The organism is Chitiniphilus eburneus (assembly GCF_005048205.1).
In the GTDB taxonomy this organism is placed as follows: domain Bacteria; phylum Pseudomonadota; class Gammaproteobacteria; order Burkholderiales; family Chitinibacteraceae; genus Chitiniphilus; species Chitiniphilus eburneus.
The window spans coordinates 54759-111101 of record NZ_SUMF01000009.1; the positions used below are offsets into that span (position 1 = coordinate 54759).

General features: G+C 64.3%; 51 protein-coding genes (2 of these 51 running past the window's edge). 23 read left to right on the top strand and 28 right to left on the bottom strand.

Annotation, left to right across the window (positions count from 1 at the left end; translation table 11 throughout):
- A protein-coding gene (locus FAZ21_RS10030) for a protein adenylyltransferase SelO (RefSeq protein WP_136773311.1) crosses the window boundary here: on the bottom strand, positions 1-1066 show its 5' portion. The gene continues 398 nt to the left of window position 1, outside the view; 1066 of the gene's 1464 nt are visible here — the first part of the coding sequence; it begins with the start codon at positions 1064-1066; its stop codon lies off the left edge, out of view.
- A gap of 75 nt (positions 1067-1141) precedes the next feature.
- Here FAZ21_RS10030 and ybaK point away from each other — a divergent pair, with 75 nt between their 5' ends.
- The 5 genes from ybaK (at position 1142) to FAZ21_RS10055 (ending at position 4414) form a co-directional block, all read left to right on the top strand.
- Positions 1142-1633, top strand: coding sequence for a Cys-tRNA(Pro) deacylase (gene ybaK / locus FAZ21_RS10035; protein ID WP_136773312.1), 492 nt, complete (start codon positions 1142-1144; stop codon positions 1631-1633).
- Between the two features lie 46 nt (positions 1634-1679).
- Complete coding sequence (locus tag FAZ21_RS10040; protein WP_136773313.1) at positions 1680-2105, top strand: tetratricopeptide repeat protein; 426 nt, start codon at positions 1680-1682, stop codon at positions 2103-2105.
- A 51-nt stretch (positions 2106-2156) separates the two neighbouring features.
- Positions 2157-2555 carry a hypothetical protein gene (locus tag FAZ21_RS10045; protein WP_136773314.1) on the top strand — a complete coding sequence of 133 codons (399 nt, stop codon included), beginning with the start codon at positions 2157-2159 and terminating at the stop codon, positions 2553-2555.
- A 28-nt stretch (positions 2556-2583) separates the two neighbouring features.
- Complete coding sequence (locus FAZ21_RS10050; RefSeq protein WP_136773315.1) at positions 2584-3135, top strand: cob(I)yrinic acid a,c-diamide adenosyltransferase; 552 nt, start codon at positions 2584-2586, stop codon at positions 3133-3135.
- Positions 3136-3262: 127 nt separating this feature from the next.
- The gene (locus FAZ21_RS10055; RefSeq protein ID WP_136773316.1) at positions 3263-4414 is read left to right on the top strand and encodes an MFS transporter; all 1152 of its coding nucleotides are present in this window, start codon (positions 3263-3265) and stop codon (positions 4412-4414) included.
- 46 nt (positions 4415-4460) lie between these two features.
- Here FAZ21_RS10055 and FAZ21_RS10060 read toward each other — a convergent pair whose 3' ends face one another.
- The 5 genes from FAZ21_RS10060 to FAZ21_RS10080 form a co-directional block, all read right to left on the bottom strand.
- The gene (locus tag FAZ21_RS10060) at positions 4461-5366 is read right to left on the bottom strand and encodes a phytanoyl-CoA dioxygenase family protein (RefSeq protein ID WP_211243427.1); all 906 of its coding nucleotides are present in this window, start codon (positions 5364-5366) and stop codon (positions 4461-4463) included.
- A 119-nt stretch (positions 5367-5485) separates the two neighbouring features.
- On the bottom strand, positions 5486-5737 hold the full coding sequence (locus FAZ21_RS10065) for a YdeI/OmpD-associated family protein (RefSeq protein WP_169307339.1): 252 nt from the start codon (positions 5735-5737) through the stop codon (positions 5486-5488).
- Between the two features lie 18 nt (positions 5738-5755).
- A complete protein-coding gene (locus tag FAZ21_RS10070) occupies positions 5756-6106 on the bottom strand; it encodes a GFA family protein (protein ID WP_136773317.1) in 351 nt (116 codons plus the stop codon).
- 43 nt (positions 6107-6149) lie between these two features.
- A complete protein-coding gene (gene queF, locus FAZ21_RS10075) occupies positions 6150-6977 on the bottom strand; it encodes an NADPH-dependent 7-cyano-7-deazaguanine reductase QueF (protein WP_136773318.1) in 828 nt (275 codons plus the stop codon).
- Positions 6978-7169: 192 nt separating this feature from the next.
- Entirely contained in the window at positions 7170-7754 is a 585-nt protein-coding gene (locus FAZ21_RS10080; protein WP_136773319.1) for a LexA family protein, read from the bottom strand.
- Between the two features lie 169 nt (positions 7755-7923).
- Between FAZ21_RS10080 and FAZ21_RS10085 the strand changes: the two genes are divergently transcribed.
- Together FAZ21_RS10085 and FAZ21_RS10090 are read left to right on the top strand one after the other, a co-directional pair.
- Positions 7924-8877, top strand: coding sequence for a tRNA-dihydrouridine synthase (locus FAZ21_RS10085; RefSeq protein ID WP_136773379.1), 954 nt, complete (start codon positions 7924-7926; stop codon positions 8875-8877).
- A gap of 79 nt (positions 8878-8956) precedes the next feature.
- The gene (locus tag FAZ21_RS10090) at positions 8957-9676 is read left to right on the top strand and encodes an alpha/beta hydrolase (RefSeq protein WP_136773320.1); all 720 of its coding nucleotides are present in this window, start codon (positions 8957-8959) and stop codon (positions 9674-9676) included.
- 154 nt (positions 9677-9830) lie between these two features.
- Here FAZ21_RS10090 and FAZ21_RS10095 read toward each other — a convergent pair whose 3' ends face one another.
- The 9 genes from FAZ21_RS10095 to FAZ21_RS10135 all read right to left on the bottom strand — a co-directional run bounded on the left by FAZ21_RS10095 (position 9831) and on the right by FAZ21_RS10135 (position 19945).
- Positions 9831-11153, bottom strand: coding sequence for a ferredoxin reductase family protein (locus FAZ21_RS10095; RefSeq protein WP_136773321.1), 1323 nt, complete (start codon positions 11151-11153; stop codon positions 9831-9833).
- A 509-nt stretch (positions 11154-11662) separates the two neighbouring features.
- Positions 11663-12160, bottom strand: a complete 498-nt coding sequence (locus FAZ21_RS10100) for a FixH family protein (RefSeq protein ID WP_136773322.1) — start codon at positions 12158-12160, stop codon at positions 11663-11665.
- 95 nt (positions 12161-12255) lie between these two features.
- Positions 12256-13698, bottom strand: coding sequence for a cytochrome c oxidase accessory protein CcoG (gene ccoG, locus FAZ21_RS10105; RefSeq protein WP_136773323.1), 1443 nt, complete (start codon positions 13696-13698; stop codon positions 12256-12258).
- 168 nt (positions 13699-13866) lie between these two features.
- Positions 13867-14775 carry a cytochrome-c oxidase, cbb3-type subunit III gene (ccoP, locus tag FAZ21_RS10110; RefSeq protein ID WP_136773324.1) on the bottom strand — a complete coding sequence of 303 codons (909 nt, stop codon included), beginning with the start codon at positions 14773-14775 and terminating at the stop codon, positions 13867-13869.
- 20 nt (positions 14776-14795) lie between these two features.
- Positions 14796-14966, bottom strand: coding sequence for a cbb3-type cytochrome oxidase subunit 3 (locus tag FAZ21_RS10115; protein WP_136773325.1), 171 nt, complete (start codon positions 14964-14966; stop codon positions 14796-14798).
- A 6-nt stretch (positions 14967-14972) separates the two neighbouring features.
- A complete protein-coding gene (gene ccoO / locus FAZ21_RS10120) occupies positions 14973-15587 on the bottom strand; it encodes a cytochrome-c oxidase, cbb3-type subunit II (protein ID WP_136773326.1) in 615 nt (204 codons plus the stop codon).
- 27 nt (positions 15588-15614) lie between these two features.
- Positions 15615-17036, bottom strand: a complete 1422-nt coding sequence (gene ccoN / locus FAZ21_RS10125; protein ID WP_136773327.1) for a cytochrome-c oxidase, cbb3-type subunit I — start codon at positions 17034-17036, stop codon at positions 15615-15617.
- A gap of 250 nt (positions 17037-17286) precedes the next feature.
- Positions 17287-17475, bottom strand: coding sequence for a cbb3-type cytochrome oxidase assembly protein CcoS (gene ccoS, locus FAZ21_RS10130; RefSeq protein ID WP_136773328.1), 189 nt, complete (start codon positions 17473-17475; stop codon positions 17287-17289).
- Positions 17476-17479: 4 nt separating this feature from the next.
- Positions 17480-19945 (bottom strand): heavy metal translocating P-type ATPase, encoded by a 2466-nt coding sequence (locus FAZ21_RS10135; protein ID WP_136773329.1) that lies wholly within the window; start codon positions 19943-19945, stop codon positions 17480-17482.
- 219 nt (positions 19946-20164) lie between these two features.
- Here FAZ21_RS10135 and FAZ21_RS10140 point away from each other — a divergent pair, with 219 nt between their 5' ends.
- Positions 20165-21436 (top strand): HD-GYP domain-containing protein, encoded by a 1272-nt coding sequence (locus FAZ21_RS10140; protein WP_136773330.1) that lies wholly within the window; start codon positions 20165-20167, stop codon positions 21434-21436.
- A gap of 62 nt (positions 21437-21498) precedes the next feature.
- On the opposite strand, the gene ispH is transcribed toward FAZ21_RS10140, so the two are convergent.
- The 4 genes from ispH to FAZ21_RS20570 form a co-directional block, all read right to left on the bottom strand.
- Complete coding sequence (ispH, locus tag FAZ21_RS10145) at positions 21499-22431, bottom strand: 4-hydroxy-3-methylbut-2-enyl diphosphate reductase (RefSeq protein WP_211243428.1); 933 nt, start codon at positions 22429-22431, stop codon at positions 21499-21501.
- A complete protein-coding gene (gene lspA / locus FAZ21_RS10150; protein WP_136773331.1) occupies positions 22428-22949 on the bottom strand; it encodes a signal peptidase II in 522 nt (173 codons plus the stop codon). The genes ispH and lspA overlap by 4 nt, the downstream gene beginning before the upstream one ends.
- Before the next feature lie 95 nt (positions 22950-23044).
- On the bottom strand, positions 23045-25906 hold the full coding sequence (gene ileS / locus FAZ21_RS10155) for an isoleucine--tRNA ligase (protein WP_136773332.1): 2862 nt from the start codon (positions 25904-25906) through the stop codon (positions 23045-23047).
- A gap of 99 nt (positions 25907-26005) precedes the next feature.
- Positions 26006-26929, bottom strand: coding sequence for a bifunctional riboflavin kinase/FAD synthetase (locus FAZ21_RS20570; RefSeq protein ID WP_136773333.1), 924 nt, complete (start codon positions 26927-26929; stop codon positions 26006-26008).
- A gap of 149 nt (positions 26930-27078) precedes the next feature.
- Here FAZ21_RS20570 and FAZ21_RS10165 point away from each other — a divergent pair, with 149 nt between their 5' ends.
- The gene (locus tag FAZ21_RS10165) at positions 27079-29280 is read left to right on the top strand and encodes a diguanylate cyclase (protein ID WP_136773334.1); all 2202 of its coding nucleotides are present in this window, start codon (positions 27079-27081) and stop codon (positions 29278-29280) included.
- Between the two features lie 6 nt (positions 29281-29286).
- Here the strand turns inward: FAZ21_RS10165 and flgA are convergent, their stop codons facing one another.
- A complete protein-coding gene (flgA, locus tag FAZ21_RS10170; protein WP_169307340.1) occupies positions 29287-29979 on the bottom strand; it encodes a flagellar basal body P-ring formation chaperone FlgA in 693 nt (230 codons plus the stop codon).
- A 293-nt stretch (positions 29980-30272) separates the two neighbouring features.
- On the opposite strand from flgA, the gene FAZ21_RS10175 reads away from it, so the two are divergent.
- On the top strand, positions 30273-31784 hold the full coding sequence (locus tag FAZ21_RS10175) for a DNA recombination protein RmuC (RefSeq protein WP_136773336.1): 1512 nt from the start codon (positions 30273-30275) through the stop codon (positions 31782-31784).
- A 348-nt stretch (positions 31785-32132) separates the two neighbouring features.
- On the opposite strand, the gene FAZ21_RS10180 is transcribed toward FAZ21_RS10175, so the two are convergent.
- On the bottom strand, positions 32133-32549 hold the full coding sequence (locus tag FAZ21_RS10180) for an ArsR/SmtB family transcription factor (RefSeq protein ID WP_136773337.1): 417 nt from the start codon (positions 32547-32549) through the stop codon (positions 32133-32135).
- A gap of 392 nt (positions 32550-32941) precedes the next feature.
- The gene (locus FAZ21_RS10185; RefSeq protein ID WP_136773338.1) at positions 32942-34114 is read right to left on the bottom strand and encodes an AGE family epimerase/isomerase; all 1173 of its coding nucleotides are present in this window, start codon (positions 34112-34114) and stop codon (positions 32942-32944) included.
- 246 nt (positions 34115-34360) lie between these two features.
- Between FAZ21_RS10185 and FAZ21_RS10190 the strand changes: the two genes are divergently transcribed.
- Positions 34361-34810, top strand: coding sequence for a DUF4124 domain-containing protein (locus FAZ21_RS10190; RefSeq protein WP_169307341.1), 450 nt, complete (start codon positions 34361-34363; stop codon positions 34808-34810).
- Between the two features lie 746 nt (positions 34811-35556).
- On the opposite strand, the gene FAZ21_RS10195 is transcribed toward FAZ21_RS10190, so the two are convergent.
- The 4 genes from FAZ21_RS10195 to FAZ21_RS10210 all read right to left on the bottom strand — a co-directional run bounded on the left by FAZ21_RS10195 (position 35557) and on the right by FAZ21_RS10210 (position 41692).
- The gene (locus tag FAZ21_RS10195; protein ID WP_136773340.1) at positions 35557-36012 is read right to left on the bottom strand and encodes a VOC family protein; all 456 of its coding nucleotides are present in this window, start codon (positions 36010-36012) and stop codon (positions 35557-35559) included.
- Between the two features lie 311 nt (positions 36013-36323).
- Positions 36324-37448: a PQQ-dependent sugar dehydrogenase gene (locus tag FAZ21_RS10200; protein WP_136773341.1), complete on the bottom strand. Its 1125-nt coding sequence runs from the start codon at positions 37446-37448 to the stop codon at positions 36324-36326.
- On the bottom strand, positions 37445-40267 hold the full coding sequence (locus FAZ21_RS10205) for an aconitate hydratase (RefSeq protein ID WP_136773342.1): 2823 nt from the start codon (positions 40265-40267) through the stop codon (positions 37445-37447). Before FAZ21_RS10205 ends, FAZ21_RS10200 begins: the two co-directional genes overlap by 4 nt.
- Positions 40268-40783: 516 nt before the next feature.
- Positions 40784-41692 carry a transcriptional regulator GcvA gene (locus tag FAZ21_RS10210; protein ID WP_136773343.1) on the bottom strand — a complete coding sequence of 303 codons (909 nt, stop codon included), beginning with the start codon at positions 41690-41692 and terminating at the stop codon, positions 40784-40786.
- 365 nt (positions 41693-42057) lie between these two features.
- Here FAZ21_RS10210 and acnB point away from each other — a divergent pair, with 365 nt between their 5' ends.
- The gene (gene acnB / locus FAZ21_RS10215; protein WP_136773344.1) at positions 42058-44643 is read left to right on the top strand and encodes a bifunctional aconitate hydratase 2/2-methylisocitrate dehydratase; all 2586 of its coding nucleotides are present in this window, start codon (positions 42058-42060) and stop codon (positions 44641-44643) included.
- Positions 44644-44825: 182 nt separating this feature from the next.
- On the opposite strand, the gene FAZ21_RS10220 is transcribed toward acnB, so the two are convergent.
- Positions 44826-45287, bottom strand: coding sequence for a YehS family protein (locus tag FAZ21_RS10220; protein ID WP_136773345.1), 462 nt, complete (start codon positions 45285-45287; stop codon positions 44826-44828).
- 387 nt (positions 45288-45674) lie between these two features.
- Here FAZ21_RS10220 and FAZ21_RS10225 point away from each other — a divergent pair, with 387 nt between their 5' ends.
- The 11 genes from FAZ21_RS10225 (at position 45675) to rpoS (ending at position 55532) form a co-directional block, all read left to right on the top strand.
- Complete coding sequence (locus FAZ21_RS10225) at positions 45675-46883, top strand: RtcB family protein (RefSeq protein WP_136773346.1); 1209 nt, start codon at positions 45675-45677, stop codon at positions 46881-46883.
- Between the two features lie 112 nt (positions 46884-46995).
- Positions 46996-47193, top strand: a complete 198-nt coding sequence (locus tag FAZ21_RS10230) for an SEC-C metal-binding domain-containing protein (protein ID WP_211243429.1) — start codon at positions 46996-46998, stop codon at positions 47191-47193.
- A gap of 9 nt (positions 47194-47202) precedes the next feature.
- Positions 47203-48168: a hypothetical protein gene (locus tag FAZ21_RS10235; protein ID WP_136773348.1), complete on the top strand. Its 966-nt coding sequence runs from the start codon at positions 47203-47205 to the stop codon at positions 48166-48168.
- Positions 48165-48323, top strand: a complete 159-nt coding sequence (locus tag FAZ21_RS20275; protein WP_169307342.1) for a hypothetical protein — start codon at positions 48165-48167, stop codon at positions 48321-48323. Before FAZ21_RS10235 ends, FAZ21_RS20275 begins: the two co-directional genes overlap by 4 nt.
- Before the next feature lie 330 nt (positions 48324-48653).
- Positions 48654-49547 carry a 4-hydroxy-tetrahydrodipicolinate synthase gene (dapA, locus tag FAZ21_RS10240; RefSeq protein WP_136773349.1) on the top strand — a complete coding sequence of 298 codons (894 nt, stop codon included), beginning with the start codon at positions 48654-48656 and terminating at the stop codon, positions 49545-49547.
- Between the two features lie 296 nt (positions 49548-49843).
- Entirely contained in the window at positions 49844-50920 is a 1077-nt protein-coding gene (locus tag FAZ21_RS10245; RefSeq protein ID WP_246038585.1) for an aromatic ring-hydroxylating oxygenase subunit alpha, read from the top strand.
- A gap of 116 nt (positions 50921-51036) precedes the next feature.
- Positions 51037-51921, top strand: a complete 885-nt coding sequence (locus tag FAZ21_RS10250; protein ID WP_246038588.1) for a DMT family transporter — start codon at positions 51037-51039, stop codon at positions 51919-51921.
- A gap of 176 nt (positions 51922-52097) precedes the next feature.
- Positions 52098-52841, top strand: a complete 744-nt coding sequence (gene surE / locus FAZ21_RS10255) for a 5'/3'-nucleotidase SurE (RefSeq protein WP_136773351.1) — start codon at positions 52098-52100, stop codon at positions 52839-52841.
- Complete coding sequence (locus tag FAZ21_RS10260) at positions 52838-53497, top strand: protein-L-isoaspartate(D-aspartate) O-methyltransferase (RefSeq protein ID WP_246038590.1); 660 nt, start codon at positions 52838-52840, stop codon at positions 53495-53497. The genes surE and FAZ21_RS10260 overlap by 4 nt, the downstream gene beginning before the upstream one ends.
- A 56-nt stretch (positions 53498-53553) precedes the next feature.
- Positions 53554-54564, top strand: coding sequence for a peptidoglycan DD-metalloendopeptidase family protein (locus FAZ21_RS10265; protein ID WP_211243430.1), 1011 nt, complete (start codon positions 53554-53556; stop codon positions 54562-54564).
- Positions 54561-55532 (top strand): RNA polymerase sigma factor RpoS, encoded by a 972-nt coding sequence (gene rpoS / locus FAZ21_RS10270; RefSeq protein ID WP_136773352.1) that lies wholly within the window; start codon positions 54561-54563, stop codon positions 55530-55532. The genes FAZ21_RS10265 and rpoS overlap by 4 nt, the downstream gene beginning before the upstream one ends.
- A gap of 194 nt (positions 55533-55726) precedes the next feature.
- Here the strand turns inward: rpoS and FAZ21_RS10275 are convergent, their stop codons facing one another.
- Positions 55727-56343: the 3' portion of a porin gene (locus tag FAZ21_RS10275; protein ID WP_169307343.1), read on the bottom strand. It continues 481 nt past the right edge of the window; 617 of the gene's 1098 nt are visible here — the last part of the coding sequence; the start codon falls outside the window, past its right edge; the stop codon is at positions 55727-55729.

The following is a 56343-nucleotide window of genomic DNA, read 5'->3' on the forward strand; positions in this document are numbered from 1 at the left end:
CCATCAGGTCGCCGGCAAGGCCCCAGTCTTCTTCGCGCCATTGGCGCAAACCCAGCTTTTGCCGCAACAGGTCGCCGAAATGATCCTCGAAGATCGTCTGGTAGCGCTGCAATGCCTCTACCGCCGCGTCGCGGCCGATCTCGGGCAGCAATGTCTGCGCCAGACAGTGCAGGTTCCACAGGCCGATCTGCGGCTGTTGTTCATAGGAATAGCGGCCACGGTCATCCGAGTGGTTGCAGACGTACCCCGCATCGAAGCCGTCCATGAAGCCGAACGGGCCGTAGTCGAGTGTCAGGCCCAGCAGCGACATGTTGTCGGTATTCATCACTCCGTGGCAGAACCCCACCGCCTGCCAGGCGGCGATCAGGCGTGCGGTGCGTTCGACGACGGCATGCAGCAGCGCGAGATATGGTTGCGCTGTGGCCGCGCATTCGGGGTAAAACTGCGCGATGGTCCAGTCGGCCAGCTCGCGCACGGCATCCTGCTGGTCGCGATGATGAAAATGCTCGAAATGGCCGAAACGCAGGAACGATGGCGCGACGCGCGTCACCACGGCGGCGGTCTCCACCGTCTCGCGCCAGACCGGTTGCGGGCTGCCCACCAGCGCCAGGGCCCGCGTGGTGGGAATCCCCAGCGCGTGCATGGCTTCGGAGCACAAGTACTCGCGGATCGACGAGCGCAGGACGGCGCGGCCGTCGGCGCGCCGCGAATAAGGTGTCTGGCCGGCGCCCTTGAGTTGCAGTTCGCGAATGCCGGCCGGGGTGTCGATTTCCGCCACCAGCATGGCGCGGCCGTCGCCCAGTTGCCCCGCCCAGACCCCGAACTGGTGGCCGCTGTAGACACTGGCAATCTGCGGATACCCGGTGAGCGAACTGTTGCCGGCGAGAAAATCCACCCAGCCGAGCTTGCCCGCCGCGCTATCGAGCCGCAATTCCGTCGCGAGTGCTTCGTTCCAGGCGATCAGCGACGGCTGGGGCAGCGGGGTGGATTGCACCCGGGAGTGGAAACGATCGGGCAGGGCGGCGAAACGAGGTGCCAGCGGCAGGTCGGGAAAGGTATGCTTCATGCTTTGCGCGGTTTGACGCCAAATAGTTGAGTGAATTGATCGGGTATGTTACCCGAAAGCCGGTCCGAGTTCCCGATGAGCGAGAAAACCCCAGTCACTGCCGCCATCCGCGTGCTGCGCCAGCACAAGGTGGCCTATACCGAACACTTGTACGACTACGAAGAGAAAGGCGGCACCGCGGTGTCCGCGCGCGAACTCGGCGTGGCCGAGCACGACGTCATCAAGACCCTGGTGATGGAGGACGACGCCCGGCAGCCCCTGCTGGTGCTGATGCATGGGGATTGCGAAACGTCCACCAAGAACCTGGCGCGCCTGCTGGGCCGCAAGACGATCCAGCCTTGCGCGCCAGAGGTGGCCAATCGCCATTCCGGCTACATGGTTGGCGGCACGTCGCCCTTCGGCACGCGCAAGGCCATGCCGGTGTACATGGAGCGCAGCATCGCCGCGCTGCCGCGCATCTATCTCAACGGCGGCAAGCGGGGTTTCCTGGTGGGGCTGGCGCCGGCCGACGCCATCGCGGTGCTGCGGCCCACGCTGGTGGACGTGGCGATACCCCACGGCGCCTGACCCGCCTTTGCATCTTCAACAGATACCAACCGATCCTGGATTTCCCATGACCATACTGCCCAGCATCCTTCACGATCAGATTACCGCCTTGCTCGACGCCGGGGATCGCCTGTTCGAGAAGGGCAACGACACCGCCGCGCTGGCCAAGTACCGCGAAGCGGAGGCATTGCTGCCCACCGAGCGCGAGCGCTTCGAAGCCAGCACCATGGTCGTGGCTGCCATCGGCGATACGCTGTTCCAGTTGGCCCAGTACCCGCTGGTGATCGACACGCTGTTGCCGGCGCTGGGTTACCCGGATGGCGAGGACAACCCGTTCATCCATCTGCGGCTGGGACAGAGCCTGCTGGAAACCGGCGAAGAGGCCCGCGCACTGGCGCACCTGGCGCAGGCCTTCGAATATGGTGGCCTGGATGTATACGAAGACGAGGACGACAAATACCTCGACTTCCTCAAGGCCCGTATCGACTTCTGATCGCGTGGGCGCCGCCCGCGCGATCCCGAACCCACCGGAAGGAGCGCCTCCATGGCTGTCCGTTTGCTGGTTTTCAAGCTTGCCGTGAGCAGCAGCTACGCCGAGAACATCGAGTACGAGGCCGAAGGCGATGACTTCGATACAGTGCAATGGTGGCTGGGCGCGGACGAAGCGTGGCGCGTGCGGACCTACGCGGTCGATCACGACATCCATGTGCATCACGTAGCGCAGCCGCTGGCGGAAACCCTGGCGCGGCAGAACACGGAGAAGCACTACGGCGACGTGCTGGGCGAGACGTTGGCCTTCGATCTGGCCGGCGTGGACGACGCGGCCGGCATTGCGCGGATCGCGACGCAACTGGGCGGGCGCTTCGACGTGGCCGGCAATGGTCATTACGGCTTCTGGAACCCGACGGCGGCCGATTACAGTACCAAGACCCAACCCGAATAGAATCCGATCGCAACAAAAAAGGAAACGCATGGGACACCGGCTCAGCAAGATTACCACCCGCACCGGCGACGACGGCAGCACCGGCCTGGGCGACGGCAGCCGGGTCGGCAAGGATCACCCGCGCATCGCGGCGCTGGGCGACGTGGATGAATTGAACTCGCAACTCGGCGCGGTGCTGGCCGAGGACGTACCGGCTGCCTTGCGCGACAGCCTGGGCCGCGTGCAGAACGATCTATTCGACCTGGGCGGCGAGTTGGCGATTCCGGGCCGGGAGGCCCTGACCGAGGCACAACTGGCACGGCTGGAGGACGAAGTGGCGCGCTTCAATGCCGAACTGGCGCCATTGAAGGAATTCATCCTGCCCGGTGGCGGCCGCGCTGCGGCGCAATTGCATCTGGCGCGTTGCGTCTGCCGCCGCGCCGAGCGCAGCCTGGTGGCGCTGGGGCGGGAACAGGCGCTGCCGCCCACCGGGGCACGCTATCTGAACCGCCTGTCCGACCTGTTGTTCATCCTGGCGCGCGCGGCCAACGGGCATGCCGGGGTACCGGATGTGCTGTGGCGCCCCGGCTTGAACGCCTGATCGGCAAGCACCGGCGCGGCCGTATCGTGGCCGCGCCGCCGTTTGCCCACCTTGCGGCATCGGGAGCCGGCCACTGGCGCCCCTCCCGGCAAGCCGTCATCCTGCGTTTTTGCTTCGATTTCCCTTCATGACCGTCAATCCCCTCCTGCGCGCCCGCATCGCCACCATGGCGTTGTTCTTTGCCAGCGGCGCGAGCTACGCCACCTGGGGCGTGCACATTCCCACTATCAAGGCGCGTTTCGCACTTTCCGATGCCGAACTGTCGGTGGCGATGTTCGCCGTGGCGGGCGGCGCCATCCTGGCGATGAAATCGCTGGGGGCCTGGGTGGCGCGGGTCGGCAGCGACCGGGCTTCGGTGCAGGGCGCGCTGGCGTTCGCGCTGAGCACCGCATTGCTGATGGCGATGCCGGGTTTCTGGACCTTGCTGCCGCTGCTGGCATTGTTCGGTGCGGCCAACGCGGCCTATGACGTGGCGATGAACGCGCAGGCGGCCACCGTTGAGGCGCATTGCGGCAAGCCGATCATGAGCGGCCTGCACGGCATGTTCAGCCTGGGCGGCATGATCGGCGCGGCGGTGGGCGGCTCGCTGATCGCGGCGGGCGTTGCGCCGCTGGCGCATTGCATCGGCATGGCGATCATCACCGCCGCCGTCGCATTGCTGTCCTCACGCGTGCTGTTGGCCGACCATCCGCCCGTTCCGCTCGGGGCCGGACAGCATCGGCAGGCCAATCGCCTGTTGTGGATCCTGGGCATCCTGGCGTTCTTCGGGTTGGTGGGCGAGGGCGCGATGTATGACTGGAGCGCCGTCTACATGAAGGAGACGGTCGGTGCCACGCCGTATTGGGTCGGCTGGGGCTACGCGGCATTCTCGGCGGGCATGGCCGGTGGGCGCTTCGGCGGGGACTGGCTACGCGCGCGGCTGGGGGCGGTGCAGTTGCTGCGCTGGTCCGGCTGGACCGGGTTCGTCGGCATCGTGCTGGCCTTGTTGTGGCCCGATACGGCGCCGACGCTGATCGGCTTTGCGCTGATGGGGCTGGGCGCGGCCAATCTGGTGCCGATCTTCTTCGTCGGAGCCTCGCGCATCGAGGGCGTCACGCCCGCCGAGGGCATCGCCAGCGTGGCGCGGCTGGCGTACGTCGGCATGCTGCTGGGCCCGGTGCTGATCGGCGCCCTGACGCACGCCACCAGCCTGCGCGTCGGGCTGGCGCTGGTGGCGGCCAGCGTGGCGCTGATCGCGATTGCCGGCCCACGGCAGTTGCGCCGGGTGGCGGTGGGCTAGCGCTGCCGCGATACATTGGATGACACGCCCTGGGTCGATTCGCCCGCTACAACCACTGTGCGTGCTGGGCGATGCGCGCCGGATACATGTTCACGTAATGCACCACGCGTGGCTGGTTGGCGAGGTTGGGGCGGCTACCGTGCGGTAGTGCCTGTTGCCAGATCACCAGATCGCCCGCCTCGCCGCCGATCGGGATGGCGCCGAGCGTATCCAGATCCTGCCCGCGTGGATCGGCACCCGGTGGCAGCGTGGCCAGCCAGTCGGCAATGCGGTGCTGGAAGCCCGGCACCAGCGTCAGCGCACCTTGTTCCGGCCGGGTATTGGTGAGATAGACCAATCCCTGCGTGGCGAAGGGGATAGGCTGTGCCAGGCTGACGTCCCAGTGCAGGTGCGGCCCCTGGAATACATGGTCGGGCCGCTGCGGCGGGTTGAAGCTGACCCGGTCGGTGGTGGGCCACAGGTCCGCATGGCCCCAAAGCTGGGCAAACGCCTTGTGGATGCGCGGCGATGCGCGGATCGCGGCCAGCGCCGGGTGCTGGAAAAGCTGCACCATGATGCCCTGGCGCGTGCCGCCATACCAGGTATCGGGTTGCGCCGGATCGGCGCCCAGGTGGGTGAATACCGCCGACGCGGCAGCGGCGGCCTGCGCCGGCGATATCGCTTTGCGCAGCACGACGTAGCCCGCTTGTTCCCACTGCGCCAGGTCGGCGTCGCTCAGCACGGGCTCGGCGCTTTCCACCCGGTGCAGCAGATCGGGCGCGGGCGACGGCTGGCCGAGCAGCGCGGCATTCAGGCGTGCGACGCGGGCCCGGTCGGGGGGGCCGGCGATGTCGATGATCCAGCGCTCGAAGGCTGCGAAATCCGGCGCCTGCTGGTTCACGTAGCCGATGGCCTGTTCCAGGCCCACGCCCACGCCGTGCAGCGCCAACCGGTCCAGATGACCTTCATCCATGGGCACGGGTTCGATATGCCCGAGCCGGGCGGCGCACAGCCGCGACTACAGTCGTTTCAACTGGCAGACGCCGAGCATGCCGGTTTCGGCGCGCTCGACGAGGGTTCGGGCTGCGGTGCTCATGATTTGCCGCCCGGGCGCCATGCCATTTTCATGTAGCGGCCGCCGCCTGCCAGTTCGTCCAGCATCTGGCGGATTCGCTGGTCGCGGGTGGCATCCCGCCGGGCTCGGGCGATCCAGGCCAGGTAGTCGTTGCGCTGGTAGGGCGGCCGCGCCTCATAGGCGGCAAGCAGACCCGGTTCGACCAGTGCCTGGCGGATGGCCCCGGGCATGGGCTGGAGCGGGCGCTTCAGGGTGGAGCCGTGGTTCATGCCTGTTCCGGGAGGGTGCTACGCGCTGCGTCCGTCGTAGGGCTGGCGCTTCAGCGCGGCGAGGTCGATGTCTTCCAGGCAGCGGGCGTTGATGGCGGCGATCTCGTTGCCGTGCGGATCGGTGCCGGTACCGAACGGCCCGCAGCCACATACCGGGCAGAAATGGTGACGGATACGGTGGGTGTTGAAGGTGTAGGTGGTGATGTCGCCCTCGGGCGTGGCAAGGCGCAGGTTCTGGCGTGGCACGAAGAACAGCAGGTGACCGCGCCGCTGGCAGATCGAGCAGTTGCAGTCGAGCACCTGCTCCACCGGCTCGCTTTCCACTTCATAGGCAATGCGACCGCAATGACAGCTTCCGTGGTAGATCATGGGAACACCTCGCAGGGGACGGGCGATTGAGGACGCGCGGGGTCTATTGCCGCGCGGTGCGGCGGTTGCCGGGCGGCGGGCCGCTGAAGTTACTGCGATAAGGGTTGATGTCCAGCCCGCCGCGCCGCGTATAGCGAGCATAGACTGCCAGCTTCATCGGTTTGCAGGCGCGCAGGATGTCCATGAAGATGCGCTCGACGCATTGTTCGTGGAATTCGTTGTGTTCGCGGAACGAGATCAGGTAGCGCAGCAGTGATTCGCGGTTGATCGGGGCACCAACATAGCGGATCTGTACGCTGGCCCAATCGGGCTGGCCGGTGACGAGGCAATTGGACTTGAGCAGGTTGGACACCAGCGCCTCGTCCACTGGTGACGGCGCTTCGTCACAGTGGAGCAGGCCGGGCTGCGGGCTATAGGTATCGATCTCGATATCGAGGTTGTCGATGCAGTAGCCATCGAGTTCGGCGAAGCGCAGGCCGGCGAACTGCTCGGGCAATGCCAGCTCCACCTGTACTGGCGCGCCGGCCGCACGCGACAGGTCGTCGCGCAGCATGGCGAGCAGCGCATCGGCGCTGTCCAGCCGGGTCTGGTTGAAGCTGTTGAGATAGAGCTTGAACGACTTGGATTCGACGATGTTGGGGCTGTCCGCCGGGATGTGGAACACCGCCGTGGCCACCTGGGGCTTGCCGCGCGCATTCAGCCAGGACAACTCATAGCCGTTCCAGATATCCACGCCCATGAATGGCAAGGCGCCCTTCACGCCGATTTCGTCCCGCTTGCCCTGGCGCGGGATGGGAAACAACAGGCTGGGGTCGTATTGCATCTGGTAGCTGACCGCCTTGCCGAGTGGCGAGTGCTGGGCGTCGCTCATGGAAATCCTTTGCTGGCTGATCCGGGGAGGTGTGAGTGTAGCGCGTGCCGTGGATAAAACCGCGCTGACCGCACCACGGCGCCGCCGCTCACGCCGGTGATGTTACACGGCTGGCCGAGGCGGCTTCGCCGAAGCGCATGACGAAGAAAGCCCGCTTTGCGGCGGGCTGCACCGAATCAACCGGTACGGGCTTCAATACTTGCGGATCAGCCCCACCATCACGCCGAAGATTTCCAGCCCTTCCTGCGGGCGGATCGGCTCGTAGCCGGCATTGTGCGGCAGCAGCAGATAGCCCTGCTTGTCGCGCGCCAGTTCTTTCAGCGTGTATTCGCCATCGACGATGGCGACGACGATCTCGCCCAGGTTGGCGGAATGCCGTTTTTCCACCACCGCGATATCGCCGTCGTGGATGCCGGCCTCGACCATCGAGTCGCCGCGTACCTTGATCAGTACGCTGCTGCTAGGGCGGGGAATCAGGTATTCGTCGACAGTGAGCGCTTCGCTCATGGCGTCGTTGGCGGCGGCGGGCAGGCCGGCGGGCACGTTGAAATCGGCCAGGTCGCGCTCGAAGAAGCGTTTGGTCGGCGCCAGCCGTCGATCCGGCGTGGTTTCGAGGTAGCCGGCGAGGGTCAGGCGCTTGACCAGCGCCGATACCGCCGATTTGGATGCCATGCCCAGCATTTCGCCGATCACGGCGTAGGAGGGCAGGCTGCGATAGTCGGTGTAGTAGTCCTGGAGCTTGCCCAGGTACTCGTGGTCTCGGTTCGGGTTGCCCATGCGTCACTCCTCGATGCCGGCAGCGTGGCCGCCAAAGCGAACAATCGTTCTGTAGTTGGGGCGAGGTTAATCGAACGAATGTTCGGCTGTCAACGCGGCAGGGAGGCGGATCGCGTAGAATCCGGTTTTTGCTTTTGGATTGAACAGATTGCGGATCTATCTCGCCCCGATGGAAGGGCTGCTGGACCATATCCTGCGCGACATGCTCACCCGCCTGGGCGGGGTGGATATCTGTGTGACGGAGTTCGTGCGGGTATCGGGCACCTTGTTGCCGAACCGCTTTTTCCAGCGCATCGCGCCGGAACTGCTCACCGGCAGCCGGACGCCCGCCGGCGTGCCGGTGCGGGTGCAACTGCTGGGCTCCGATCCGGGCTGCATGGCGGAAAACGCGGCCAAGCTGGCCGCGCTCGGCCCTGCCGGCATCGATCTGAATTTCGGCTGTCCGGCCAAGACGGTAAACCGGCATCGCGGTGGCGCGGTGCTGCTGACCGATCCGGAACTGCTGCATCAACTGGTGTCGGCGGTGCGCCGCGCTGTACCGGCGCACATGCTGGTGACCGCCAAGATGCGCCTGGGCTACGAGGATAAATCCCGCAAGCTGGAATGCGCGCAGGCCATTGCGGCCGGTGGTGCACAGGAGCTGGTGGTGCACGCGCGTACCAAGGTGGAGGGCTATCGTCCGCCCGCGTTCTGGGAGGAACTGCCCGCGATCCTCGAGGCGCTGGACATCCCCGTCATTGCCAACGGCGAAGTGTGGACCCCCGACGACTTTGCCCGCTGCCGTGCGATCTCCGGCTGCGAGGATGTGATGCTGGGTCGTGGCATGGTGGCCGATCCTGGCCTGGCGCGCACGGTGAAATGCGGCGAGCGCGCGGGCTGGGCCGAAGTCGAGCCGCTGCTGCGGCCGTTCTGGGACAAAGTGCAGTTGGCGACGCTACCGAAGTACCAGCCAGGCCGGCTCAAGCAGTGGCTGGCCTATCTGCGGCGCCTTCACCCGGAGGCCGATGCGTTGTTCCAGCGGATCCGCACGGTGACCGATCCGCGCGAGGTGGAGCGGCTGGTGTTTGACACGGCATCGACGCCGGGCGCGCGAACAACCGGCGAGATGGCGCGGGTGGAGTGAAAGAAAGGCCGGTGGAGGAACCGGCCTTTTTGATGCGGCCCATGCAGGCAGAAACGAAATGATTCAAGTGGAATCACTAATGTTCAAAAAAATAATTGAAATAGAAAATATCCCCGCTGTTGTTTGGGGGAGTGCAGCAAAGAAAGTAGTTGTCGCCGTTCATGGAAATATGTCGCACAAGACGGATGTTCCAATTGAGGTGCTGGCTCAAAATGTTTCGGTGAATGGTTATCAGGTGTTGAGTTTTGACCTTCCGGAGCATGGAGATAGGAAAAACGAAGATACGCCATGCAAAGTACAGCATTGTGTGAAAGATTTGATCAAGGTGATGCAGCATGCAAAGGCGAATTGGGAAGAAATCAGCCTTTTTGCCAATAGCATGGGTGCCTATTTCAGTCTTTTGGCTTACCGTAACGAGTCCATCAAGAAGGCTTGGTTCTTATCCCCGGTGGTCGATATGAAGCGCATCATTGACAATATGATGATGTGGTTTTATGTCTCGGAAGATCGGTTGAGACGTGAGCAGACAATTGCTACGCCCATAGGGCATAAACTGTATTGGGATTATTATTGCTATGTAAATGAAAATCCTATTGATGGTTGGTCTGTTCCTACAGCTATCCTGTATGGAAGTGAGGACGATATCTGTGATAGGGGTGTTTTGGTTGATTTTGTAGAGAAATTCTCTTGTGAGCTGCAGGTGGTGCAAGGCGCCGGGCATTACTTTCATACGGCCGAACAGCTGGGTGTTTTAAGTGATTGGCTGGAAAATGATGTGCGAAATGGAGGCAATGGCTGAAAGGGATTGGGTCAGCCGAGGATGACGCCACCAATAAAAATCTTGACCATTCCGTAGGGAATGATTGCATTCAATTTGGCGTAGCCTGGGGCTTGTGGGGTTGCCACATGCAACGCCGCTCGGCCAGGCGCCGTGCGGCGAACAGATGTGGCGATCAACGCATTGCGAAACGTTCGGCGTGGAATGCCGCCTTTGGCAGGCCGTGTTGGGTGAGGCCACGGCGCAGGCTGTCGGCGAATGGCAGTGGGCCGCAGAACCAGACCGCAGTCCGCGACAGGTCGCCGCTGTGCTGGGCCAGATGCTGCGCGGAGAGCCGGCCATCCTCGTCGGCAATCACTCGCTTCAGGCGCACGCCGGCGCGCTGGCATTGCGCTTCGAGGTCGGCGGGAAAGGCCGCTTCGAAGCGGGTGGCGGTCGAGTACCAGAGTTCGGTCGGCCGCCGCGCGCCGCCGTGGGCGGCGAGATCTTCAAGCCGCGCCATGAACGGTGTGATGCCGATACCGCCAGCGACCCAGACCTCGTGCTCGGCGTTGCCGCTGAAATCGAAGCGTCCATAGGGGCCTTCGACCGCGACCGCTTGCCCGGCCTTGATGCGGTTCAGGAGTGTCTGCGTGTAGTCGCCCAGTGGCTTGATCGCGAAGCGCAGTGCCTGCGGGTCGTGGCCGGCGGAGGCGATGGTGAAGGGATGCGCGCCTTCGAGCGTGTCGAACTTCAGGAAGGCGAACTGGCCTGCCTTGTGCGTCAGGCCTTCGCCATCGAGCCGGATGCGCAGGTCGATGATGCCGCCGTCGGCAAGGTCGATGTGCGTTACTTTGCCGTGCCGGGTGCGACTGCGCCCGATGAGGCCGGCAAGCGACCAGAGCGCACAGGCCGAGCCGATGGCGCCCACGGCGATCATCAGCCAGCCGGCTGGCTGGCTCCACCATGCCTGCGGCATCAACACGAGCCCGTGGTAGGTGCCGATGAGGAAGATCACGCCGAAGGCTTTGTGCACCCAGTGGAAATACTTGTAAGGAAAACGCTTGGTGAGTGCGAGCACCACCAGTGCGGCCATCACGTAGAACGACCAACTGCCCAGTTGATGCGCGAGTTCCTTGAAACTGAAGCCGGTTGCGCCGCGGGCTTCACCGCCTGCGCGCACCGGGCGCTGCACCAGTCCGGCTTCGACCAGCCATTTCGCGCCGTCGTGGCCCAGCCAGTGCAGCAGGATCAGCACGCCCGCCGCGATGCCCAGCCACTTGTGCAGCGCATAACCCTTGTCCAGCCCGCCGATGTGGCCTTCCAGCCACGCGGGCCGTACCGCGAGCAGCATTGCCAGGCTCATGCAGGTGAATGCGGAGATACCGGTCAACAGGATGAACTCTTTGCGCCAGGCGAAGAAGTTCGCGCCCGACAGCAGCGATGCCGCGCCGGGGGTGAACAGGTAGCAGGTGATCGCAAGGATCAGGGCGGCAGGCAGGATCTGTTGCAGTTTCATGATGGGACTCCATTTGCTGCCCGCGATTCGAGCGATCGGGCCGACCCTCCAGCCGCCAACAAAACCCAGCGCAGCGGTTCTGGCAATGAGCGCGGGATAAGGAAACCAATCGATATTGTATTTGCGCCGGATCAACCCAGTGCTGAGCCGGATCAAGTACGCCGCGGCAGCGGCGGCCGATCCGGCGCGCGTAACGAAGGTAGGGTGGGACCCCTTGCCGCCGAATTCGGGCTATCGCCGACGCGCGTCCGGCGCAGGGGGCGCCGCTGGAAACGGGGGCAGGACGCGGCAAGCCTTGCTGGAACAGGCGCTTGGCGGGCAGGAAAGAAGGCGTGGCGAAACTGGCGAGCGGCGCGAAGGCGGCCGCGCAGGGCGCCGGCCGGGTGTTGTGGCCCGCGATGCCCGTCATGCGCTGCGCTGACGGGCCGTCGAGGTGGGATTCGGATGGGCCGGGAGCGCAAAACCCGATGAAGCGGGAGGTTATATCCCGGTGGCAATCCCGATGCGGTTCAGCGCTCCGGCGTCAGTTGCAGCGGCGTGGGGGAATCCAGCTTCCACACGCCGGTCAGGCGCCAGGTGTGGTTGCCGTCGGCCAGCTCCACGTTCCAGCGCGGTTGCTCCAGCGGCCTGGGGAGGATGGCGGCATAAAGCTGAGGGCCTTGCTGTTGCAGGGTAACGTGCTGGTCCTGTCCTTCGCGGGTGGGGTGCAGCACGTGCAGCGTGAGGGGGCCTTTGACCGGCTTGTCGAACAGGATGCGGATGCTGCGCAGGTCGTCCGCCAGCATGACCTGGGCGCTGAGGCCGAGGGCGGCGGCGGCGTGGTCGCGGCCGAGCGTCTCGTTGATGGCCTGGCCTTCCTTGTAGTAGTCGTCGGTGACGAGGCCGTCATTGCTGGTGATTGCCAGCACCACCATGGCGATGCCGCCGACCACGGCCAGCGCGGGAATGCTCATCAGGAACCAGGGCCAGGGCGATTTGTACCAGGGGGGGGGCAGGGTGGCAGACATGATGTTCCGTGTAGGGCCGTCGACGCGGCCTTGGTGTGCAAAAGCGATGGAAGGGCGCCGCCGCTGAAAGTTCCAGCAATGGGCGCCCCGGCGTATCAGCGGTTGATGAAGGTGACGACTTCTTCGGTGGCAATGGCCGGCTTGTCGGTGGCGCGGATCAGTAGTTTCACTTCATGAGTGCCCTTCGGCGCCTGGTCGCTGGGCACCTGCAACCGTACGCCGACCTCGGCGATGCCGGTGGAGGCCACCTCGATCCGGTTGCCGCCCTGTACCACGGCGCGCATGCCTTGCATGCCTTGCGGTTCGATGGTGTAGACGTGGCTGTTTTCGTCGGCATTCTCGATCTGCACGATGTAGCTGTTTTCCAGCCAGCCATCGTCGGTTTCGCGCACCAGGGCCACGCGGTCGCGCGAGATGTTCACCTTCACCGGCTGGCGCAGCACCAGCGATACGACGGTGACGCTCAGGACGATGGCCAGCAGCACGGCATAGACGATCACGCGCGGGCGTTTCAGCCGCGACCAGAACGCCGACTCGGGATACTTGTGTTCCAGCGCGTTCTGCGTGGTGTAGCGGATCAGGCCACGCGGGTACTGCATCTTGTCCATCACGTCGTCGCAGGCGTCGATACAGGCCGTACAGCCGATGCATTCGTATTGCAGGCCCTCGCGGATGTCGATACCCACCGGGCAGACCTGGACGCACATCTTGCAGTCGATGCAGTCGCCCAGGCCGGCGGCGCGGTAGTCGGCGCCTTTCTTGCGATGGCCGCGCGCTTCGCCGCGCTCGGTGTCGTAGCTGACGATCAGCGTGTCGGCGTCGAACATCACGCTCTGGAAGCGCGCGTACGGGCACATGTACTTGCAGACCTGTTCGCGCATCCAGCCGGCATTGCCATAGGTGGCAAAGCCGTAGAACAGGATCCAGAAGGTTTCCCACGGGCCAACGCCCAGGTTGAGCGCCGCGCGGCCCAGCTCATGGATGGGCGTGAAGTAACCGACGAAGGTGAAGCCGGTCCACAACGCGAACACCACCCAGATCAGGTGCTTGGTCACCTTGAGCCGGATCTTGCGGGGGGTGGCGGGGCCGCTGTCGAGCTTGATCCGCTGCATGCGGTCGCCTTCCACCCATTTTTCGATCCACAGGAAAATCTCCGTGTAGACCGTCTGCGGACAGGCGTAGCCGCACCAGAGCCGGCCGCCGATGGTGGTCCAGGCGAACAGGCCGATGGCACAGGTGATCAGCAGGGCGGTGAGGTAGATGAAGTCCTGGGGCAGGAACACCAGGCCCAGGATGTAGAACTTGCGAGTGGCCAGGTCGAACAGCAGCGCCTGGCGGTCGTTGATGGTCAGCCAGGGCATGCCATAGAAGAACAACTGGGTGGCGAAGACGAAGAAAATGCGCCACTTGTTCCAGAAGCCGTTGATCCAGCGCGGATAGATCTTCTTGTGCTTGGCGTAGAGGTGGATTTCCTCGTATTCGCCGTCGTCCTTTTCCTGGACGACGGTGACCGGGATGTCCTGCAATTTCTGGCTCATGACGTGCTCGCAGAAGGTTGATGCAAACGTGCCGGGGTACGACACCCTTGCAGCAAGCTTCTCGACCGGCGCGCCGTGATCATGGCGCGCCCGCCGAAACGATCCATCGGCTGCCCAAAGTGCCAACGGGCGGGGATGGCCCGCCCGTCGTGCCGCTCGGGCGACCGCTTACTGCTGGTTGTGCGACAGGCCGTAGACGTAGGCGGCCAACAGGTGAACCTTGGCATCGCCCAGGAAAGCCTGCCAGGCCGGCATCACGTTGTCGCGACCATTGGTAATGGTTTCGACGATGGTGGCTTCCGAGCCGCCGTACAGCCAGATGTTGTCGGTCAGGTTCGGCGCGCCCAGGCTCTGGTTGCCCTTGCCGTCGGCACCGTGACAGGCCATGCACACCTGCTTGAAGGTATCGCCGCCGCGCGTGGCGCGCGCTTCGTTGTTCGGCTTGCCGGCGAGCTTCAGCACGTAGTTCGCCACATCCCGTACCTTTTCTTCGCCGAACGCCGCGCCGAAGGCGGGCATCTGGCCGTGGCGGCCGTTGTTGATGGTCTCGACCACCTTGACCGCGTCACCGCCGTACAGCCAGTCGTTGTCGGTCAGATTGGGGAAGCCCTTGGCGCCGCGCGCGTCCGAACCGTGGCACTGGATGCAGTAGGTGTAGAACAGCCGCTTGCCGATATCGCGTGCTTCGGGGTTCTGCGCCACCTGTTCGATGGGCATGGCCTGGTACTTGGCGAACATCGGGCCGTACTTGTCGTCGGCCTTCTTCACTTCCTGCGCGTGCTGGCCGGTGGACGACCAGTTCCACACGTTGCCGAACGCCACCAGGCCCGGGTAGGCCACCAGGTAGCCGACCGCGAACACGATGGTCGCGTAGAACAGCACCACCCACCAGCCGGGCAGCGGGTTGCTGTATTCCTCGAGGTCGCCGTCCCACTTGTGGCCGGTGACCTCTGCCTTTTCCCCTTTCTTGAGCTTCACCTTGCTCTGGCTGACCACGAGATAGCCCAGCCAGATCATCGATACGATCACGATGACGGCGATGTAGATGCCCCAGAAATCGCTATTGAAATCCTTCATTTGTACTCAGCTCCGCAGGGTCAGGACTGCTTGTCGCCCGCTTCGGGCTTGTCGTCGTCGAGAAATGGCAGCTTGGCTGCTTCATCCATGCCCTTGCGTGCGCGGCCGCTGTAGGCCCAGACGCAGATACCGACGAAGCAGACGAAACTCAGGACGGTGACCACCACCCGAATCAGGGTTTGCGTGTCCATGACCGATTACCTTTTGTTCTTCAGCGCGAGGCCCAGCCCTTGCAGGTAGGCGATGATCGCATCCATCTCGGTCTTGCCTTCCACCGCCTTCACCGAATCGGCGATGTCGGCATCGGTGTAGGGCACGCCCAGGCGGCGCAGCGCGGTCATCTTGGCCGGCAGCGATTCGGCATCCACCTTGCTGGATGCCAGCCACGGGAAGGGTGGCATGATGGATTCGGGCACCACGTCCTGGGGACGGATCAGGTGGGCACGATGCCATTCGTCCGAGTAACGGCCGCCGACGCGGGCCAGGTCGGGACCGGTGCGCTTGGAGCCCCACTGGAACGGGTGGTCGTACACCGATTCGCCGGCCACGGAGAAGTGGCCATAGCGCTCGGTTTCCGCGCGGAACGGGCGGATCATCTGCGAGTGGCAGTTGTAACAGCCTTCGCGGATATAGATGTCGCGGCCGGCCAGTTGCAGCGCGGTGTACGGCTTCACGTCCTTGATGGGCTGCGTGACGCTCTTCATGAACATCAGCGGCAGGATTTCGACCATCATCGCCACGCTGATGACCAGAACCGTGAGCACGATCAGCCAGCCCACTTTTTCTTCGATCAGTTTTTGAACTCGATTCATTTTGTGTCTTCTAGTGGTTCCTGGGCATCAGGCGTGGGCGACCACGGCCGGAATCTCGGCGTTCACCGGACGGCCGGCGAAGGCGGTGCGGAGCACGTTGTAAAGCATCAGCAGCATGCCGGAGAGGAACATGAAGCCGCCGAGGAAACGGATGAAGAAGTAGGGGTGGCTGGCCTTGACCGCGTCGATGAAGGCGTAGGTCAGGGTGCCGTCCGGGTTGACCGCACGCCACATCAGGCCCTGGGTCACGCCGGCGATCCACATGGATGCGATATAGAGCACGGTGCCCAGCGTCGCGATCCAGAAGTGGGTTTCCACCAGCTTCACCGAGTACATCTCTTCACGGTTGAACAGGCGCGGCACCAGGTAGTAGATGGAGCCGATGGTGATCATCGCCACCCAGCCCAGCGCGCCGGAGTGCACGTGGCCGATGGTCCAGTCGGTGAAGTGCGACAGCGCGTTCACTGTCTTGATCGACATCATCGGACCTTCGAAGGTGGACATGCCGTAGAACGACAGCGCGGTCACCAGGAACTTCAGGATCGGGTCGGTGCGCAGCTTATGCCAGGCGCCGGAGAGGGTCATGATCCCGTTGATCATGCCGCCCCAGGACGGTGCCAGCAGGATCAGCGAGAACACCATGCCCAGCGATTGGGTCCAGTCGGGCAGCGCGGTGTAGTGCAGGTGGTGGGGGCCGGCCCACATGTAGGTGAAGATCAGCGCCCAGAAGTGGACCACCGACAGGCGATACGAGTACACCGGGCGGCCGGCCTGCTTGGGCACGAAGTAATACATCATCCCCAGGAAGCCCGCGGTGAGGAAGAAGCCCACGGCGTTGTGGCCGTACCACCATTGCACCATGGCATCCACGGCGCCGGCATAGGCCGAGTACGACTTCCACATCGAGACCGGCATTTCCATGCTATTCACGATATGCAGCAGCGCCACCGCCAGGATGAAGCCGCCGTAGAACCAGTTGGCCACGTAGATGTGCTTCACCTTGCGGATGGCGATGGTGCCGAAGAACACCACGGCGTAGGCCACCCAGACGATGGTGATCAGGATGTCGATGGGCCATTCCAGCTCGGCGTATTCCTTGCCGCTGGTCAGCCCCAGCGGCAGGGTGACCGCCGCCAGGACGATGACCGCCTGCCAGCCCCAGAAGACAAAGCCCGCAAGCTTGTCGGAGATCAGCCGGACGTTACAGGTGCGTTGCACCACGTATAGCGAGGTGGCCATCAGACCGCAGCCGCCGAAGGCGAAGATCACGGCATTGGTGTGCAGAGGACGCAGGCGCCCGAAGTGGAAGTACGGGCCGACGTTGAGCTGCGGCCATACCATCTGGGCGGCGATCACCACCCCGACCAGCATGCCGACTATGCCCCAGACCACCGTCATAATGGCGAACTGCCGTACCACTTTGTAATTGTATGTGGCTTGGTTTTCCATGAAACGCTCCGAGAGGATCTCCAAAAACAGAAATTGCTGATTCAGTGCTGCAAATGCGGTGCGTGTCCTACCGATAAAGATCGGAAGAAACGAAAAGGTGTGGGAATGAACTCCAGGCGCCTTGCAAGGTTGGCCGAGGACTATTTCATGGGGCATTCACCCCACACTTGATGCATATCAAATTAATAGTTGATGTGCATCAAGTCGCTCGGTTATCGCGGTGCATTTTACCGTGACAGGGCACTCGCGGTCAGTTGTTTTTTTTGTCCGCACCCTCATTTTCATTGGCTTCCGAGGGTATGTCGTCGTCATGCAAAATGCGGTGTCCGGGGCCTTCCATATCGTCGAACTGGCCACTCTTCACCGCCCACCAGAACAGGCCACCGATGCAGAAGGCCAGCAGTACCGAAAGCGGGATCAACAGGTAAAGACTTTCCATCTTTCTATTCCTCGGAGGCCGCCGTGGCGGCCTGCGGGCGCCCGGCGGGATCGGCGGTGGCCAGCCGCAGCGCATTGCCGACGACGATCAGTGAGCTGAGCGCCATGCCCAGGCTGGCCAGCCAGGGCGTGACCAGGCCGCAGACGGCCAGCGGCAGCGCAACCAGGTTGTAGCCCAGCGCCCAGCCCAGGTTCTGGCGGATCACCTTGCGGGTGGCGCGGGCGGTGCGCAAGGCGGTCACCACCCCCATCAGCCGATTGTCGTACAGCACGGCGTCGCCGGCAGCCTGCGCCACGTCGGTGGCGGCACCCATTGCCATCGATACATCGGCGGCGCCCAGCACCGGCGCGTCGTTGACGCCGTCGCCCACCATCAGCACCCGTGCGCCGCCGGCCTGCAACGCTTTCAGATAGGCCAGCTTGCCCTCCGGCGATACGCCAGCGGCGACCTGGTCGATTCCCAACTGCGCCGCCATTTGCCCTGCGGCGGCGGCCCGGTCGCCACTGAGCAGGTGGACGGCCAGCCCGGCGGCACGAAGGTGCCGCACCGTGGCGGCCGCATCGTCGCGCGCGGTGTCGGCCAGGTGAAAATCGGCGATCCAGCCCGCCGAATCGGCCAGCGCCACGCGGGTATGGCCCGATTCGTCCTGCGGGACGGGGTGCCCGGTGGCTTGGGCAACGAACTGTGCGCCACCGATGGCGAAGGGCACGCCGTCGATGATGCCGGTCAGGCCGCCGCCGGGGTGATTGACCACATCGCGCGCGCTGAACCAGGTTTCCCCGCGCAGCGCGCGGGCAAGCGGGTGCTCGGAATGGGCTTCCAGCGCGGCCGCCAGTTGCCGGGCGCTGGCTTCGTCGCCGCGCCACAAGGTGATGTCCACCACCCGTGGCGTGCCCTGGGTCAGGGTGCCGGTCTTGTCGAATACCACGTGGGTCACGGCGGAGAGCGCTTCCAGCGCATGGCCACGGGTGATCAGCACGCCACGGCGCGCCAGTGCGCCGGTGGCGGCGGTCAGCGCGGCGGGTGTCGCGAGCGACAGCGCGCACGGGCAGGAGATCACCAGAACCGCGACGGTGATGGGTAGTGCATGGCTCGGGTCGTGCAGGTGCCAGTACAGCCAGGTTCCCGCCGCGACCAGCAGCAGGGCGGCGACGAACCAGCCGGATACCCGGTCGGCAATCAAGGCCACGCGCGGTTTTTCGGCCAGCGCGCGGTCGAGCAGGCGCACGATGCCGGCCAGGCGCGTGGCTTCGCCCACCTGTTCCACCCGGACCACCAGCGGCGAGCCCCGGTTGACCGTGCCGCCGGTCACGCCGTCGCCAGGGGCCTTGGCGATCGGACGGCTTTCGCCGGTCAGCAGCGCTTCGTCGACTTCGGCCCTGCCGTCGAGTACGACGCCATCGATGGGAATGGTTTCGCCAGGGCGTACCAGCAACACATCGCCCGGAACCAGGGTGGTGACTGCCGCTTCATGTGGCTGCGCATGACGTGGCCAGTCCGCCAGCCGATGGGCGAAGGCGGGGATCAGCCTGACCAGCCCTTCCAGCGCGGCGCCCGCCTTCTGCCGCGCCCGCGTTTCCAGGTAACGGCCGGCCAGCAGCAGGAACACGAACATCGAGACCGAATCGAAATACACCTGGCCGTGGCCCGACCACAGCGCGACGACACTGGCGATGAACGCCGACAGCACGCCGACGCTGACCGGCAGATCCATCCCCGCGCGGCCGCGCCGCAGGTCGCGCCAGCTCGACGTATAGAACGGCCAGCTCGAATACAGCACCACCGGCAGTGTCAGCAGACCGCTGGCCCAGTGCATCAGATTGAGCCAGATCGCATCGATCTCACCGTCGCGCGCCATGTAGATGGGCACTGCGAACATCATCACCTGCATCATCGACAGGCCAGCGACCCACAGCCGGAACAGCGCACGCTTGCGCGCTTTTTCCTGGGCGGCCTCCTGGCGTGCCGCATCGTAGGGCTGTGCACGGTAACCGATGGCGGCCACTGCGCGCAGGATCTGCGAAAGCTGGACGCGGCTTTCGTCCCAGCGCACCCGTGCCCGATGGGTGCTGTAGTTGATCGATACCGCCAACACCCCGGGCACGCGCGCCAGTTGCCGCTCGTTCAGCCAGACACATGCCGCGCAGACGATGCCTTCGATCATCAGCGACGCTTCGCGCGTCGCGTCGCCCTCGACGTGGACAAAGCCGGTTTGCAGCGCGGGGTCGTCGTACAGCCGCAGTTGTTCCAGCAGTTCATCCGCCAGTGGCGCGGCACGGTCCGCCGGACGCTCGCGCTGCGCGTAGTAATCGCCCAGCCCGGCATCGATGATGCTCTGTGCCACGGCCTGGCAGCCGGCGCAGCAGGCCGGTTGCGCCTGCTGGCGATAACGGATGGGAAGGTTGAGTCCGTCGGGAACCGGCTCGCCGCAATGGAAGCAGGGGACGGGGACAGGCGGTGCGGCGTTCATGGGCGGGGATTGTACGCCGCCAGGCCGCGCCGCGCTTGGCCTGGCGGGGTTTCCCGCCTGCTGTGCCCCGGGATGGAAGGCTTACGATTGCCGATAAACGGTGGTTATCAGTGCTTGCCAGCGGGGCGCCATCGTTCGACTATGCACGTTGTATATGAGAAAAAACTGAAATAGCCGCTGACCGAGCGGCAGACCAAGAGTCCGGGAGGGACCGAAAGGATGGAAGCCGACAGTCTGGCCGTGGTGAATCACCACTATCTGGATCGGGTCGTGACCGCCGCCGAGCATCACGAGATCGAAACCAGTGAGGATATCTACACCGAAAACGGCATCAAGTTGCTGGCCAAAGGCGCCCGCATCTCGCCATCCGTGCAGCAGCGCCTGATCATCCACAAGCTGAAGAAACCCCTGGAAAGCTGCCTTCAGGTGAGCCAGGGCGTGGATGCCAACCGGCTGATCCAGATTGGCCAGACAGTCATCGAAGACAACCCGGGTCTCGCACCGCTGTTCGCCGATTTTGGCCTGTTGCCGCGCCTGCGCGATATTCCGCTCAACCCTGCCGTCGTCAACATGTTGACGGTGGCGTGCGCCCACGATCCGAACAGCCTGCGGCACTACGTACTGGTCACCTTGCTGTCGCTGGGCCTGGGGCGCCGGCTCAAGCTCACCGAAACCGAACTGGGCGTGCTGGCGTCGGCGGCGTTGCTGCACGATATCGGCGAGCTTTATATCGACCAGCGCCACCTGGATCGGCGGCAGGTCCTGACCCCCGAGGCCTGGCGGCATGTATCGGTGCATCCGGTGGTCGGCGCGACGCTGGCGGGCGAGGTGTGCGGCATGCCGTCCGAGGTGACCGAAGCCATCCTGCAACACCATGAGCGCGGCGACGGCGGTGGTTATCCGCGCGGCATCGCCGCGCCCAACCTGTCGCGTGCGGGCCGCGTGCTGGCGGCGGCGGAGATGATCGCCTCGCTGACCGAGCATGGCGCATACCCGCTGGAGCGGGCCGAGGTGGCGCTGCGCATCGTGCCGGTGGAGTACGACCCCGTGCTGGTGTCGGTGGTCTCGCAGGCGCTGGGCGAGGCGCGGGTCAGCGAGTACCAGATGCCGGACACCGAATACGTTCAGGATATGCACGCGCTGCTGCGCAAGATCGCGGTGGGCGCCGAAGTGCTCGGGCGATGCCGCGCCGAGGTGGGCCAGCATGGCGAGGCATGCGTGCAATTGCTGGCGCGCGTGGAGGCGCGCTTCGTCCTGATCCAGCGCGCATTTTCCAGCACTGGCCTGGATGTGGTGACGGACAAGCCGCATTTCGATGCGCTGATCGGCGATGCCAGCGGCTGGTTGCGGTTCGAGCTGAGCCTGGTGCTGCGCGAGATCCGCTGGCGCCTGCGCGAACTGGCGCGCGATCTGGCGCTGCGCGCCTCGTTGCAGTCGGCAGCGGTGGCGGCGTATTTCCAGCCCTTGGTGCAGTTGCTGCACGATGGTTGATCTGGCCCCGGGCCAACAAAAAGCCCCGCTGCGAGCGGGGCTTTTTGCGAAGGCCACACCAATCAGGCGAGGCCCTTGGGCAGCGAGAACACCACGTTTTCCTCGATGCCCGGCATTGGCGTCACCGAATCCGCGCCCAGGCCGCGAATGCGGTCGATGACGCGTTGCACCAGGATATCCGGCGCCGATGCCCCGGCGGTGATGCCGACGCGGGCGCCCTCGGTGAACCATTCCGGTTTCAGCTCGGTTTCGTTGTCCACCATGTAGGCATCGATGCCCAGGCTGGCGGCCACTTCGCGCAGGCGGTTGGAGTTGGAGCTGTTGGGCGAGCCGACCACGATCACGGTATCCACTTCCGCCGCCAGTTGCTTCACCGCGTCCTGGCGGTTCTGCGTGGCGTAGCAGATGTCGTCCTTCTTGGGCCCGACGATGTCCGGAAACCGGGCGCGCAGCGCGTCGATCACCACCTGGGTATCGTCCACCGACAGGGTGGTCTGCGTGACGTACGCCAGCTTCTCCGGATTGGCGACCTTCAATGTCGCCACATCGGTGGCGTCCTCGACCAGCAGCATGCCGCCCTCGGATTGGCCCATCGTGCCTTCCACCTCGGGGTGGCCCTTGTGGCCGATCATGATGATCTCGAAGCCCTGATCGCGCAGGCGCTTCACTTCGAGGTGCACCTTGGTCACCAACGGGCAGGTGGCGTCGTAGACGGCGAGGCCACGGGTCTCTGCCTCGCGCCGCACCGCTTGCGAGACGCCGTGCGCGGAAAAGATCACCGTGTTGCCGGCCGGAACGTCGGCCAGTTCCTCGACGAAGATCGCGCCTTTCAGCTTGAGGTCCTCGATCACGAATTTGTTGTGCACCACCTCGTGACGCACGTAGATCGGGGCGCCGAACTTGGCCAGCGCCGTTTCGACGATGGCGATGGCGCGGTCCACGCCGGCGCAGAAGCCGCGCGGCTGGGCCAGGATGATCTGCATGGGTTTGTTCATGCCTGTTTCTCCGGCGCGGGCTTGCTGCGGAAACTGTCCCAGACCATCAGCGCCGCGCCGATGCAGATGGCCGAATCGGCGAGGTTGAACGCCGGGTAGTCCCAGTCGCGATAGTAGACGTGGATGAAATCGATCACATGGCCGAGCAGGATACGGTCGATCACGTTGCCGAGCGCGCCGCCCATGATCAGCGCCAGCGCCAGCGAGAGCCGGGTTTCGCCGTGATGCCGCCGCAGCATGAACACGATCCAGGCCGAGACCGCCGCCGCCAGCACGGTGAAGAAATGCCGCTGCCAGCCGCCGGCGTCGGCCAGGAACGAAAACGCCGCGCCGGGGTTGTAGGCCAGGGTCAGGTTGAAGAAGCCCGGGATGACCGCCAGTTGCTCGCCGTAGACGAAACGGGCTTCCACCGCGTGCTTGGTGATCTGATCGAGCACGATCACGACGAAGGCCACGGCGATCCAGCGCCAGAAAGCGCCGGGTCCGCTGGAAGCGGAGGGGATTCGATCGACCGTCATGAATTCAGCACCCTTTCGAGCAAAGCGAGGCTTCCTCGCCGCAGCGAGGGGGGAGAGGGGCGAGCCGGCGGCGGCTGGCCCCGACGGGCCAGGCATTACGCATGGGCACGCACCTCGGCATTGCCGAACAGGTTGCCGTGGCAGCGCGCGCACAGGCCCGGATGATCTGCATGGCTGCCGACGCTGCTGGTGTAGTGCCAGCAGCGCTCGCACTTGGCGGCTTCGGATGGCGTGACGGCAATCTGGTCGTCGCCCTCGGCCACGGTGGCGCGCGAGGTGATCAGCACGAACTTCAGCTCGTCGCCCAGCGCGCGCAGCGCGTGCAGCGTGTCGCCGGAGGCGTGCAGGGCCACTTCGGCTTGCAGGCTGGAGCCCAGCTTGCCGTCGGCGCGTTGCACTTCGATTTCCTTCTGCACGTTGGCGCGTACTTCGCGCACCAACGCGAACGATGCAGCCAGCGCGGCGGCGTCGCCCACGGCCGGCACGGCATGCCAGGTGGCCAGTTGCACGTTTTCTTCCAGGCTGCCATCCAGGCCGCGCAGCACTTCCCAGGCTTCGTGCGCGGTGAACGAGAGGATCGGTGCCAGCAACCGCACCAGCGTCTGGGTGATGTGCCACAGCGTGGTCTGGGCGGAGCGGCGGCCTTCGGCATCCGCGCCCATGGTGTAGAGGCGATCCTTGATCACATCCAGGTAGAACGAGCCCAGCTCCTCGGAGCAGTACGCGTGCAGTTCCTGCACGGCGGAGTGGAACTCGTAGCGCCCGTACAGCGCGGTGACGCGCTGCTGGAACGCATCCAGTTCGACCAGCGCGTAGCGATCCAGCGTCAGCAGTTCATGCACTGGCAGCGCCCGTGCCGGATCGAAGTCCGACAGGTTGGCCAGCAGGAAGCGCAGCGTGTTGCGCACGCGGCGGTAGGCATCGGTGGTGCGCTTGAGGATTTCCTGCGACAGCGACATTTCGCCGGAGTAGTCGGCGCTGGCGATCCACAGGCGCAGGATGTCCGCGCCCAGGGTATTGAAGATTTCCTGCGGTTCGATGCCATTGCCCAGCGATTTGGACATTTTGCGGCCGTGCTCGTCCACGGTGAAGCCGTGGGTGAGCAACTGGTCGTAGGGCGCGCGGCCCTCGGTGGCGCAGCCGATCAGCAGCGAACTCTGGAACCAGCCGCGATGCTGATCGCTGCCTTCCAGGTACAGGTCGGCCGGCCAGCGCAGTTCGGGGCGCTGGCGCAGCACGGCGTAATGGGTGGAGCCGGAGTCGAACCACACGTCCAGCGTGTCCTTCAGCTTGGCGTAGTGCGCGGCGTCGTCGCCCAGCAGCTCGGCGGCATCCAGCTTGAACCAGGCCTCGATGCCTTCCTGCTCGATGCGTTGCGCCACCTGCTCCAGCAGTTCGTCCGAACGCGGGTGCAGCGCACCGGTTTCCTTGTGCGCGAAGAAGGTCATTGGCACGCCCCAGTTGCGCTGGCGGCTGATGCACCAGTCCGGGCGGTTGCCGATCATCGATTCCAGCCGCGCACGGCCCCAGGCCGGGAAAAACTCGGTGGCCTCGACCGCGCGATTGGCTACGCCGCGCAACGTATCGCCCGCGACATCCTTTTCCATCGCGATGAACCACTGGGCGGTGGCGCGGAAGATGATCGGGGTCTTGTGGCGCCAGCAATGCGGGTAGCTGTGTTCCAGCTTCTTGTTGGCCAGCAGCGCGCCACTGCCTTGCAGCGTTTCGAGTACCAGCGGGTTGGCTTCCCACACGCTCTTACCGGCGAACAGCGGGGTGGTGGAGATGAAACGGCCATCGTCGCCCACGGGGTTGTCGGTGGGCAGGTGATACTTCAGGCCGACGATATAGTCGTCCAGGCCGTGCGCGGGCGCGGTGTGTACCAGGCCGGTGCCGGCCTCGGTGGTGACGTGCTCGCCCAGGATCAGCGGCACCTTGCGCTCGTAGAACGGGTGTTGCAGCAATACGCCTTCCAGCGCGGCGCCCTTGGCCTGGGCGACGATCATGCCTTCCAGTTCGTAGCGCTTGAGCGCGCCTTCGGCCAGATCGCTGGCCAGCAGCAGCAGGCCCTTGGGGGTGTCGATCAGGTCGTAGGTCAGTTCGGGATGGACGGTGACGGCCTGGTTGGCGGGCAGCGTCCACGGGGTGGTGGTCCAGATCACGGCATGGGCGTCACCCGCGATGGCGGTGCCACCGAAGGCGCGCGACAGCGCATCGGTATCGGCCACGCGGAAAGCCACGTCGATGGCTGGGGATACTTTGTCCTCGTACTCCACCTCGGCTTCGGCCAGCGCCGAGCCGCAGTCCACGCACCAGTGCACCGGCTTCTGGCCACGGGTCACGTAGCCGTTGGCGTTGATCCGGCCCAGCGTGCGCACGATGTCGGCCTCGGTCTTGAAATCCATCGTGCGGTAGGGGTTCTCCCAGTCGCCGATGATGCCCAGGCGGATGAAGTCGCGGCGCTGGATGTCCACCTGGCGTGCGGCGTAGTCGCGGCACAGCTCGCGAATGAACGACGGCGGCAGTTCCAGCGATTTGGCGTCCAGCCCGTGTTCCTTGCGGTAGGCGACGATGCGCGCGTGCGTTTCCGGGTTGGCCTTCACTGCCTTGGCGTCGCCCTTGCAGATTTTTTCGATCTGGTGCTCGATCGGCAGGCCATGGCAATCCCAGCCCGGCACGTAGGGTGCGTCGAAACCGGCAAGGCTCTTGGATTTGACGATGATGTCCTTGAGGATCTTGTTCACCGCGTGGCCGAGGTGGATTTCGCCGTTGGCGTAGGGGGGACCGTCGTGCAGGATGAACAGCGGACGGTTCTGCGCCTTGGCCCGTTCGCGCAGCTTGCGATAGAGCTGCATGTCCTGCCATTGCTTCAGGAAGCCCGGCTCGCGCTTGGCGAGGTCGCCTCGCATCGGGAACGGCGTATCGAGCAGGTTGACGGGGTATTTGTTGTCGGCCATGGGTTTGTGAACTCGGAAGATCCGTAAGAGGTATGGGTGGGACGGCGGTTTATCCAGCGTCCCGGATGAGCGTTGGGTGGGCGGTTCCCGGGCGGCGGTTCATTGGCCCCTCGTCGCGAACCAGGCGCGGGCGTCGTCGCAGTCCTTGCCGATCTGCGCGACCAGGGCCTCCAGGCCGGAGAACTTCACTTCGTCGCGCAGCTTGGCCAGGAAGTTCACCCGCAGGTGTTCGCCATAGATCTGGCGATCGAAATCGAACAGGTAGACCTCCAGTACCGGGCTGGCATCGGCCCCTTTCACCGTGGGGCGCACGCCCAGGCTGGCGACGCCCTGGTAGTTGCGCTCCAGCCCTTCCACGCTGACCACGAAGATGCCCAGCATCGGCGGGCGGTTGTGGCGCAGCTGGATGTTGGCGGTGGGAAAGCCCAGCTCGCGTCCCAGTTTGTCGCCGCCGACCACGCGGCCGGAAATCGAATAGGGGCGTCCCAGCAGATCGGCCGCATGCGCCAGATTGCCGTCGGCCAGCGCATCGCGCACCGTGGTGGACGAGATGCGTTCGCCATCCAGCGCAACGGTGGCGAGGCTATGGGTCTCGAATGCGGTCGAAGCCTTGAGCAAGGCGAAGTCGCCGGCACGCTTGGCGCCGAAGCGGAAGTCGTCGCCAACCAGCAGATAACGCGTGTTCAGTTCGCGCGCGAGGATGTGATCGCGAAAATGCAGCGCCTCGATGCCGGCGAAGCGGGTGTCGAAACGCTGGATGACCAGGTGGTCGATGCCTTCGCCCGAGAGCAGTTCGATCTTCTCGCGCAGGCTGGTCAGGCGGGTGGGCGCGCTTTTGGGCGCGAACAACTCGCGCGGATGCGGCTCAAAGGTAAGCAGGGCGGTTTGCAGGCCGCGCAATGCGGCGGCGCCGCGCAGTTCGGCGAGCATGGCGCGATGGCCGAGGTGCAGGCCATCGAAGTTGCCGATGGTCAGAGCACAGGGGGGAAGGGCGGCTAGGGCCGTACCGCGAAGAAGACGCATGGCGCTCGCGCGTAATCCTTTGCAAAACCGGACATTTTAGCGGTGAAGCGACCTCTTGTCAGTTCGCCGTGCCTGGACGGTGCGATCGTCATTGGTGATCAATATTTGATTTTCCTAATATTTGAGGGTATGGCTCGCGGGAGAGGTCGATGTCGGGCGATTACGACCAATGGCTGGTGGCGCTTTCCTTTGTCGTCGCGCTGCTTGCCTCCTATACCGCGCTCGACCTGATCGGGCGCGCAGCCTTCCAGCAGGGCTGGGCACGCCGTGCCGCCCTGGCGGGCGGCGCCGTGGCGCTGGGGTGCGGCGTCTGGTCCATGCATTTCATCGGCATGATTGCCTTCCGCCTGCCGATCCACATTGCCTATGACCTGCCCATCACGCTGTTGTCGCTGCTGCTTGCCCTGTTTGCCGCCTTGCCGGTGGCGTTGCTGGCGGTCCGCAAACGGTTGAGTTGGCGGCAGGCCGCTTTTGGCGGGTTGCTGGCCGGCGCGGGCATTTGCGCCATGCACTACGTGGGAATGGCCGCGATGCGGATGTCGCCCCCCATCCACTACGACTGGCTATGGATGGCGCAGTCGATGGCCATTGCGGTGCTGGCATCGATGGCGGCGATTCATCTAGGGGCCAGGCTGAGCCGCCGCGATCTCCCTCATCGCATGCTGCAACGCATCGGTGGCGCGCTGCTGATGGCCGTGGCCATCGCCGGCATGCATTACACCTCGATGGAGGCCGCGCATTTCGCGCCGGGCGCGCTATGCACCGCGACTTCCGCCCTGGACGACAACATCCTGCTGGGCATCGGCATCGGGCTGTTCGCCTTCCTGTTGATGGGGGTCGCCCTGCTGGCGCCGTTGTATTCGGTCATCGCACCCCAGTCGGGCGCCAGCGCCGCGGTAGTGTGGCGCCGCTGGCACCTGGGGTTGCTGGGCGGGGTGCTGCTGGTGGCGATGATCGGAGGAAGCGGCGCGTTGCTGTATGAAATCTACAAGGTGACGCTGTCGGGTATCGAGAACGAAGCGGACATCATCCATCAACTGCGCACGCAGGATGAACGGCAACCCGGGCTGGCCCGCATGAGCGATCAACTGGCGGCACTGGATGCGCAGATCGATTTGCGCAAGCGCGACGGCGCGGTGTTGCTGGGCCTGGCCAGTGCGTTCTTCACCGTGGTGCTGCTGCTGTGCGTTGGTGTTCTCGGCGCGGTGTGGCGCCTGCTGCGCGGCGCGCAGGCCCTGAACGAGCAGCAGAAGCGCCTGACGCGCGAAGTGGAGGAACGCGAAGCGGTGAGCGATGCGCTGCGGCAGGCTAACGGGGCATTGCAGATCGGCATGCAGGCCATGCGTCGCCGCAACGTGGAAGTCACCCTGCTGCGCGATCTGGGGCGGATGCTCGATTGCTGCCGCTCGTTCGACGAGGCCAAGGAGGTCATCGCCAACCAGATGCCGCAGTTGTTTCCTGGCGGTGCCGGCCAGTTGTTCGTCAATCGGCCGTCCGGCGGCATGCTGGCGCTGGAGGCGAGCTGGGGCGAGGGGGCCGTCGAGGGCGACGACATCGAGACCGACGACTGCTGGGCACTGCGGCTGGGCCAGGTACACTGGCGCGGCGCCGACAACCATCCGGCGCGCTGCCGCCACCACATGATGCGCTCGCGGCACGAAACGCTCTGCGTGCCGATGACCGCGCAAGGCCGCAACCTGGGGCTGCTCACCGTCTGGGCGCCTCAGCCGGATCGCGGCCCCTGGCTGACGGAGCCGGAACGGCAACTGGCGCAGTCGGCGGTCGAGCAGATTTCGCTGGCGCTGGCCAACCTGCAATTGCGCGAAACGCTGCGGCTGCAATCGGTGTCCGACCCGTTGACCGGCCTCTACAACCGCCGCTACCTGGACGAATGCATGCAGCGTGAACTGGCGCGGGCCCGGCGCGGTGGGCATCCGCTGGGGCTGGCGATGATCGATATCGATCACTTCAAGCAGTACAACGACCGCTACGGACACGAAGCGGGCGACGCAGTGCTGGTGGCGCTGGCGCAATGCCTGCGGCAACTGGGGCGTGCCGAGGACATCATCTGCCGCTTTGGCGGCGAGGAGTTCACCGCCTTGCTGCCCAACGTGAGTCGGGACGGCACGCTGGCCTGGGCGGAGCGGCTGATGGACGAGGTGAGGGCGTTACAGGTGACCTGGCAGGATAGCCAGCTGGGCCGGATCACGATATCGGTGGGGCTGGCCTGGCATGCCGGCGGCAACCTGAGCGCCGAAGCGCTCATCGACCATGCCGATCACGCACTCTACGCGGCCAAGCATGCCGGGCGCGATCGGCTGTGCTGGGCGGCGGACGCCTTGCCCGGCTAGCGCGGGCTATTGCGACGCCTGCACCCTGCCGTTTTCCAGCGCGACTCCCGAAACGATCTGGTTGTTGCCTACCCGGACGCGCACCACTTCGCCCACGGCGGCATTGTTCAGCGCCACGCCTTCGTTGGTGACCTCCAGGCCATCCAGGTGGAACACCACCCGCACGCGCTGGTTCTGGCGCACCGAGGTCGCGGCGCGCAGCATCTCGCCGCGCAGCGCGCCCCCCTGGCTGACCGCGGAGTTGAGCACCCGCCCCACGGCCATCGCCGGGTCGAGGATGACGCTGCCGGGCAGTTGCGCCAGATCGCCCTGTTGGGGTGCCAGATCGCCCATCTGCAAGGTACGACCACTGGCCAGGGGACGCGCCGCCACATAGTAGGTGGCGAGGATGGAGACGGTCACGGGGTAGTTGACAGCCCAGCGCGCGCCTTCGATGCAACGGACCCGGACCATGGTCTTGCCCACGAGGCGATAGCCCTGCGGCAATTGCAGATCCAGTTGCAGACAGCCGTCGAGTCTTAATCGGTTGTCGATTTCGCCCAGCCGGTAGCTGGCGCCTGGCGTGGGCGCAAGCTGCACATCCAGCCAGTTGGCAACCGCGTCCTGCACCGCGCGCAAGTCCTGCGGGGCGGCGAAGACAAATGGGCTTGCCAGGCAAAAAGTGATCAGGCGCAGCGTGCGCGCGGTGAGATCGGACATGGCCGGATGATACACGACCGGGCCGCAGGGCCTACAATTCGGGCTAATTTGGCATAGGGCCTTCCCGGCCCATGCCCCTGTCCTGGCGCGCGCTTCGACATCCGGACGGCGCATTGGTCGCAAGGTGTCGAAACCGTGGCGGATGACCTGTCGTCCCACCGGGTGCCGCCTGGTCGCCTGCTCTTTCTTGCCCGGCCCATGCTTGTGGACCATGGGTGCACGTGGCGATTTCACATTGAAACGCCGTTACCCCTGTCGGCCTCCCCGAGGCCGATGTCTGAGGATGTACGAACATGCTGGAAATGCTTTTCGGATTGACCACGCTGATGGTGTTGCTGGCCGGCGCGCTGGTGGTGGTGCGCCTGCAGTACCTGGCGCGCGCCCAGCAGGATGTGCTGGCCACCTTGCAGGAAGACATGGAGGCACGGCATCGCGCGATGCTGACCGACCTGCATGCGGGCCTGACGCGGCAGACCGAGTTGATCCAGGCGGGCCTGACCCAGCATGGCACGCTGTTGCAGGAGGTGGTCAGCCGCTCCGGTGACCGCCTGCGCGACAGCATGGGCGAAAGCTTCGAACGCCTGCGTGGCGCCGTCGGGGCCGAGATGAAGGAAACGCGCGAAGCGCAAAGCCGCCTGCAAACCGCACTGACGGATTCGCTGGCTACATTGCGCCTTTCGCTGACCACCAGCCTGGCGGAGGCGCGCGAGCAGGCGCAGCACCAATTGGCCGAGATTTCCGGCACCGTGCAGAGCAAGCAGGACACCTTGCGCGAGGACGTGCTGCTCAAGTTGTCCACCATGCTGGCCGAACAGTCGGCGCGCGAGATGGCGAAGATCGAAGCGGTGCTGGCGCAGAACACCGAGCGCCTGACGCAGACGGTGGGCGAGCTGACCAAGACCGCCGATGGCCGCCTGGCCGAGATCTCCGGCAAGGTGACCGAGCGACTGGACGAAGGCTTCAAGAAGACCAACGAAACCTTTGCCAGCGTCATGGCGCGGCTGGCCACCATCGACGAGGCCCAGAAGAAGATCGATGGCCTGACCACCAACGTGGTCAGCCTGCAAGAGCTGCTGGGCGACAAGCGCAGCCGTGGCGCGTTTGGCGAGGTGCAACTGGAACACCTGGTGCGCAATGTGTTGCCGGCGCAGGTCTACGAACTCCAGGCCACCCTGTCGAACGGCACCCGGGCCGATTGCATCCTGCACCTGCCCGAGCCCACCGGCACCGTGGCGGTGGATGCCAAGTTCCCGCTGGAGAACTACCACCGCATGTATCAGCCGGGCGCGAACCGCACGCTGATCGCGCGGCTGTTCGTCGCCGATGTGAAGAAGCATGTCGACGATATCGCCACCAAGTACATCATCCCCAACGAGACCGCCGACGGCGCCGTGATGTTCATCCCGGCCGAGGCAGTGTTTGCCGAGATCCATGCGCACCATCCCGAACTGGTGCAGTACGCGATGGCCCGGCGCATCTGGATCGTGTCGCCGACCACCCTGATGGCAGTGCTCAACACGGCGCGCGCGGTGATCAAGGATGTGGAAACCCGCAAACAGGTGCACATCATCAAGGATGCGCTGGGCCGGCTGAGCCAGGAGTTCAACCGCTTCGACGATCGCATGAAGCGGCTGGCGCAACATATCCGCCAGGCCAACGACGATGTCCAGCAGGTCAGTATCACCAGCGAAAAGATCTCCAAACGCTTCAATGAGATCGAACAGGTGACGCTGGAGGGCGAGCCCGTCGCGGCCCCCTTGCCGGAGCCGGTACCGGAGCCTGTATCGCAGGCTCTGGTGGACTAGCGCGGCGGCCCGCCGATCCTTGCTGCCGCAATGAAAAACGCCACCTCGAGGTGGCGTTTTTCATTGGGTGTCGCAGCGGTGTGCCGATATGCGGAACCGCGTGGTGGGGGAAAGCCGGCGTCTATCAGTAATCATGTTGCTATGCAGCAATTTAGCTTCTATATTGTCAACTGTGTGAAATTTACTGGCAGTCTGGATTCAGCAAGCTTGTTCCAGGTTGCATACGAGCTGTTATTGCTGCATTACGATGCACGCATGGTTCACGGCGTAGCGTTTGCTACGCACCCCCCGGCATGGTTGTCCACCATGCCATTGCTCCCGGGATGGCCTTGCGGCCATCCCGTTTTTTTATGCGGCGAGCTGTTCGCCTTGCTGCTTCTCGAACGAGGCCCACTGTTCGGGGTAGTAGTTGCGCATCAGGATCTGCATGTGACCCAGGATGCTTTGCAGCTTGCGCATGATCTCGGAGCCGCTCAGTTCATAGTACGAATAACGGCCTTCCTGGGTGCAGATCACCAGGCCGCATTCGCGCAGGAACTTGAGATGGCGCGATACGACGGAGCGATCCTGCGGGAAATAGGCCTTGATCTGCATGATGCTCAGCCGGCCATGTTGCAGCAGCACCGAGACGATGCGCTGGCGGGTCGGTTCGGACAGGGCTTTGAACAAGCCGGAATCAAGGTCGCGTTGCAACAGGTTGATGGCGCTGAGCGCCGGCTCGGTGCCGTTGGTCTTGGGGCTGATGCTGTGTTGCGATGCGGACATTGGAAGCTCCTCTCTCGGGTGAAACTCCTACCATGGGTTATCGCGTGGCCTTACAGCATGGTTGAGCTGTGCGTCGGGGCCGGTCGGCGTGGTAGGCGGGGGAATTGGGCAGTAAGCCCGCTTGGGCGGTTTATAAAGGATTTCACCGGCGAAGCATCGTTAAACTTCATTAATGAAGCGTCCATCTCGATGCACATGGCAAAAAAAACGCACGCTCGTGCGTGCGCCAATCAGAGGAGAGAGATGAAGCTTGCAAGCCGGCTCGCCCAAAGCGAAACGTTTGCAAGTCCTTATTTTGCCAGCGGTTATGCGCTTGTCCCATAAGAAAAAACACCGATAGGGCGTACCCTGATCGGTGTTTTTCAACATTCCCGTCCCAGCGCCAAGCGGGGTCAGACCACGTTCAGCACCTCATAGCAGGCGCCCATCGTGTGATAGTCGGTCTTGCCCGCGGGCGATTTGAGATCGTCCACCTTGCGGTTATCGGGAGTGAGAATGCGGAACCAGGCGCCGTACTGGTGATCGACAAAGTACTGCCAGGCATACGCCCAGATGCGGTCGTACCAGGCCCAGTAGCGTTCATCGCCGGTCCGTGCCGCCAAGAGCGCCGCTGCGGCGAACGATTCGGCCTGCACCCAGAAATACTTGTCCTCGTCGTAGGGTTTGCCTTCCAGGTCATAGCCATAGATCAGCCCGCCGTGCGTGGCGTCCCAGCCATCCCGCATCGCGTGGTCGAACAGTTCCTGCGCGCGCGGCAGCAGCCAGTCGGCCGGCGCGTGGCGCTCCAGGATCAAGAGGAGCTTGGCCCATTCGGTCTGATGGCCGGTCTGGAACCCCCAGGGGCGGAAGATATTGGTCTTGTCGCCCTTGGCGTAATCCAGATCGGGGGTCCAGTCCGGTTTGAAATGCTCCCAGACCTGCCCACCGGTGAAGCCCGCCTGGCGACGGGTAAAGTTGCTGGCCAGCAATTGCGCGCGCTCCAGGTAGCGGGCCTCGCCGGTGGCCTCGTAGGCGGCCAGCATCGCCTCGCACGAATGCATGTTGTCGTTCTGGCCGCGATAGTCGGTGAGGGTGAAGTCGGGCGCGGCTTCACTGGCGTAGACGCCATGCTCGGGCAGCCAGAAATGCCGTTCCATCACCTCGTAGGCCTCGCCGAGCCAGGCGCGCGCCTCGTCAATGCCGGCTTTCACGCCGCAGGCATAGGCCAGCATCACGAAGGCCATGCCATAACAATGGCGCGTGGCATCGACCACTTCGCGACCGCGCAGGACCCAGGCATAGCCCCCGGTTGCCGGATCGCGATGCGCATCGCGCAGGAAGGCCAGGCCGTGCCGCACGCGCTCCTGGTATTCCGGGTTGCCGAACTGCCGGTAGGCCATCGCGTAGTTGAAGACGAAGCGGGTGGACGAAACCAGATGGCGGGTTTCGTGGTCGTAGATGCTGCCGTCGTCGCGGAAATGCTGGAAGAATCCCCCCGCGGGATCGACCACCCGAGGGTCGTAGAAAGCCATGGTGTGCCGGATGTGGTCGAGCAGGAAATCGCGTTGGCGGAAATTCGGATTCATCGGACAGTCCTCGAAAGTGACGGATGGCCGGCCCCGTGGCGGCGGGCGGGCGCATGGAAGGCTTCTTTGGCCGGATCGCCGGTCAGGCGCGGGCAAAGCCGGTACGGATAATGTAAGCTGCGTGCGCTGACGGGTCTGTAGGTGCTACAAGGGCTTGCATTGCCCGCGGAACAAAGCTAGAGCGATTGCAGCAGTATGGACGAATGCGCCGGAGCCGGGGCGGGCCGCCTCAAAAGGGGACAACTGATGAAAAAGACGATGATGCTGGTATTGATGTGTGGCGTGGCCGCCTTTGCCAGCGCGGAAATCTACAAGTGGAAGGATGCTGACGGGCGAGTGCACTATTCCGATACGCCGCCGCCCGGACAGAACAAGGCGCAGGTCATCAATACCAAGGAGCTGCCGGTCAGTTCGCTGCCGGCGAACCGTAACGAGGCCCGCACCGATGCTGCGACACCGGCGCCTTCGCCCGTGCCGGGCGCCGCCGAAGCCAAGCCTGCCGCCCCCGCTGCCGCGGCGGCGCCGCCCAAGGATCAGGCCGCCTGCGACGCCGCGCGCAAGCGCAACGATTTCCTCAACAACAACAAGCTCTACAAGGCCATCAACGAAAAGGGCAATGTCGAGTTTGTCGATGCGGAAAAACGCAAGCGCGAACTGGCCGAAACCGAAGAGGCGATCAAGAAAAACTGCCAGTAAGGCCGTACCTCGCTTCATGAAAACGCCTGCAGATGCAGGCGTTTTTCATTGGGGTTCTGTCTCGTTCACACCGACCGCAGCCGCCGATCGAGCAACGGCGAGGCTCCCTCGCGGCGGCGAGGGCGGGGGAGTGGAATCAAACAGGAAGAGCCGATGCAGGCATACCCAGGACAACAAGCGCCCGGCTCTGCCGGGGGCCTGCTGCCGCTCGATTTTCACTGTGGGAAGGCCAAGTCGCCCAGGCTCGTGCGGCGAGGGCGGGGGGAGTGGAATCAAACAGGGTGCGCCGTTCCTGGCCTGCCACCGACCTCGAGCATCCGGCTTTGCCGGAGGCCTGCTGTGCCCTGATCTGCCTCGCTGCGTGCAAGGTCGGCAGGCTCAACGCACAGGGGTCGAAGCCACTGACCGAGCACAGCGAGGCTCCCTCGCGGCGGCGAGGGCGGGGGGAGTGGAATCAAACAGGGTGCGCCGTTCCTGGCCTGCCACCGACCTTGAGCATCCGGCTTTGCCGGAGGCCTGCTGTGCCCTGATCTGCCTCGCTGCATGCAAGGTCGGCAGGCACAATGCACAGGGGCCGAAGCTACTGACCGAGCACAGCGAGGCTCCCTCGCGGCGGCGAGGGCGGGGGGAGTGGAATCAAACAGGGTGCGCCGTTCCTGGCCTGCCACCGACCTCGAGCATCCGGCTTTGCCGGAGGCCTGCTGTGCCCTGATCTGCCTCGCTGCATGCAAGGTCGGCAGGCGCACTCAACCGCACTCGGCCTTCATCCGGCGTTCCAGCTCATCGGGCGGCACGTCCTCGACATGGGTGGAGAGATACCAGACGTGGCCGAACGGATCGACCACCGTGGCGCTGCGGTCGCCGTAGAACTTGTTTTCCGGCTTGTTGCGAACCGTGGCGCCGGCGGCTTCGGCGCGCTGGCAGGCGGCATCACAGTCCGGCACGTACACCATCAGGCCGACAGTACTGCCGCCGCGTGCGAGCGGGCCCAGCGCGTCCATGTCCGGGTATTCGGCGGCCAGCATCACCACGCGCCCGCCGATCTTGACCTCGGCGTGGCCAAGCTGGCCCTGATGCATCATGCGGAACAACTCTTCGGCGCCGAAGGCGTCGCGATAGAAGTCCAGCGCGGCGACGCCGTCATGGACAAACAGATAGGGCACCACGCCCTCATAGCCGGTGGGAATCGCTTGGACGCTCATCGGATCACTCCGTGGGTTTCGGGGGCTACCAGCTTAGGTGCCCCTGCCAGGGCAACGCCGTCAGGCAGACGGGCAGCGGGGCGTACTGATGAATGGCGAGGGCGGCTAGGAAAATCCATGTCTTGAAAACCCAGAGGACGCGGAGAACACAGCGCATCACAGAGAAAAACTGAGAAGGCGCTTCAGTAATTACTGCGATGCTTGTGCCCGGCGTGAGGGCCAAATCCCGGTCAAAGCGGATTCCGTTTTTTTTTTCTGCGCGACGCTGTGTTTTCCGCATCCTTTGGGTTTCAGGACGTTGGTTTTCAGCGTTACCGCCCCCGCACCCGTAATACCTTGCCGTCGTCTTCGTCCGTGAGCAGGTAGACCCAGCCGTCCGGCCCCTGGCGTACGTCGCGGATGCGTTGTTTCAGGTCGGTGAGCAGGCGTTCTTCGGCGACGATGCGCTCGCCGTCCAGCGACAGTCGCACCAGCATCTGGTCCTTGAGCGCCCCCACCAGCAGGCTGCCGTGCCAGCCGGGATAACGGTCGCCGGTATAGAACGCCATGCCCGAGGGCGCGATGGAGGGGTCCCAGTAGTAAATGGGCTGCTCCATGCCGGCCTTGGCCGTGCCTTCGCCGATCTTGAAGCCGGTGTAGTCGCGGCCATAGGTGATGATGGGCCAGCCGTAGTTTTTCCCCGCCAGCGGGATATTCACCTCGTCGCCACCGCGCGCGCCATGTTCCACTGTCCACAGCTTGCCGCTGGCGGGATTGATCGCCGCCGCCTGCGGGTTGCGGTGTCCGTAGCTCCAGATCTGCGGGAGTGCACCGGCCTTCGATCTGAAGGGGTTGTCGGCCGGAATGGCCCCATCGGGCTCGATGCGGATCACCTTGCCCAGGGTCATGTCCAGCTTTTGCGCGTGATCGCGTTGCTGGCGCTCGCCCAGCGTGACGAACAGCCTGCCGTCGGGCGCGAAGGCCAGCCGGCTGCCGAAGTGGTTGCCACCCGGTGTCTTGGGTTGCTGGCGGAAGATCACCTTCAACTGTTGCAGGCTGGCCTGGGCGCCGTTTTCCGCCAGCCTGGCGCGTGCCACGGCGGTGCCGGCCAGACCGTTTTCGCCAGCTTCGGCATAGCTGAGGTAGAGCAGCCGGTTTTGCGCGAAGGCGGGGTCAAGCGCTACATCGAGCAAGCCGCCTTGGCCGCTGGCGTACACGGCCGGCACGCCCGCCACGGGCGGGCCTGCCTTGCCCTGGCGGTCGATCAGGCGTAGCCGGCCAGGTCGTTCGGTGACCAACATGCGGCCATCGGGCAGGAAAGCCAGCGACCATGGGTGTTCCAGCCCGGTGGCAACGGTTTCCACGGTATGGCGATGGTCCACCGTGGGTTTCAGGCCCGCTTCCGCCAGCGGCAGCAGAGCGAGCAGCACGCCGGCCAGCGCGAGCCGGGCGCTCATGCGGCGTGCGCCAGCAGATCGCGCAGCACGAAGGGCAGGATGCCGCCGTGCTTGTAGTAATCCACTTCGATGGGGGTGTCGATGCGGCAGCGTACCGGCACGTGCTGGGTGGTGCCGTCGGCGCGGTGGATCACCAGCGTCAGGTCCTGCTGGGGCTTGAGCGTGTCGTCCACGCCCAGGACATCGAAGGTCTCATCACCGGTCAATGCCAGGGTGGTGGCGCTGTCCTCACCCTTGAACTGCAATGGCAGCACGCCCATGCCTACCAGGTTGCTGCGGTGGATGCGCTCGAAACTGCGCGCCACCACGGCCTTCACGCCCAGCAACTGCGTGCCTTTCGCCGCCCAGTCGCGACTGGAGCCGGTGCCGTATTCCTCGCCGGCAATCACCACGGTGGGGATGCCACGCTGCTGGTAGGCGGTGGCGGCATCGAAGACGCTGACCTGCTGCCCGTCCAGCAACGTGAAGCCGCCTTCGATGCGCGTGCCGTCGGCGTGCGCCGGCAGCATCAGGTTCTTCACCCGCACATTGGCGAAGGTGCCACGGATCATGATGTCGTGATGACCGCGCCGGCTGCCGTAGCTGTTGAAATCGACGCGTGCCACGCCATGCGTGCGCAGGTATTGCCCGGCGGGCGTGTTCTCGCCGAACGAGCCGGCGGGGCTGATGTGGTCGGTAGTCACCGAATCGCCCAGGATCAGCAATGCCCGCGCCCCTTTCACATCGCCGATGGTGCCGGTCTGCATCGAAAAGCTGTCGAAGAACGGCGGGCGGGCGATATAAGTGGATTCCGGCCACGAATACACCTCTCCGACCGGGGCGGGAATCGCGTTCCACAAGTCCAGATCCTTGGTGAAATCCTGGTACAGCCGGCGGAACACCTCCGGGTCCAGCGCGTAAGGCAACAAGGCGTTGATCTCATCGCTGCCGGGCCAGAGGTCGCGCAGGTAGACCGGCTGCCCGTCGCTACCCGTACCGAGTGCATCGTGCTCCAGGTCGATGTTCACCGTGCCCGCGATGGCAAAGGCCACCACCAGTGGCGGGCTGGCCAGGTAGTTGGCGCGGATGTTGGGGTGGATGCGCGCTTCGAAATTACGATTGCCCGACAGCACGGCGGCGGCGATCACGTCGTGTTGCGTGATTGCCTGATTCAGTTCCGGTGTCAGGTCGCCAGCGTTGCCGATACAGGTGGTACAGCCATAGCCGGCCAGGGCGAAGCCCAGTTGCGCCAGCGGTTCCAGCAGGCCGGTCTTTTCCAGATATTCGGTGACGACGCGCGAGCCCGGCGCCAGGCTGGTCTTGATATGTGGCCGGACGGTCAGCCCGCGCGCCACGGCCTTGCGCGCCAGCAGGCCGGCGGCCAGCAGCACGCCTGGGTTGGAGGTGTTGGTGCAACTGGTGATGGCGGCGATCAGTACGTCGCCGTGGCCCAGGTCCACGCCCACGTCGTGTCCCGTATCGATGCGATCCGGCGTCGGGCGGTTATCCACCATCTCACGCTCGTGGCGCGGCGCACCGGCCGGGGTTTCCTGCCGGGGTTCGCTCGCCGGCTGGGTGGCGGCGAATGCCACCGCCACGCGCTGCGCCAGGGTGGCGGCATCCTTGCCGAAGCCATTGCTGGCGGGCGCGGCCGAAAACAGCGCGGCGAAGGTCTTTTTCATGTCCGGCAATGGGATGCGGTCCTGCGGGCGCTTGGGCCCGGCCAGGCTGGGCACGATGCCGGCAAGGTCGAGGCAGACCGTCCTGGTGTAGTCGATCTCGCCCGTGCGCGGCACGCCGAACAGGCTCTGCGCCTTGAAATACGCTTCGAAGGCTTCGATTTCCGCCTCCAGCCGGCCGGTGCCACGCAGGTAGGCGATGGTCTTGTCGTCCACCGGAAAGAAGCCCATGGTGGCGCCGTATTCCGGGGCCATGTTGGCGAGGGTGGCGCGGTCGGTCACGGTCAGGCTGGCCGTGCCCTCGCCAAAGAATTCGACGAACTTGCCCACCACCTTTTCGCGGCGCAGCAGTTCGGTCACGGTCAGTACCAGATCGGTGGCGGTGACACCTTCGCGCAGCGCGCCCTTGAGTTCCACGCCCACCACGTCCGGCGTGAGGAAATACACCGGCTGGCCCAGCATGGCGGCCTCGGCCTCGATGCCGCCCACGCCCCAGCCGACCACGCCCACGCCGTTGATCATGGTGGTGTGGCTGTCGGTGCCGACCAGTGTGTCGGGATAGGCGAGGCCATCCTTGATCTGTACGCCCCGGAACAGGTACTCCAGGTTGACCTGGTGCACGATGCCGACGCCGGGCGGCACCACCTTGAAGGTATCGAACGCCTGCATGCCCCATTTCATGAACTGGTAACGCTCGCGGTTACGCGCGAACTCCAGCAGCATGTTCTGCCGCAGCGCGTCGGGCCGGCCGTAGACGTCCACCTGTACCGAGTGATCGACCACCAGATCGACCGGCACCAGCGGCTCGATCACCTGTGGGTTCTTGCCTTGCGCATCGGCTGCGCTGCGCATCGCGGCCAGGTCGGCCAGCAGCGGCACGCCAGTGAAATCCTGCAACACCACGCGGGCGACGACGAAGGGGATTTCCTCCACCCGCTCGGCGACGGCCTGCCAGTTGGCAAGCTGCCGTACGTGCTCCTCGGCCACCTTCTTGCCGTCGCAATTGCGCAGCACCGATTCGAGCACCAGCCGGATCGACACCGGCAAGCGGCTCACCGGGCCGACGCCGGCCGCTTCCAGCGCGGGCAGGCTGTAGTAGGACAGCGTATTGCCGGACGGCAGGGCGAGGGTCTTGAGCGTGTGGTGCAGATCATGGGGCATGGCGGGCTCCTTGTTTGGCTGACGTCCCGGCGGGTGGTGTCACCGCACGGCGCTTTCTTTGCTGTGCGACTACGCGGAAGCGGTGTTGTTCACAAACTTACTCATCTTTGCCCAGAACCGTGACAAAGCAAGCGTCGGATTGCCGCCACGACAGGGTGCCATCCCGTGTTAGGGCGTGTCGTCACCTGTTTCGCGGCAGCGCTGGGCCGAAAAAGCACTAGCCACCAGGCGCATGACGCAGGCAATAACCAGTTATTGGCAAGGAGTGCAACGCAGTGGATGGTGTTTTTTCGGCCCAGCCCTGCGGGTTCGGCGCATTTCGGGCGCAGCGCGCCAGGAGCTGGCCGCTTGCGGTATCCATACCGCCGCGCATCCAGCTCCTGGCGCGGCATCCCGAACTGCACCGAACGCTGTCGTGAAACAGGTGACGACACGCCCTAAGGCGAATCGATATCCAACCAGGGGAGCGAAAGAAGAAAGGCGGGCGCGTTGCTGCACCGGACAGGCAAGCCTGTCCTAACCAGCGTCCTGCGCTGGCACCATTGCTGCGGCGCTGTCCTCCAGCCATTGGCAGAAGGCCGCCACCGCAGGGTCGTTCATCGCGCCGCGCGCCGCGATCCAGCAGTAGCCACGCACCGGCACCACCGGCAACGGCAGCGGCGCAACCAGCCGGCCGGCTTCGATCTCGGCCTGCATCATCGGCAGCGGGCCGAGCGTGACGCCCAGCCCATCCATCGCGGCTTGCAGCGCCAGGTAGAAGTGGTCGAACTGTTGGGTGGCCGCAGGCTTCAGGTCGGCCATGCCGGCCAGCGCCAGCCAGCGCTGCCACGCGGAGGGGCGAGTGTCGGCAAGCAGTAGCGTGTGCCGCGCGAGGTCGGCAACGTCGCGTAGCGGCATGCGTTCCAGCAGGCGCGGGCTACAGAGCGGCAGTTCCCATTCGTCCAGGAACGGCTTGCTCACATGGCCGGGCCAGTCGCCGGGGCCACGGCGGATCGCCACGTCGAACGGCGCATCCAGCCGGCCGATATCGCGGTCCGAGGTCATCAGGCGCAGCTCGACGTCGGGATAGTCGTGCTGGAACCGCGAAAGACGGGGAAGCAGCCAATGCATGGCCAGCGTGGGCGTGGAGTTGATCGTCAGCCGACGCTGGCGCGATGGTTTGCGCAACTGCGCGGTGGCGTTGGCGATGATGTCCAGGCCATCCTGTACCTGCACCAGGTAACGCCAGCCGGTATCGGTCAGTTTCACCCGTCCGCCCTTACGCTCGAACAGCTTTACCCCCAGCCAATCCTCCAGTTGCCGGATCTGCTTGCTGATCGCGCCGTGCGTGACGAACAGCTCGTTCGCAGCGGCGGAAAAGCTCTCCAGCCGAGCGGCCGATTCGAAAGCGCGCAGTGCATTGAGCGGGGGCAGGGTCTGGGACACGGTGGTGCGGCCTCGCGACGAGAGGTTGTGACTGCATGGAACCTGCGAAGGCCGATCCAGCCCGTGCGGATGGCGTGGCTGACGGTGCCTGATCGTCTACAGGTGGCGCCATCCATGGAAATGGGGCGCAAAACGATCTGTGAGTATATCTCACAGCCGCTGTGGCGATTACTCGTTTGTGTCGCCCTGCGCTTGCGCGTAATCTTCGCTCCCAAGCGCCACCGTGCAAAATCTACACGCGCGGGTGCGCACCACTGAGCAAGCCGCTGACCAGCCTTCACCGGCTGATGTGGCGGCGCCAGATTGTCTACGCAGGCGGCCCATTGCGGCGCCTGCGGTTCACTGCCATCGCAAAGGGTTGCCCCATGCTTGAAGCCTATCGCCAGCACGTCGCCGAGCGCGCCGCCCTCGGCATTCCGCCGCTCCCCCTCACCGCCCAGCAGACCGCCGACCTGGTTCAACTGCTGCAAAACCCGCCCGCCGGCGAGGAAGCGTTCCTGGTCGATCTCATTACCTACCGCGTGCCGCCCGGCGTGGACGATGCCGCCAAGGTCAAGGCCGCGTTCCTGGCCGCCGTGGCGCAGGGCAAGGATTCCTGTTCCCTGATCAGCCGCGCCAAGGCGGTGGAGCTGCTGGGCACGATGCTCGGCGGTTTCAACATCAAGCCGATGATCGACCTGCTGGGCGATGCCGAGGTCGGCACCGTCGCGGCCGAGGGCCTGAAGAAAACCCTGCTGATGTTCGATTACTTCCACGATGTGAAGGAGCTGGCCGACGCGGGCAACGCCAATGCCAAGGGCGTGATCGAATCGTGGGCCAATGCGGAGTGGTTCACCAGCCGCCCCGAAGTGCCGCAGGCCGTGACGCTGACCGTGTTCAAGGTCACCGGCGAAACCAACACCGACGATCTGTCGCCGGCGCCGGATGCCTGGTCGCGCCCCGATATCCCGCTGCATGCGCTGGCCATGCTGAAGAACCCGCGTCCGGGCATCGAGGCGGACCAGCCGGGCACGCTGGGCCCGATCAAGCAGATCGCCGCGCTGGCCGCCAAGGGCCATCCCATTGCCTACGTCGGCGACGTGGTCGGCACCGGTTCCTCGCGTAAATCCGCCACCAACTCGGTGTTGTGGTGGACCGGCGACGATATCCCCTTCGTGCCGAACAAGCGCTTCGGCGGTTACTGCCTGGGCGGCAAGATCGCGCCGATCTTCTTCAATACGCAGGAAGATTCGGGCGCGCTGCCGATCGAAGTGGATGTCAGCAAGCTGGACATGGGCGATGTGATCGAACTGCGCCCCTACGAAGGCAAGGTCATCAAGAATGGCGAAACCGTCGCCGAATTCGCGGTCAAGTCCGACGTGCTGTTCGATGAAGTGCGCGCCGGTGGCCGGATCAACCTGATCATCGGCCGTGGCCTCACCGCCAAGGCGCGTGAATCGCTGGGCCTGCCGGCTTCCACGCTGTTCCGCCTGCCGACGCTGCCGGTGGCTTCGACCAAGGGCTTCACCCAGGCCCAGAAGATGGTCGGCCGCGCAGTCGGCCTGCCGGAAGGCCAGGGCGTGCGTCCGGGTACCTATTGCGAACCGCGCATGACCTCCGTCGGCAGCCAGGACACCACCGGCCCGATGACCCGCGACGAGCTGAAGGATCTGGCCTGCCTGGGCTTCTCGGCCGATCTGGTGATGCAGTCGTTCTGCCACACCGCCGCCTACCCGAAGCCGGTGGACGTGAAGACCCACCACGAACTGCCGGAATTCATCCGCAACCGTGGCGGCGTCTCGCTGCGTCCGGGCGACGGCGTGATCCATAGCTGGCTCAACCGCATGCTGCTGCCCGATACCGTCGGCACCGGTGGCGACAGCCACACCCGCTTCCCCATCGGTATTTCGTTCCCGGCCGGCTCCGGCCTCGTCGCCTTTGGCGCCGCCACCGGCGTGATGCCGCTGGACATGCCGGAATCGGTGCTGGTGCGCTTCAAGGGCGAACTGCAACCCGGCATCACCCTGCGCGATCTGGTGAACGCGATTCCGCTGTACGCAATCAAGGCGGGCCTGCTGACGGTGGCCAAGGCTGGCAAGAAGAACATCTTCTCCGGTCGCATCCTGGAAATCGAAGGCTTGCCCAACCTGAAGGTGGAACAGGCATTCGAACTGACCGATGCCTCGGCCGAACGCTCGGCCGCCGGTTGCTCGGTGCGTCTGGACAAGGCCCCGATCATCGAATACCTGAATTCGAACATCGTGCTGCTGAAGTCGATGATCACCAATGGCTACGGCGATGCCAAGACGCTGGCGCGTCGCGTCAAGGCGATGGAGGCGTGGCTGGAAAACCCGCAATTGCTGGAGCCGGATGCCGACGCCGAATACGCCGCCGTGATCGAGATCGATCTGGCTGACGTGAAGGAGCCGATCCTGGCCTGCCCGAACGATCCGGACGACGTGAAGGTGCTGAGCGAAGTGGCCGGCACCCCGATCGACGAGGTATTCATCGGTTCGTGCATGACCAACATCGGGCACTTCCGCGCGGCCGGCAAGTTGCTGGAAGGCAAGCGCGACATCCCGGTCAAGCTGTGGATCGCCCCGCCGACCAAGATGGATGCGCAGCAACTGACCGAGGAAGGCTACTACGGCACCTTCGGCACGGCTGGCGCACGCACCGAAATGCCGGGCTGCTCGCTGTGCATGGGCAACCAGGCCCAGGTGCGCGAGGGCGCGACCGTGGTATCCACCTCCACCCGCAACTTCCCCAACCGTCTGGGCAAGAACACCAATGTGTTCCTGTCGTCCGCCGAGCTGGCCGCCATCGCTTCGCGCCTGGGCCGCATCCCGACCGTCGCGGAATACATGGCCGACATCGGCGTGATCGATGCCAAGGCGCAGGAGGTGTATCGCTACCTGAACTTCAACCAGATCGACAGCTACCAGGCCGAGGCCGAGAAGGCCGTCGTCTGAGCGCCGCTAACAAAACCCTTCTGGCAGCGTCGCGCGAACTTGCCGTACTGCGCGTACTGTCTGCGTTTCGCGCTCCTTGCCAGAACCGCTGCGCTGGGTTTTGTTCGCGGCTCTAGGGCGCGTTCAGTGCAAAAAGAAAGCCCACCGCGAGGTGGGCTTTTTCATGGACGGCAGGGGCGGGCCTACTTGCGCAGGCGCAGCGTCAGCCCCTTGAGGAAGTTGCGCAGGAACTGGTCGCCGCACGGGCGATAGTTCTTCTGGCCCTCCTTGCGGAACAGCGCGGACAGCTCGGGCTTGGAGACCTCGAACTCGACGCTGGCCAGGATGGCGTGCAGATCGTCCTCTTTCAGCTCGAACGCCACGCGCAGCTTCTTGAGGATGGTGTTGTTCGAAACCGGCCATACCACCTCCGGCGTCGGGCGGCTTTCGTCGCGGCCACGGCGGAACACGATCAGCCCGTCCAGAAAATGAGCCAGCGTCTTGCCGTCGCATTCGCGATAGCCGGGCTCGTCTTCCTTCAGCAGAAAGGCATGCACGTCCGCCTTGGCCACATCCAGGCCGGCCAGCGCGATGATCTCCACCACGCGCGGCTCGCCCAGATCCAGCATGTAGCGCACGCTGCGCAGTACGTCGTTGTTCATCATTTCGGGAAATCCATTCGGTTGCGGCGGCGCCAGAGCCGCGATTATGGGGCATGCGGCGCCGCGATGCGCTGTTCGCGCGGCACCGGCAGGCTGGTTGCTCGTGCAAAAAAGTGACACCGCCGATGACAGGCGCTTGACGCCAGGGCCGGCGCGGCCGTTCAATGCGCACTTTCGTCAACCGCATTATCTGAGAAGGAGAACCCGCCATGCTTCAGAAATATTCTCCGCAATACGCGTACTGACCCCCGATTCCGCCATCGGCGTGGGGGTGTTCGCCCCACGCCGGTCGCCTAGAAAGCCCCGGCCATGACCGGGGCTTTTTCATGCCCGCAATTCCGGCCCGGCGCTGTCCGGGCCTGATGCGGGCATGTACTGGAATCAAAGGCCATGCCCATTCTCAAGACTTTTTCCGGCGCGAAAGTGCCGGTCCATGTCTGGACCGATCAGATCGAGCCGGACGCCATTCAACAACTGAAGAACGTCGCCGCGCTGCCCATCGTGCATGGCCACGTGGCCGCGATGCCGGACGTGCACCTGGGAATCGGCGCCACCGTCGGTTCGGTGATTCCCACGCGCGGCGCCATCATTCCGGCCGCGGTGGGGGTCGATATCGGTTGCGGCATGAACGCAGTGCGCACCTCGCTGAACGCGGCGGACCTGCCCGACACGCTGGCGCGCCTGCGCTCGGCGATCGAGGCCGCCGTGCCGGTCGGATTTGCGCATCACGCCTGGGACAAGGTGCGTGGTTCGGCGCACCAGCGCGCGGCGCGGCCGCTGGACGACCGGCTGGATCGCATCGTCGGCCGCCATCCGGGGCTGATGAAGATGCAGCGCAAGTTTGCCCAGACATGGGTGTGCCAGATCGGCACGCTGGGTGGTGGCAACCACTTCATCGAGCTGTGCCTGGACGAAACCGAGCGGGTGTGGGTAATGCTGCACTCGGGTAGCCGGGGCACCGGCAACGTGATCGGACGTTATTTCATCGAGGCGGCGCGCAAGGACATGCGTCGCCACCAGATCAACCTGCCGGATCGCGATCTGGCGTATTTCAGCGAAGGTTCCACGCTGTTCGACGATTATGTCGATGCACTGGAGTGGGCGCAGGACTACGCGCTGGTCAACCGCCGCGAAATGATGCGGCTGGTGGTCGATGCGCTGCGCCCGCACCTGCCGGCCTTCACGCTGACCGACGAGGCGATCAATTGCCACCACAACTACGTGGCGCGCGAAACCCATGCCGGCGAGCGTCTGTTCATCACCCGCAAGGGCGCCATCGCGGCGCACGAGGGGCAACTGGGCATCATTCCCGGTTCGATGGGCGCCAGGAGCTTCATCGTGCGTGGCCTGGGCAACGAGAAATCGTTCTGCTCGTGCTCGCATGGGGCGGGGCGCCGGATGAGCCGGACCGAGGCCCGGCGGCGCTTCAACCGCTTCGATCTCGCCGCGCAGACCGAAGGCGTGGAATGCCGCAAGGATGGTGGCGTGGTCGATGAGATTCCCGGCGCCTACAAGGATATCGACCAGGTGATGGCGTATCAGTCCGACCTGGTCGAAGTGGTGCACACCCTGAAGCAACTGGTGTGCGTGAAGGGCTGATGGATCATGCAAGGAGCAAACATCATGAAGACACTGCAAAGCAACCACTGCTTTCGAAACCACCGCCAAACGCCGCAAGGGGTTCCCGTCTGAAACGGGGGTGAAGCGCGGCATGCGCTTCATTCGCGGTGGCGAGAAGGAACTGCTCGAAAAACTGGGGCGCAACGATCCATGCCCCTGCGGCTCGACCCGTTCCTTTCAAACACTGTTGCATGGCCAGCGGCTGCTTTCGATGGCAGCCGGCGCCATGACTATTTCCGCTGACCAACGCCTCGGCATTGCCAGGCCCGAACCAGGAGCAACGAGATGAAGCAGTCCGATGCCTCGTTCCGAATACGTACCGACCAAGAATATTGCCCGCCACGGCGGGATCTGGAGTTTTCATATGGACAAGCAGTTGGCCGACGATATCGTCGGCATCCTGCCGCAAGGCCGGACTTGCTTTAATTACTACCCCGAGCGCTATGCGTGGCTGTTGCTGCGTCATGTGGTCGGCGAGCAGACCAGCGTGGCGGCGCTCAAGCAAAGTCCGTTCGCGGCGTTGTTGCAAAAGCCACGGGTGAAAGCCTGGCTGGCGCAACTGGGCGGCAGCCGTATCGGCGTGGCCGATGTACTGGCCGCCGATGGCGACCCGCAGCCGCTGTGCTTCACCTTATCGCTCGATTGCTGGGAAGGCTCGCAAACCACCCGGGGCGCGGCCAACCTGGTGTTGCAGCTCAACTTCGACCGTCGGCACGACGCGCTGTATCAGGCATTGCTCAAGCCGCAGGACCAGGAAAGCCCGTTCTCCTTCGGCTGCCACCCGATCAATGAACGGGGTCGCAATACGCTGGCGTGGGCGCGACTGGATGTGGACCTGGATGCCGGCGAGGTGCTGATCGAGGAAATCCAGAACGACTGGTTGCGCGAAGCGGCCGCTTATCGCGAGCGACCGTGGCGCCTGTACGGCATCGACGGCAGCCAGGACGATATCCGGCGTTATCTCGACTGGCTGCTGGCGATGTACCGCAAGGTATGGGCCGAGGCAATGCTGGCGGCGACGGTCTGGTTCGTGCGCGAGGAACTGGGGGTGCGGCGGCTGTTCTATCACAGCCCCGCATCCAATGTGCGGCTGAAAGGGCTGGACCCGGACTGGGCGCCGCCGCGTTCGATCTATACCGATCTGCCGCGCCAGTTCTGCTTTCGCTCGGGTGCCGACGTGCCGCGCTTTCTGGCCGGCAAGCGTTCGAAGATCGCGCGCAACGCGCCGTTATATGCACTGCAACTGGAAAAGGTGGCGGCATGAAAATCAAGCTTCCCGCCAGCGGCAAGCCGCGCAATCCGTTTGCCATGGCGGCACGGCAGCGCGTGGCCGGCGCGCACGACAAAAGCGGCAAGGCCAGGCGACAGGCGCAGCGGCAGGCCTTGCACAAGGCGCTGCAGCGCGGCCAGTTCGATTGACCGTCGGGTCAATGCCTGGGGAGCGGCCCGTTACGACGGGCCGCTTTTTTCATGCCGGCCGCGTGATATAGTCGGGACGTTTTTTCCTTTCCGGTTTGCATCCGCATGCTTCATCAACGCCAATTCGTCGCCGTATCGCCCGCCCCGGGCGAGGCGCGTCTGCGCGTTGCGGATGTGAAATCGAAAAAACAGGCGCTCATCTGACGGGCCGCTTGTTTCCCGTCGGGTGTTCGGCCCACGGGATGTCCTGCTTCGTTCCTCGTTGTTGATTCGATCCCCGGTGCCTGACCTCGATGGTGTGATTGTTTATCCATCATTCAAGGAGGTTGTATGTTCGAAGGGATCTGGATTCCCATGGTGACGCCGTTCCGCGATGGCGCGCTGGACCTGCCGGCCGCGGCCCGGCTGGCGTCGCACCTGGCGCAGCGCGGCATTGCCGGGCTGGTGCTGTGCGGCACCACGGGCGAAGCATCGGCGTTGTCGCTGGCGGAGCAGCGCGCGTTGTATCGCGCGGTGCGCCAGGCGGTGGGTAAGGCCGTGCCGCTGGTGATGGGTGTTTCCGGCAGTGCCACGGGTCACGTGGTCGAGCAGGCGGCGATCTGGGACGAGGAGGGCGCGGATGGCCTGCTGGTGGCGGCGCCGTACTATGTCCGCCCGTCGCAGGCGGGGATCCAGCGTCACTTCGAGGCGGTGGCGGCGGCCACCGCGCTGCCCATCGTGCTGTACAACATTCCCTATCGCACCGGCGTGAACATCGACGTCGCGACGGTGTGCGCACTGGCACGCAACCCGCAATTCGCGGCCATCAAGGAATCAGGCGGCGGCAGCCTTGCGCAACTGGGGGAGCTGCTGGCGCGAACGCCCCTGAAAGTGCTGTGCGGCGAAGATGCGCTGATCTATCCCGCCGCCTGCATGGGCGCGCATGGGGCGATTGCCGCGGCGGCCCATCTTCACCCGGAACACTATGTATGGTTGCTGGAAGCAGTGCGGGCCGGGCGGCTGGAACGGGCCCGCGGCATTGCGCGGCAACTGCAACCCCTGATCGGCGCGGTGTTCGCCGAGCCGAACCCGGCGCCGCTGAAGGCCGCGTTGTCCCAGGCGGGCTGGATCGCGGACGAATTGCGCCTGCCGATGCTGCCGGCCGGCCCGGCCTGTCGCGCAGCATTGAACAATGCCCTGCGCGACATGGGGGAACCGGAGGTAGCGGGGGCGATGGCCTCCTGAAGCCTGGCATGAGGGTGCTGCCGTCCCGGCGCCGGGCGGCGGCATGACCAAATTTCAAATTTTTCATGAAGTTCCGGTGACGCCAGCCTTGCCCGGGGTAGGGGGTTGGGGCACAATCCCCCGCTCTTTCGGGTCGGATTGATTCTCAACCGACAATTTGCAGTGATGGCTTGCCCACCCATCCATGTCGACGGCGTCACCAGCCGTCACAAGTGGCAAGACGTCTTAGACCTTCTAGCCCAGGGGGTGTGGGATTCATGACTAATCTGGCTACGGCTGCCGCCTTGCAGCTGGATATGACGACCCAACTGCCCGTGTCGTCCTACTTCGACCAACGGCTTTACGAGCTTGAGCTGGAACGCCTGTTCGAGCGCGGTCCCAAATACATCGGCCACGCGCTGATGGTGCCCAACGCGGGCGACTATCACGTTCTGGAAATGACCGACGGCGCGCGTTACCTCAAGCGCACCGATTCCGGCATCAAGCTGCTCTCCAATATCTGCCGCCACCGCCAGGCCAGCATGCTGGTGGGGCGCGGTAACGCCACGCATACCATCTGCCCGCTGCATCGCTGGACCTACGATCAGCACGGTCAGTTGCTGGGCGCGCCGCATTTTCCCGGCAATCCGTGCCTGCATCTGCCGGAAACGGAACTGGTGCAGTGGAATGGCCTGCTGTTCGAAAAGAACGGCCACGACATCGAGGCGCACCTGAAGGATCTGGGCGTCGCGCGCGACCTGGATTTCTCCAACTACGTCTTCCACAGCGTGCAGGTGGATGAATACGTGGGCAACTGGAAGACCTTCATCGAGGTCTACCTGGAGGATTATCACGTCGAACCGTTCCATCCGGGGCTGGGCCAGTTCGTCAGTTGCGATGATCTGACCTGGCAGTTCGGCGACTGGTATTCGGTGCAGACCGTGGGCGTGCAGAACGCGCTCGCCCGGCCCGGTTCCCGGGTCTATGCCGAATGGCACAAGCAGGTGCAGACGTATTACGGCGACAAGCTGCCGCCCCATGGCGCGATCTGGCTCACCTACTATCCGAACGTGATGATCGAGTGGTACCCGCATACACTGGTGATCTCGACCATCGTTCCGACCGGGCCGCGCAGCTACAAGAACGTGGTCGAATTCTACTATCCCGAGGATATCGCCTATTTCGAGCCGGCATTCCTCGCGGCGGAGCAGGCTGCGTATGCGGAAACCGCCGTGGAGGACCAGGAGATCATCGATCGCATGGAAGCAGGGCGGCTGGCGCTGTACAAGGCGGGCCGCAACGAAGTCGGCCCGTATCAGAGCCCGATGGAGGATGGTATGCGGCACTTCCATCAGTTCCTGCGCCGGCAACTGGGAGATGCGATCCGGGCCTGATCCGGTTGCGGTGCCAGATGCGGGCCCGCCCTGATCGCCGGGGTGGCCGCGTCGAGCGATAATCCGTCGAAGGCAGCCCCGGCTGCCTTCATTTCTTTCAGCCCAAGCGTTGGCCCATGTTCAAATCCCTGTTGAATCGCCTGTCCGAATCCGGCCCGTTCTGGATGGTCGTCGCCGGCCTGTGCTTCGGCGTGATGGGGGTGTTCGTCAAGTTGGGCAGCGCCGGGTTCTCCACGGCGGAACTCGTGTTCTACCGCTGCCTGGCGGGCTTTCTTTTCATCCTGCTGGTCGCGTTGCCCGCGCGCCGCCCGTTGTGGGTGCCCTGGCCGGCGATGAAGGTACACCTGACCCGCAGCATCTCGGGCTTCGTTTCGCTGATGCTGTATTTCTACGCCATTGCCCATCTGCCACTGCCCACCGCCGTCACGCTCAACTACACCTCGCCGCTGTTCCTGATGCTGCTGACCGCGCTGTGGTTGAAACAACGGCCGCATCGCGGTCAATGGCTGGCCATCGTGGTGGGCTTTGCCGGCGTGGCGCTATTGCTGCGGCCGACACTGGATGCCACGCAATGGCTGGCTGGCGTGGTCGGGCTGGGGTCGGGCCTGCTGGCCAGCGTGGCCTACATGAACGTGCACGAGCTGGGCCGGCTGGGCGAGCCCGAGTGGCGGACCGTCTATTATTTTTCGCTGGTGTCCTCGGTGGGCGCCGGCATGGTGATGCTGCTCCAGCGCGCGCCCATGACGCCCATCGATTTCGACAATGTCTGGCTGCTGTTGGGCATGGGCGTTGCCGCCACCTGCGCGCAACTGTCGATGACACGGGCCTATCGCAAGGGCAAATCGCTGATCGTCGCCAGCATGGCGTACCTGACCGTGGTGTTCTCCACCTTGTTCGGCATGCTCATCTGGGGGGATGTCCTGCCGACATCCAGCTACGCGGGCATGTTATTGATCGTGGGCTGCGGCATACTTTCCAGCACGATGTTGCGCAAGGGCTGAGCGGGGTTGCAACGCCGACGCGCGTGCGCCAAGGCGTCGCTGGACACGTGTGATACGCTAGCTGCCCGTATATCGCGATTCGCCGGAGCCTTTTTCCCCGCGGTGGCTGGCAAGATGCCATCCATGGTGTGGCGCGATGGCAATCCTCTTTTGAAGATCAGCGGTTTGACGATTCGATGCGCATCCTGATTTCCAACGACGACGGCTATTTTTCCCCCGGCATCGAGGCCCTGGCCGCGGCCTTGTCGCCGCATCACGATGTCACCGTGTGTGCGCCCGAACGTGACCGCAGCGCCGCCAGCAATTCATTGACGCTCGATCGCCCATTGAGTATCCGCAAGGCGCCGTCGGGTTTCTTCTACGCCAACGGCACGCCGACCGACTGCGTTCACGTCGCGGTTACCGGCTTTATGGAACACCCCCCGGAGCTGGTGGTATCGGGTATCAACCACGGTGCCAACATGGGCGAGGACACCATCTATTCCGGGACGGTGGCCGCCGCCACCGAAGGCTATCTGCTGGGCGTTCCGGCGCTGGCGGTGTCGCTGGCGTCGCGCAGCCCCCGCCATTACGATGCCGCCGCACAGGTGGCGCAGGATCTGGTGGCGCATTGCCAGCGCCAGCCGTTTCGTGGCGCCGTACTGCTCAATGTGAACGTACCCGATCTGCCCTACGCGCAGATCAAGGGCTTCAAGACCACCCGCCTGGGTCACCGGCACCGGTCCGCGCCCGTGATCAAGGCCGAGAATCCGCGTGGCGAGCCGATCTGGTGGGTGGGCCCGGTCGGCGAGGTCGCCGACGCCGGAGAGGGCACCGATTTCCATGCCGTGGCCGAGGGATATGTTTCGGTCACGCCGCTTTCGATCGACCTGACCGCTTACGCACAACTGGACTTCATTTCGACATGGCTGCCCGAATGAACTTCAACATCCCCGGCAACAGTGGCATGACCTCCGCGCGCACCCGGGCCCGACTGGTGGAACGGCTGCGCACATCGGGTATCTCCGATGAAACGGTACTGAGCGTGATCGGCGAGGTACCGCGCCACGTTTTCGTCGACCAGGCGCTGGCGCACCGCGCCTACGACGATGTGTCATTGCCCATCGGACACAACCAGACGATTTCGCAACCGTATATCGTTGCCCGCATGACCGAACTGGTGTTGGGCGGCGCGGGCCGGAGCAAGGTGCTGGAGATCGGTACCGGCTGCGGCTACCAGACCACCGTGCTGGCGCAGTTCTACAAAACCGTCTATTCGGTGGAGCGCATCGGTGGCCTGGCCAGAACCGCGCGTGAACGCCTTTCGCAGTTGGGCGTCCATAATGTGCGGCTGCGTCACGGCGACGGCAGCAAGGGGCAACCAGAGGCCGCGCCATTCGATGCCATCCTGATCACCGCCGCGGCCCCCATCGTGCCCGAATCGCTGATCGAGCAACTGACCATCGGCGGTCGGCTGGTGTTCCCGGTGGGCACCAGCGATCAGGAACTACGCATGATCGAACGCCTCGAAGATGGCCACGAGGAAACCCGGCTGGAAAAAGTGCGCTTCGTGCCGCTGCTGCCGGGCCTGGCCTGACTATCCGTTTACCCGTGCCAGCATGGCTGGCAGACCACCCCTCAAGGAGTTAGCCCGTGAGTCGGCATCCACTGATCGTTTTCGCCGCCGTGCTGCTGGCCGGATGTGCCAGCGAACCGCGCACCCCGGCGCCCATCATCGATGGCATGTCGCGTACCCCACCCCCTGCCCAACCCGCCCCCCCTGCCGTAGGGGTGGTGTCGCCTGAAGCACCCAACCCGGTGGAAGTGCCACCCGGCAGTTATATGGTCAAGCGTGGGGACACACTTTATCGTGTGGCACTGGATAACGGTTTGGATTACAGGGAACTGGCGGCCTGGAACGGGCTGGCCAACGTCAACGACATCAAAGTGGGCCAGATTCTTCGGCTCAATGGCCCGGGAGATGCAAAGGGGGTGGAAGTTAAGCCGCTGGTGACGGATAGCCCGACTGACGGCGGGACGATCAAGCCGGTCAGCCCTACACCGTCGGTTGCCCCGGATACACCTTCTGTTTATCGCTATCCGCAGGCAGTGAAATTGCCGTATACGCCGGATGCCGCAGCCAGGGTGGCAGCCGCCGCGGAACCGCCGACGGTTGCATCGATGCCACAGAAAACCGTAGTGCCCACAGCAGTGCCTACCCCGGTTCCCACTGCTGCCCCAGGGGTGAAAACCCCCGTAAAACCTGACGTTGCGGACAGCAGTGACGATAAAGCGGTGGATGAATGGTTGATGCCTACCGCCGGTCAAGTAACAAAAGGTTTCACTTCTGATTCAAAAGGTATTGATATCCCCGGCAAAATGGGTCAGCCTATCGTTGCGTCAGGTTCTGGCAAGGTGGTTTACGCGGGAGCCGGATTGCGCGGTTACGGCAAGATGATCATCATTAAGCATAACAAGGAGTATTTGACGGCCTATGCGCACAACAGTAAGTTGATCGTCAAGGAGGGGGATGTCGTCAAGCGCGGCGAAAAGATCGCGGAAATGGGCGACAGCGATACGGATCAGGTCAAGCTTCACTTCGAAATCCGCAGATTTGGCAAACCGGTAGACCCGGCCAAATATATCCAGACGGAAAAGCCATGAACGATCAAATCGATATTCTTGAAGAAGAAGACGTAGCCGAGGGCGAGGAAGACCTCGACTTGAACGAGGATCAGCGGGAACAGGAGGCCGAGGCGGAAGTTGCTGCGGGTGAGGAACGCGAAACCTACAGTTACGAAAGCACCGGCGATGTCACGCAGATCTATCTGAACGAAATTGGCCATAGCCCATTGCTGACCCCCGACCAGGAACGGGCGCTGGCCAGGCGAGTGGTGCAGGGCGATTTCGAAGCCCGGCAGAAAATGATCGAGCACAACCTGCGGCTCGTCGTGAACATCGCCAAGCACTACATCAACCGCGGCATGACGCTGCTCGACCTGATCGAGGAGGGCAACATCGGCCTGATGCATGCCCTGGAGAAATTCGATCCGGAGCGCGGCTTCCGTTTTTCCACCTACGCCACATGGTGGATCCGGCAGTCGATCGAGCGGGCGATCATGAATCAGAGCCGTACCATCCGGCTGCCCGTGCATGTCATCAAGGAATTGAACGTCTATCTCCGGGCCCAGCGCCATCTGGAGGCCAGCCTGGGGCATGAACCCAGCCTGGAGGATATTTCCCATCTGGTGGGCAAGAGCGTCGACGATGTCCGGCGCGTGATGGGATTGAACGAACGGGTTGCCTCGCTCGATGCCCCGCTTGATATCGATCCGATGCTCACCATTGGCGAATCGATTCCCGACGATCAGCACGACGGCCCCGAAGCCATCCTGCAAAACGCCGAGGTCGAGCGTTATGTGAAGGAATGGCTCAAGCAACTGAACGATAAGCAGCGGATGGTCATCGAGCGTCGTTATGGCTTGAATGGCTATGAAATCTGCACGCTGGAAGACCTGGCTGCCAGCCTGAACCTCACGCGAGAGCGGGTGCGGCAGATCCAGATCGAGGCACTGGAGCAATTGCGCCGGATTCTCCGCCGTTACGGGGTATCCCGCGACGTCGTGCTGTAAATCGCGCCGGATCGCTGAAAGTAAAACGCCGCCAGAAACTGGCGGCGTTTTTTATTGCGCCTTTCGGGCTGAATCCTGATTTGATGCCTGATTGATTTTTTCCATATTGTCGATTTCCACGCCATGGCGCTGCGGCCAAAAAAAGCCTGCGGTCAGGCAGGCTTGGTGGTGAATGAATGTGCCTGAAGCCGATATCAGAAACCGGTCCAGGTTCCGACCAGCAGCCGGGTGACATTGTCCTCGTCGCCGATGCCATCCAATTGATAGCTGGCATGCATCACGCTGGGCTGACCGGCCGTATCCAGCATATGGTGACGCAGTTGCAGGAAGCCCACGGTCTGTTTGGACAGCGTATAGGTGTACTGGAAGTTGATCGCCTGGATGCCGTCGTCACGGGTGGTGCCATCCGTCTTGCTGTCGTCGATGAACTCATACGCCAGGATGAAATTGTGCTTGCCGGTGGTATAGCCGCCACGGATCAGATATTGGTCCACCGTGGTCTTGTCGGAGCCGGCCGCGTGCACGTTCGGTACATCGCCATACCATTCGTTGCGGATATAGCCCGCGCCCACTTCAAAGCCGCTGAAGCGATAACGGCCGCCGATGAAGTATTCCCTGGCCTTGTTGTCGGTGTTGTACGACCCGCCAGCGCCCCAACTGTTTCCGCCGAAGGATGCCGCTTCGGAATCGATGCTTTCGCTGTTTTTGCCCTGGTAATAGCCGGCATCGATATTGAAGGCATCCGCCGCATAGGCTGCGGTCACTTCATAGGCGTTGGCATCGCTGTCGCCGGAGCCCAGATCATATTGGG

What these genes read in the sequence shown, in the direction of transcription:
- ybaK (WP_136773312.1), top strand. Translation starts at nt 1,142, where the DNA reads ATGAGCGAGAAAACCCCAGTCACTGCCGCCATCCGCGTGCTGCGCCAG.
- FAZ21_RS10040 (WP_136773313.1), top strand. Translation starts at nt 1,680, where the DNA reads ATGACCATACTGCCCAGCATCCTTCACGATCAGATTACCGCCTTGCTC.
- FAZ21_RS10045 (WP_136773314.1), top strand. Translation starts at nt 2,157, where the DNA reads ATGGCTGTCCGTTTGCTGGTTTTCAAGCTTGCCGTGAGCAGCAGCTAC.
- FAZ21_RS10050 (WP_136773315.1), top strand. Translation starts at nt 2,584, where the DNA reads ATGGGACACCGGCTCAGCAAGATTACCACCCGCACCGGCGACGACGGC.
- FAZ21_RS10055 (WP_136773316.1), top strand. Translation starts at nt 3,263, where the DNA reads ATGACCGTCAATCCCCTCCTGCGCGCCCGCATCGCCACCATGGCGTTG.
- FAZ21_RS10060 (WP_211243427.1), bottom strand. Translation starts at nt 5,366, where the DNA reads ATGGATGAAGGTCATCTGGACCGGTTGGCGCTGCACGGCGTGGGCGTG.
- FAZ21_RS10065 (WP_169307339.1), bottom strand. Translation starts at nt 5,737, where the DNA reads ATGAACCACGGCTCCACCCTGAAGCGCCCGCTCCAGCCCATGCCCGGG.
- FAZ21_RS10070 (WP_136773317.1), bottom strand. Translation starts at nt 6,106, where the DNA reads ATGATCTACCACGGAAGCTGTCATTGCGGTCGCATTGCCTATGAAGTG.
- queF (WP_136773318.1), bottom strand. Translation starts at nt 6,977, where the DNA reads ATGAGCGACGCCCAGCACTCGCCACTCGGCAAGGCGGTCAGCTACCAG.
- FAZ21_RS10080 (WP_136773319.1), bottom strand. Translation starts at nt 7,754, where the DNA reads ATGGGCAACCCGAACCGAGACCACGAGTACCTGGGCAAGCTCCAGGAC.
- FAZ21_RS10085 (WP_136773379.1), top strand. Translation starts at nt 7,924, where the DNA reads ATGGAAGGGCTGCTGGACCATATCCTGCGCGACATGCTCACCCGCCTG.
- FAZ21_RS10090 (WP_136773320.1), top strand. Translation starts at nt 8,957, where the DNA reads ATGTTCAAAAAAATAATTGAAATAGAAAATATCCCCGCTGTTGTTTGG.
- FAZ21_RS10095 (WP_136773321.1), bottom strand. Translation starts at nt 11,153, where the DNA reads ATGAAACTGCAACAGATCCTGCCTGCCGCCCTGATCCTTGCGATCACC.
- FAZ21_RS10100 (WP_136773322.1), bottom strand. Translation starts at nt 12,160, where the DNA reads ATGTCTGCCACCCTGCCCCCCCCCTGGTACAAATCGCCCTGGCCCTGG.
- ccoG (WP_136773323.1), bottom strand. Translation starts at nt 13,698, where the DNA reads ATGAGCCAGAAATTGCAGGACATCCCGGTCACCGTCGTCCAGGAAAAG.
- ccoP (WP_136773324.1), bottom strand. Translation starts at nt 14,775, where the DNA reads ATGAAGGATTTCAATAGCGATTTCTGGGGCATCTACATCGCCGTCATC.
- FAZ21_RS10115 (WP_136773325.1), bottom strand. Translation starts at nt 14,966, where the DNA reads ATGGACACGCAAACCCTGATTCGGGTGGTGGTCACCGTCCTGAGTTTC.
- ccoO (WP_136773326.1), bottom strand. Translation starts at nt 15,587, where the DNA reads ATGAATCGAGTTCAAAAACTGATCGAAGAAAAAGTGGGCTGGCTGATC.
- ccoN (WP_136773327.1), bottom strand. Translation starts at nt 17,036, where the DNA reads ATGGAAAACCAAGCCACATACAATTACAAAGTGGTACGGCAGTTCGCC.
- ccoS (WP_136773328.1), bottom strand. Translation starts at nt 17,475, where the DNA reads ATGGAAAGTCTTTACCTGTTGATCCCGCTTTCGGTACTGCTGGCCTTC.
- FAZ21_RS10135 (WP_136773329.1), bottom strand. Translation starts at nt 19,945, where the DNA reads ATGAACGCCGCACCGCCTGTCCCCGTCCCCTGCTTCCATTGCGGCGAG.
- FAZ21_RS10140 (WP_136773330.1), top strand. Translation starts at nt 20,165, where the DNA reads ATGGAAGCCGACAGTCTGGCCGTGGTGAATCACCACTATCTGGATCGG.
- ispH (WP_211243428.1), bottom strand. Translation starts at nt 22,431, where the DNA reads ATGAACAAACCCATGCAGATCATCCTGGCCCAGCCGCGCGGCTTCTGC.
- lspA (WP_136773331.1), bottom strand. Translation starts at nt 22,949, where the DNA reads ATGACGGTCGATCGAATCCCCTCCGCTTCCAGCGGACCCGGCGCTTTC.
- ileS (WP_136773332.1), bottom strand. Translation starts at nt 25,906, where the DNA reads ATGGCCGACAACAAATACCCCGTCAACCTGCTCGATACGCCGTTCCCG.
- FAZ21_RS20570 (WP_136773333.1), bottom strand. Translation starts at nt 26,929, where the DNA reads ATGCGTCTTCTTCGCGGTACGGCCCTAGCCGCCCTTCCCCCCTGTGCT.
- FAZ21_RS10165 (WP_136773334.1), top strand. Translation starts at nt 27,079, where the DNA reads ATGTCGGGCGATTACGACCAATGGCTGGTGGCGCTTTCCTTTGTCGTC.
- flgA (WP_169307340.1), bottom strand. Translation starts at nt 29,979, where the DNA reads ATGTCCGATCTCACCGCGCGCACGCTGCGCCTGATCACTTTTTGCCTG.
- FAZ21_RS10175 (WP_136773336.1), top strand. Translation starts at nt 30,273, where the DNA reads ATGCTGGAAATGCTTTTCGGATTGACCACGCTGATGGTGTTGCTGGCC.
- FAZ21_RS10180 (WP_136773337.1), bottom strand. Translation starts at nt 32,549, where the DNA reads ATGTCCGCATCGCAACACAGCATCAGCCCCAAGACCAACGGCACCGAG.
- FAZ21_RS10185 (WP_136773338.1), bottom strand. Translation starts at nt 34,114, where the DNA reads ATGAATCCGAATTTCCGCCAACGCGATTTCCTGCTCGACCACATCCGG.
- FAZ21_RS10190 (WP_169307341.1), top strand. Translation starts at nt 34,361, where the DNA reads ATGAAAAAGACGATGATGCTGGTATTGATGTGTGGCGTGGCCGCCTTT.
- FAZ21_RS10195 (WP_136773340.1), bottom strand. Translation starts at nt 36,012, where the DNA reads ATGAGCGTCCAAGCGATTCCCACCGGCTATGAGGGCGTGGTGCCCTAT.
- FAZ21_RS10200 (WP_136773341.1), bottom strand. Translation starts at nt 37,448, where the DNA reads ATGAGCGCCCGGCTCGCGCTGGCCGGCGTGCTGCTCGCTCTGCTGCCG.
- FAZ21_RS10205 (WP_136773342.1), bottom strand. Translation starts at nt 40,267, where the DNA reads ATGCCCCATGATCTGCACCACACGCTCAAGACCCTCGCCCTGCCGTCC.
- acnB (WP_136773344.1), top strand. Translation starts at nt 42,058, where the DNA reads ATGCTTGAAGCCTATCGCCAGCACGTCGCCGAGCGCGCCGCCCTCGGC.
- FAZ21_RS10220 (WP_136773345.1), bottom strand. Translation starts at nt 45,287, where the DNA reads ATGATGAACAACGACGTACTGCGCAGCGTGCGCTACATGCTGGATCTG.
- FAZ21_RS10225 (WP_136773346.1), top strand. Translation starts at nt 45,675, where the DNA reads ATGCCCATTCTCAAGACTTTTTCCGGCGCGAAAGTGCCGGTCCATGTC.
- FAZ21_RS10230 (WP_211243429.1), top strand. Translation starts at nt 46,996, where the DNA reads ATGCGCTTCATTCGCGGTGGCGAGAAGGAACTGCTCGAAAAACTGGGG.
- FAZ21_RS10235 (WP_136773348.1), top strand. Translation starts at nt 47,203, where the DNA reads ATGCCTCGTTCCGAATACGTACCGACCAAGAATATTGCCCGCCACGGC.
- FAZ21_RS20275 (WP_169307342.1), top strand. Translation starts at nt 48,165, where the DNA reads ATGAAAATCAAGCTTCCCGCCAGCGGCAAGCCGCGCAATCCGTTTGCC.
- dapA (WP_136773349.1), top strand. Translation starts at nt 48,654, where the DNA reads ATGTTCGAAGGGATCTGGATTCCCATGGTGACGCCGTTCCGCGATGGC.
- FAZ21_RS10245 (WP_246038585.1), top strand. Translation starts at nt 49,844, where the DNA reads ATGACGACCCAACTGCCCGTGTCGTCCTACTTCGACCAACGGCTTTAC.
- FAZ21_RS10250 (WP_246038588.1), top strand. Translation starts at nt 51,037, where the DNA reads ATGTTCAAATCCCTGTTGAATCGCCTGTCCGAATCCGGCCCGTTCTGG.
- surE (WP_136773351.1), top strand. Translation starts at nt 52,098, where the DNA reads ATGCGCATCCTGATTTCCAACGACGACGGCTATTTTTCCCCCGGCATC.
- FAZ21_RS10260 (WP_246038590.1), top strand. Translation starts at nt 52,838, where the DNA reads ATGAACTTCAACATCCCCGGCAACAGTGGCATGACCTCCGCGCGCACC.
- rpoS (WP_136773352.1), top strand. Translation starts at nt 54,561, where the DNA reads ATGAACGATCAAATCGATATTCTTGAAGAAGAAGACGTAGCCGAGGGC.